General features: G+C 62.7%; 74 protein-coding genes and 1 tRNA gene. 24 read left to right on the forward strand and 51 right to left on the reverse strand.

Going from position 1 to position 45,579, the window contains the following annotated elements:
• Positions 1–6: 6 nt before the first annotated feature.
• The 49 genes from GSQ95_RS20760 to GSQ95_RS21000 form a co-directional block, all read right to left on the reverse strand.
• Positions 7–113: transfer RNA gene (locus GSQ95_RS20760), tRNA-Pro, on the reverse strand.
• 107 nt (positions 114–220) lie between these two features.
• On the reverse strand, positions 221–658 hold the full coding sequence (locus GSQ95_RS20765) for a hypothetical protein (protein WP_158891850.1): 438 nt from the start codon (positions 656–658) through the stop codon (positions 221–223).
• A 77-nt stretch (positions 659–735) separates the two neighbouring features.
• A complete protein-coding gene (locus GSQ95_RS20770; RefSeq protein WP_158891852.1) occupies positions 736–1,002 on the reverse strand; it encodes a hypothetical protein in 267 nt (88 codons plus the stop codon).
• On the reverse strand, positions 999–1,412 hold the full coding sequence (locus tag GSQ95_RS20775) for a hypothetical protein (protein WP_256664671.1): 414 nt from the start codon (positions 1,410–1,412) through the stop codon (positions 999–1,001). Before GSQ95_RS20775 ends, GSQ95_RS20770 begins: the two co-directional genes overlap by 4 nt.
• On the reverse strand, positions 1,409–1,918 hold the full coding sequence (locus tag GSQ95_RS20780) for a glycoside hydrolase family protein (RefSeq protein ID WP_158891854.1): 510 nt from the start codon (positions 1,916–1,918) through the stop codon (positions 1,409–1,411). Before GSQ95_RS20780 ends, GSQ95_RS20775 begins: the two co-directional genes overlap by 4 nt.
• 116 nt (positions 1,919–2,034) lie before the next feature.
• On the reverse strand, positions 2,035–2,394 hold the full coding sequence (locus GSQ95_RS20785; protein ID WP_158891856.1) for a DUF1353 domain-containing protein: 360 nt from the start codon (positions 2,392–2,394) through the stop codon (positions 2,035–2,037).
• Positions 2,391–2,729 carry a hypothetical protein gene (locus GSQ95_RS20790; protein ID WP_158891858.1) on the reverse strand — a complete coding sequence of 113 codons (339 nt, stop codon included), beginning with the start codon at positions 2,727–2,729 and terminating at the stop codon, positions 2,391–2,393. The genes GSQ95_RS20785 and GSQ95_RS20790 overlap by 4 nt, the downstream gene beginning before the upstream one ends.
• Positions 2,726–3,016, reverse strand: coding sequence for a hypothetical protein (locus tag GSQ95_RS20795; RefSeq protein ID WP_158891860.1), 291 nt, complete (start codon positions 3,014–3,016; stop codon positions 2,726–2,728). Before GSQ95_RS20795 ends, GSQ95_RS20790 begins: the two co-directional genes overlap by 4 nt.
• The gene (locus GSQ95_RS20800) at positions 3,013–3,630 is read right to left on the reverse strand and encodes a hypothetical protein (RefSeq protein ID WP_158891862.1); all 618 of its coding nucleotides are present in this window, start codon (positions 3,628–3,630) and stop codon (positions 3,013–3,015) included. The genes GSQ95_RS20795 and GSQ95_RS20800 overlap by 4 nt, the downstream gene beginning before the upstream one ends.
• A gap of 2 nt (positions 3,631–3,632) precedes the next feature.
• Positions 3,633–4,340, reverse strand: coding sequence for a hypothetical protein (locus tag GSQ95_RS20805; RefSeq protein ID WP_158891864.1), 708 nt, complete (start codon positions 4,338–4,340; stop codon positions 3,633–3,635).
• Positions 4,337–4,624: a hypothetical protein gene (locus GSQ95_RS20810; RefSeq protein ID WP_158891866.1), complete on the reverse strand. Its 288-nt coding sequence runs from the start codon at positions 4,622–4,624 to the stop codon at positions 4,337–4,339. Before GSQ95_RS20810 ends, GSQ95_RS20805 begins: the two co-directional genes overlap by 4 nt.
• On the reverse strand, positions 4,624–7,569 hold the full coding sequence (locus tag GSQ95_RS20815; RefSeq protein WP_158891999.1) for a DUF1983 domain-containing protein: 2,946 nt from the start codon (positions 7,567–7,569) through the stop codon (positions 4,624–4,626). Before GSQ95_RS20815 ends, GSQ95_RS20810 begins: the two co-directional genes overlap by 1 nt.
• Positions 7,569–7,967 (reverse strand): hypothetical protein, encoded by a 399-nt coding sequence (locus GSQ95_RS20820; RefSeq protein WP_158891868.1) that lies wholly within the window; start codon positions 7,965–7,967, stop codon positions 7,569–7,571. The genes GSQ95_RS20815 and GSQ95_RS20820 overlap by 1 nt, the downstream gene beginning before the upstream one ends.
• Before the next feature lie 4 nt (positions 7,968–7,971).
• Entirely contained in the window at positions 7,972–8,571 is a 600-nt protein-coding gene (locus GSQ95_RS20825) for a hypothetical protein (protein ID WP_158891870.1), read from the reverse strand.
• Positions 8,571–9,155 (reverse strand): hypothetical protein, encoded by a 585-nt coding sequence (locus tag GSQ95_RS20830; protein WP_158891872.1) that lies wholly within the window; start codon positions 9,153–9,155, stop codon positions 8,571–8,573. Before GSQ95_RS20830 ends, GSQ95_RS20825 begins: the two co-directional genes overlap by 1 nt.
• 12 nt (positions 9,156–9,167) lie before the next feature.
• Complete coding sequence (locus GSQ95_RS20835; RefSeq protein ID WP_158891874.1) at positions 9,168–11,951, reverse strand: phage tail tape measure protein; 2,784 nt, start codon at positions 11,949–11,951, stop codon at positions 9,168–9,170.
• Positions 11,952–12,004: 53 nt separating this feature from the next.
• Positions 12,005–12,439 (reverse strand): hypothetical protein, encoded by a 435-nt coding sequence (locus GSQ95_RS20840; protein WP_158891876.1) that lies wholly within the window; start codon positions 12,437–12,439, stop codon positions 12,005–12,007.
• Between the two features lie 80 nt (positions 12,440–12,519).
• Entirely contained in the window at positions 12,520–12,813 is a 294-nt protein-coding gene (locus tag GSQ95_RS20845; protein ID WP_256664672.1) for a hypothetical protein, read from the reverse strand.
• A gap of 14 nt (positions 12,814–12,827) precedes the next feature.
• Positions 12,828–13,202, reverse strand: a complete 375-nt coding sequence (locus tag GSQ95_RS20850; RefSeq protein WP_158891878.1) for a phage tail assembly chaperone family protein, TAC — start codon at positions 13,200–13,202, stop codon at positions 12,828–12,830.
• A gap of 9 nt (positions 13,203–13,211) precedes the next feature.
• Entirely contained in the window at positions 13,212–13,706 is a 495-nt protein-coding gene (locus tag GSQ95_RS20855) for a phage tail tube protein (RefSeq protein ID WP_158891880.1), read from the reverse strand.
• A gap of 64 nt (positions 13,707–13,770) precedes the next feature.
• Positions 13,771–14,136 (reverse strand): DUF3168 domain-containing protein, encoded by a 366-nt coding sequence (locus GSQ95_RS20860; RefSeq protein ID WP_158891882.1) that lies wholly within the window; start codon positions 14,134–14,136, stop codon positions 13,771–13,773.
• Positions 14,136–14,570, reverse strand: a complete 435-nt coding sequence (locus GSQ95_RS20865) for an HK97-gp10 family putative phage morphogenesis protein (RefSeq protein WP_158891883.1) — start codon at positions 14,568–14,570, stop codon at positions 14,136–14,138. The genes GSQ95_RS20860 and GSQ95_RS20865 overlap by 1 nt, the downstream gene beginning before the upstream one ends.
• Positions 14,571–14,572: 2 nt before the next feature.
• Positions 14,573–14,911, reverse strand: coding sequence for a phage head closure protein (locus tag GSQ95_RS20870; RefSeq protein ID WP_158891884.1), 339 nt, complete (start codon positions 14,909–14,911; stop codon positions 14,573–14,575).
• On the reverse strand, positions 14,911–15,387 hold the full coding sequence (locus tag GSQ95_RS20875; RefSeq protein ID WP_158891885.1) for a head-tail connector protein: 477 nt from the start codon (positions 15,385–15,387) through the stop codon (positions 14,911–14,913). The genes GSQ95_RS20870 and GSQ95_RS20875 overlap by 1 nt, the downstream gene beginning before the upstream one ends.
• A gap of 3 nt (positions 15,388–15,390) precedes the next feature.
• Positions 15,391–15,792, reverse strand: coding sequence for a hypothetical protein (locus GSQ95_RS20880; RefSeq protein WP_158891886.1), 402 nt, complete (start codon positions 15,790–15,792; stop codon positions 15,391–15,393).
• 40 nt (positions 15,793–15,832) lie between these two features.
• The gene (locus GSQ95_RS20885) at positions 15,833–17,053 is read right to left on the reverse strand and encodes a phage major capsid protein (RefSeq protein ID WP_158891887.1); all 1,221 of its coding nucleotides are present in this window, start codon (positions 17,051–17,053) and stop codon (positions 15,833–15,835) included.
• 11 nt (positions 17,054–17,064) lie between these two features.
• On the reverse strand, positions 17,065–17,934 hold the full coding sequence (locus GSQ95_RS20890; RefSeq protein ID WP_158891888.1) for a head maturation protease, ClpP-related: 870 nt from the start codon (positions 17,932–17,934) through the stop codon (positions 17,065–17,067).
• Positions 17,935–17,937: 3 nt separating this feature from the next.
• Entirely contained in the window at positions 17,938–19,200 is a 1,263-nt protein-coding gene (locus tag GSQ95_RS20895) for a phage portal protein (RefSeq protein WP_256664673.1), read from the reverse strand.
• A 26-nt stretch (positions 19,201–19,226) separates the two neighbouring features.
• Positions 19,227–20,909, reverse strand: coding sequence for a terminase large subunit (locus GSQ95_RS20900; protein ID WP_158891890.1), 1,683 nt, complete (start codon positions 20,907–20,909; stop codon positions 19,227–19,229).
• The gene (locus GSQ95_RS20905) at positions 20,906–21,475 is read right to left on the reverse strand and encodes a terminase small subunit (RefSeq protein ID WP_158891891.1); all 570 of its coding nucleotides are present in this window, start codon (positions 21,473–21,475) and stop codon (positions 20,906–20,908) included. Before GSQ95_RS20905 ends, GSQ95_RS20900 begins: the two co-directional genes overlap by 4 nt.
• A 171-nt stretch (positions 21,476–21,646) precedes the next feature.
• Positions 21,647–21,979, reverse strand: a complete 333-nt coding sequence (locus tag GSQ95_RS20910; protein ID WP_158891892.1) for an HNH endonuclease — start codon at positions 21,977–21,979, stop codon at positions 21,647–21,649.
• On the reverse strand, positions 21,979–22,164 hold the full coding sequence (locus GSQ95_RS20915) for a hypothetical protein (RefSeq protein WP_158891893.1): 186 nt from the start codon (positions 22,162–22,164) through the stop codon (positions 21,979–21,981). The genes GSQ95_RS20910 and GSQ95_RS20915 overlap by 1 nt, the downstream gene beginning before the upstream one ends.
• A 2-nt stretch (positions 22,165–22,166) precedes the next feature.
• Complete coding sequence (locus tag GSQ95_RS20920) at positions 22,167–22,538, reverse strand: Gp49 family protein (protein ID WP_218580220.1); 372 nt, start codon at positions 22,536–22,538, stop codon at positions 22,167–22,169.
• A 33-nt stretch (positions 22,539–22,571) separates the two neighbouring features.
• Positions 22,572–24,161, reverse strand: a complete 1,590-nt coding sequence (locus GSQ95_RS20925; protein WP_158891895.1) for a cellulase family glycosylhydrolase — start codon at positions 24,159–24,161, stop codon at positions 22,572–22,574.
• A 58-nt stretch (positions 24,162–24,219) separates the two neighbouring features.
• Positions 24,220–24,456, reverse strand: a complete 237-nt coding sequence (locus GSQ95_RS20930) for a hypothetical protein (protein WP_158891897.1) — start codon at positions 24,454–24,456, stop codon at positions 24,220–24,222.
• Positions 24,453–24,776: a hypothetical protein gene (locus GSQ95_RS20935; RefSeq protein WP_158891899.1), complete on the reverse strand. Its 324-nt coding sequence runs from the start codon at positions 24,774–24,776 to the stop codon at positions 24,453–24,455. The genes GSQ95_RS20930 and GSQ95_RS20935 overlap by 4 nt, the downstream gene beginning before the upstream one ends.
• Positions 24,776–25,174 (reverse strand): hypothetical protein, encoded by a 399-nt coding sequence (locus GSQ95_RS20940; protein ID WP_158891901.1) that lies wholly within the window; start codon positions 25,172–25,174, stop codon positions 24,776–24,778. Before GSQ95_RS20940 ends, GSQ95_RS20935 begins: the two co-directional genes overlap by 1 nt.
• A 13-nt stretch (positions 25,175–25,187) precedes the next feature.
• The gene (locus GSQ95_RS20945) at positions 25,188–25,742 is read right to left on the reverse strand and encodes a hypothetical protein (protein WP_158891904.1); all 555 of its coding nucleotides are present in this window, start codon (positions 25,740–25,742) and stop codon (positions 25,188–25,190) included.
• 2 nt (positions 25,743–25,744) lie between these two features.
• Entirely contained in the window at positions 25,745–26,044 is a 300-nt protein-coding gene (locus tag GSQ95_RS20950; RefSeq protein WP_158891906.1) for a hypothetical protein, read from the reverse strand.
• A complete protein-coding gene (locus GSQ95_RS20955) occupies positions 26,022–26,447 on the reverse strand; it encodes a hypothetical protein (RefSeq protein ID WP_158891908.1) in 426 nt (141 codons plus the stop codon). The genes GSQ95_RS20950 and GSQ95_RS20955 overlap by 23 nt, the downstream gene beginning before the upstream one ends.
• Positions 26,444–26,794 carry a RusA family crossover junction endodeoxyribonuclease gene (locus GSQ95_RS20960; RefSeq protein WP_158891910.1) on the reverse strand — a complete coding sequence of 117 codons (351 nt, stop codon included), beginning with the start codon at positions 26,792–26,794 and terminating at the stop codon, positions 26,444–26,446. Before GSQ95_RS20960 ends, GSQ95_RS20955 begins: the two co-directional genes overlap by 4 nt.
• Positions 26,791–27,102, reverse strand: coding sequence for a Ref family recombination enhancement nuclease (locus tag GSQ95_RS20965; RefSeq protein ID WP_158891912.1), 312 nt, complete (start codon positions 27,100–27,102; stop codon positions 26,791–26,793). Before GSQ95_RS20965 ends, GSQ95_RS20960 begins: the two co-directional genes overlap by 4 nt.
• Positions 27,099–27,296, reverse strand: coding sequence for a hypothetical protein (locus GSQ95_RS20970; RefSeq protein ID WP_158891914.1), 198 nt, complete (start codon positions 27,294–27,296; stop codon positions 27,099–27,101). Before GSQ95_RS20970 ends, GSQ95_RS20965 begins: the two co-directional genes overlap by 4 nt.
• Positions 27,293–27,613 carry a hypothetical protein gene (locus GSQ95_RS20975; RefSeq protein ID WP_158891916.1) on the reverse strand — a complete coding sequence of 107 codons (321 nt, stop codon included), beginning with the start codon at positions 27,611–27,613 and terminating at the stop codon, positions 27,293–27,295. Before GSQ95_RS20975 ends, GSQ95_RS20970 begins: the two co-directional genes overlap by 4 nt.
• Positions 27,610–27,819 (reverse strand): ninG protein, encoded by a 210-nt coding sequence (locus GSQ95_RS20980; RefSeq protein ID WP_158891918.1) that lies wholly within the window; start codon positions 27,817–27,819, stop codon positions 27,610–27,612. The genes GSQ95_RS20975 and GSQ95_RS20980 overlap by 4 nt, the downstream gene beginning before the upstream one ends.
• The gene (locus GSQ95_RS20985) at positions 27,816–28,610 is read right to left on the reverse strand and encodes a hypothetical protein (protein ID WP_158891920.1); all 795 of its coding nucleotides are present in this window, start codon (positions 28,608–28,610) and stop codon (positions 27,816–27,818) included. Before GSQ95_RS20985 ends, GSQ95_RS20980 begins: the two co-directional genes overlap by 4 nt.
• Entirely contained in the window at positions 28,597–29,568 is a 972-nt protein-coding gene (locus tag GSQ95_RS26660; protein ID WP_158891922.1) for a hypothetical protein, read from the reverse strand. The genes GSQ95_RS20985 and GSQ95_RS26660 overlap by 14 nt, the downstream gene beginning before the upstream one ends.
• Positions 29,565–30,272 carry a phage regulatory protein/antirepressor Ant gene (locus tag GSQ95_RS20995; protein ID WP_158891924.1) on the reverse strand — a complete coding sequence of 236 codons (708 nt, stop codon included), beginning with the start codon at positions 30,270–30,272 and terminating at the stop codon, positions 29,565–29,567. Before GSQ95_RS20995 ends, GSQ95_RS26660 begins: the two co-directional genes overlap by 4 nt.
• A gap of 150 nt (positions 30,273–30,422) precedes the next feature.
• Positions 30,423–30,650, reverse strand: coding sequence for a carph-isopro domain-containing protein (locus tag GSQ95_RS21000; protein WP_158891926.1), 228 nt, complete (start codon positions 30,648–30,650; stop codon positions 30,423–30,425).
• A 44-nt stretch (positions 30,651–30,694) separates the two neighbouring features.
• Here GSQ95_RS21000 and GSQ95_RS21005 point away from each other — a divergent pair, with 44 nt between their 5' ends.
• The 5 genes from GSQ95_RS21005 (at position 30,695) to GSQ95_RS21025 (ending at position 34,504) form a co-directional block, all read left to right on the forward strand.
• Complete coding sequence (locus tag GSQ95_RS21005; RefSeq protein WP_158891928.1) at positions 30,695–31,447, forward strand: LexA family transcriptional regulator; 753 nt, start codon at positions 30,695–30,697, stop codon at positions 31,445–31,447.
• Between the two features lie 191 nt (positions 31,448–31,638).
• Positions 31,639–31,869, forward strand: coding sequence for a hypothetical protein (locus GSQ95_RS21010; protein ID WP_158891930.1), 231 nt, complete (start codon positions 31,639–31,641; stop codon positions 31,867–31,869).
• 118 nt (positions 31,870–31,987) lie between these two features.
• The gene (locus GSQ95_RS21015) at positions 31,988–33,502 is read left to right on the forward strand and encodes an ATP-dependent endonuclease (RefSeq protein WP_158891932.1); all 1,515 of its coding nucleotides are present in this window, start codon (positions 31,988–31,990) and stop codon (positions 33,500–33,502) included.
• Positions 33,503–33,788: 286 nt separating this feature from the next.
• Positions 33,789–34,010: a hypothetical protein gene (locus GSQ95_RS21020; protein WP_158891934.1), complete on the forward strand. Its 222-nt coding sequence runs from the start codon at positions 33,789–33,791 to the stop codon at positions 34,008–34,010.
• Positions 34,011–34,159: 149 nt separating this feature from the next.
• Positions 34,160–34,504 (forward strand): hypothetical protein, encoded by a 345-nt coding sequence (locus tag GSQ95_RS21025; RefSeq protein ID WP_158891936.1) that lies wholly within the window; start codon positions 34,160–34,162, stop codon positions 34,502–34,504.
• Positions 34,505–34,555: 51 nt separating this feature from the next.
• Here the strand turns inward: GSQ95_RS21025 and GSQ95_RS21030 are convergent, their stop codons facing one another.
• Positions 34,556–35,047, reverse strand: coding sequence for a pilin (locus GSQ95_RS21030; RefSeq protein WP_178118398.1), 492 nt, complete (start codon positions 35,045–35,047; stop codon positions 34,556–34,558).
• A 322-nt stretch (positions 35,048–35,369) separates the two neighbouring features.
• Between GSQ95_RS21030 and GSQ95_RS21035 the strand changes: the two genes are divergently transcribed.
• The 8 genes from GSQ95_RS21035 (at position 35,370) to GSQ95_RS21070 (ending at position 38,659) form a co-directional block, all read left to right on the forward strand.
• Positions 35,370–35,639, forward strand: a complete 270-nt coding sequence (locus GSQ95_RS21035; protein WP_158891941.1) for a DUF1654 domain-containing protein — start codon at positions 35,370–35,372, stop codon at positions 35,637–35,639.
• 393 nt (positions 35,640–36,032) lie between these two features.
• On the forward strand, positions 36,033–36,593 hold the full coding sequence (locus GSQ95_RS21040; RefSeq protein ID WP_158891943.1) for a hypothetical protein: 561 nt from the start codon (positions 36,033–36,035) through the stop codon (positions 36,591–36,593).
• A gap of 24 nt (positions 36,594–36,617) precedes the next feature.
• Positions 36,618–36,842, forward strand: coding sequence for a hypothetical protein (locus GSQ95_RS21045; RefSeq protein ID WP_158891945.1), 225 nt, complete (start codon positions 36,618–36,620; stop codon positions 36,840–36,842).
• Positions 36,839–37,051, forward strand: coding sequence for a hypothetical protein (locus GSQ95_RS21050; RefSeq protein WP_158891947.1), 213 nt, complete (start codon positions 36,839–36,841; stop codon positions 37,049–37,051). The genes GSQ95_RS21045 and GSQ95_RS21050 overlap by 4 nt, the downstream gene beginning before the upstream one ends.
• A gap of 11 nt (positions 37,052–37,062) precedes the next feature.
• Positions 37,063–37,437: a response regulator transcription factor gene (locus GSQ95_RS21055; protein WP_158891949.1), complete on the forward strand. Its 375-nt coding sequence runs from the start codon at positions 37,063–37,065 to the stop codon at positions 37,435–37,437.
• Between the two features lie 94 nt (positions 37,438–37,531).
• On the forward strand, positions 37,532–37,693 hold the full coding sequence (locus GSQ95_RS26310; protein WP_218580221.1) for a hypothetical protein: 162 nt from the start codon (positions 37,532–37,534) through the stop codon (positions 37,691–37,693).
• A gap of 565 nt (positions 37,694–38,258) precedes the next feature.
• Positions 38,259–38,462 carry a hypothetical protein gene (locus GSQ95_RS21065; protein WP_158891953.1) on the forward strand — a complete coding sequence of 68 codons (204 nt, stop codon included), beginning with the start codon at positions 38,259–38,261 and terminating at the stop codon, positions 38,460–38,462.
• Entirely contained in the window at positions 38,459–38,659 is a 201-nt protein-coding gene (locus tag GSQ95_RS21070; RefSeq protein WP_158891955.1) for a hypothetical protein, read from the forward strand. Before GSQ95_RS21065 ends, GSQ95_RS21070 begins: the two co-directional genes overlap by 4 nt.
• On the opposite strand, the gene GSQ95_RS21075 is transcribed toward GSQ95_RS21070, so the two are convergent.
• Complete coding sequence (locus tag GSQ95_RS21075) at positions 38,643–39,446, reverse strand: hypothetical protein (protein WP_158891957.1); 804 nt, start codon at positions 39,444–39,446, stop codon at positions 38,643–38,645. The genes GSQ95_RS21070 and GSQ95_RS21075 overlap by 17 nt on opposite strands.
• A 141-nt stretch (positions 39,447–39,587) precedes the next feature.
• Here GSQ95_RS21075 and GSQ95_RS26225 point away from each other — a divergent pair, with 141 nt between their 5' ends.
• The 11 genes from GSQ95_RS26225 (at position 39,588) to GSQ95_RS21130 (ending at position 45,448) form a co-directional block, all read left to right on the forward strand.
• Positions 39,588–40,658 carry a zinc finger-like domain-containing protein gene (locus tag GSQ95_RS26225; protein ID WP_178118399.1) on the forward strand — a complete coding sequence of 357 codons (1,071 nt, stop codon included), beginning with the start codon at positions 39,588–39,590 and terminating at the stop codon, positions 40,656–40,658.
• Positions 40,655–41,098 (forward strand): HNH endonuclease, encoded by a 444-nt coding sequence (locus tag GSQ95_RS21085; protein ID WP_158891959.1) that lies wholly within the window; start codon positions 40,655–40,657, stop codon positions 41,096–41,098. The genes GSQ95_RS26225 and GSQ95_RS21085 overlap by 4 nt, the downstream gene beginning before the upstream one ends.
• Entirely contained in the window at positions 41,095–41,586 is a 492-nt protein-coding gene (locus GSQ95_RS21090; RefSeq protein WP_158891961.1) for a hypothetical protein, read from the forward strand. Before GSQ95_RS21085 ends, GSQ95_RS21090 begins: the two co-directional genes overlap by 4 nt.
• Positions 41,583–41,798: a hypothetical protein gene (locus tag GSQ95_RS21095; protein ID WP_158891963.1), complete on the forward strand. Its 216-nt coding sequence runs from the start codon at positions 41,583–41,585 to the stop codon at positions 41,796–41,798. The genes GSQ95_RS21090 and GSQ95_RS21095 overlap by 4 nt, the downstream gene beginning before the upstream one ends.
• 292 nt (positions 41,799–42,090) lie before the next feature.
• Positions 42,091–42,564, forward strand: a complete 474-nt coding sequence (locus GSQ95_RS21100; RefSeq protein WP_256664674.1) for a hypothetical protein — start codon at positions 42,091–42,093, stop codon at positions 42,562–42,564.
• Positions 42,561–42,956 carry a hypothetical protein gene (locus GSQ95_RS21105; protein WP_158891965.1) on the forward strand — a complete coding sequence of 132 codons (396 nt, stop codon included), beginning with the start codon at positions 42,561–42,563 and terminating at the stop codon, positions 42,954–42,956. The genes GSQ95_RS21100 and GSQ95_RS21105 overlap by 4 nt, the downstream gene beginning before the upstream one ends.
• On the forward strand, positions 42,953–43,438 hold the full coding sequence (locus GSQ95_RS21110; protein ID WP_158891967.1) for an ead/Ea22-like family protein: 486 nt from the start codon (positions 42,953–42,955) through the stop codon (positions 43,436–43,438). Before GSQ95_RS21105 ends, GSQ95_RS21110 begins: the two co-directional genes overlap by 4 nt.
• Entirely contained in the window at positions 43,435–43,710 is a 276-nt protein-coding gene (locus tag GSQ95_RS21115) for a hypothetical protein (protein WP_158891969.1), read from the forward strand. Before GSQ95_RS21110 ends, GSQ95_RS21115 begins: the two co-directional genes overlap by 4 nt.
• A 20-nt stretch (positions 43,711–43,730) precedes the next feature.
• A complete protein-coding gene (locus GSQ95_RS21120) occupies positions 43,731–43,892 on the forward strand; it encodes a DUF1382 family protein (RefSeq protein ID WP_256664675.1) in 162 nt (53 codons plus the stop codon).
• A gap of 234 nt (positions 43,893–44,126) precedes the next feature.
• Positions 44,127–44,339 carry a hypothetical protein gene (locus GSQ95_RS21125; protein ID WP_140221201.1) on the forward strand — a complete coding sequence of 71 codons (213 nt, stop codon included), beginning with the start codon at positions 44,127–44,129 and terminating at the stop codon, positions 44,337–44,339.
• Positions 44,339–45,448 carry a phage integrase Arm DNA-binding domain-containing protein gene (locus GSQ95_RS21130; RefSeq protein ID WP_158891973.1) on the forward strand — a complete coding sequence of 370 codons (1,110 nt, stop codon included), beginning with the start codon at positions 44,339–44,341 and terminating at the stop codon, positions 45,446–45,448. The genes GSQ95_RS21125 and GSQ95_RS21130 overlap by 1 nt, the downstream gene beginning before the upstream one ends.
• The last annotated feature ends 131 nt before the right edge of the window (positions 45,449–45,579 follow it).

Here is a 45,579-nt window from a genome sequence, read left to right on the forward strand (position 1 = left end):
TTAATTTGGTCGGGACGGAGTGATTCGAACACTCGACCCCTTGCACCCCATGCAGGGGGCCATTCCAGCCTAAGTCATTGATTTTCATGGTAACATCCACCTCAGCAGCCCCGCAAATTTCGCCGCTTTCTGTGCTTATGCAAACGATGGAGTGCGGCCTCCAGCGGGGGTTTTGATTGCCCTGCTGCCCCCCTCCGGCGTTCTGCCGACACCCAATCCCCTACCGCTTTCCCTGCAGCCAACTGATCTGGCTGCGCAGCCGGTCTGCGTCCATCTTCTCGTCCACGGCCATCGATCGAGCTGCGGCTAGCTCCTTGCGGAGGTTTGCGCTCTCCCGCTGGCTGATGTCCACGGCAAGCAGCAGCTGGTGATACTTTTCGTCGATTGGCTGGAGGGATGGCGCCGGAGCCCCTTCACCACCGCCGGCCATCCATTTCTGAACGCCTAGCTGCTTCAGCCCCCTGACGATCTTGACCTCGGTCCACAGCTGATCGCGCTCGGCCAGCACCGTCAGTAGGTTCTGGCGAAGCCGCCCCATGATCCCGCGCATGATCTCGATCTCCTCGACGTAGAGGTCGCGCTGGTTCCTGATCATCTCCAGGCAGTCCGGGTCGAAGTCATCACCCCCGAAGCTGCCGAACTCGTCGACTTGTTCCATGGCATAGCCCGATACTGGCTTTCCATACAGTAGTCAGGCCGGGCTAGGCCAGCAAGCTTGACAGCGACGAACGGCAGTCACTGGCAGCTGGCCACTCCGGCCACCAGTTCGCGCTCGTAGCCGATCCGCTGCCGACGCTCCGCCAGCAGCGCCCGGACCTTCACCTCCAGGCTGTCCTCCTTGCGCAGCCCCGCCGCCGCCCAGGCCGGTACCGCCGGCGACTTCACCCGGCACGGTACCGGCACCGGCACCTCTACGCGCACCACGCGCGGCTCAGGCTCGGCAGCGGGATGGCCAGCGCACCCCGCCAGCGCGATGACCATTCCCGCGATGATCCATCTCATAGGCCCAGCTCCTTGTCGATGATCGCGGCAGCGGCCGCCGCTGGGTCGCCGCCGGTGCGCTCTTGCTGCAGGCGGTTGGCTGCCTGGTAATCCTCGCCGGCGGCCTTGGCTGCCTTCTGCTGGATCGGCTCGGCCTCCTTGGCGCGCTTCTCGGCGGCCAGGCGGAGATCGGCCAGCGCCTGGTTCTGCTGCCCGACCTGCCCTTCCAGCGTGCTGCTGGTGGTGCGGCAGGACGCCAGGGTGCTGGCAGCGTCCGTCACCTTGTCCTGCAGCTTCTTGACGACCGGTCGGTAGTGATCGGCGGTGAGCCAGTAGGCGACGCCGGCACCGGCCAGGGCGCCCAAGGCGAGCAACACGACTGCGGCGACCGCGAGCACGGCCGTCCTGTACTGCTCGAAGAGCGCGTTCACGCCAGCACTCCACCGGCACGCTGGTACGCAGCAACCAGGGTCTCCAGGCGGTGCTCAGGCTGGCCATAGCCGGCGCCCGGCAGGCTGGCCCACAGGTTGCTCACCTTCCCAACGGCCACCTCGAACCTGCCGGCGATGATGTCTGGCAGCGCCCGGCGCTCCTTGATCAGCTGGATGGCCCAGCGGTCCTGGGCGACCGGACCGAAGCTGGTCAGGCGCAGCAGGTCGCGATAGTGAGCCCAGTCCTTCAGCATGAACTGATAGCGGCCAGCGGCGTTGCTGGTCAGGCCCTTGCTGTTGATGACCTTCGACTTCCGACCGTTGGCGAACGGATGGGTCGAGTAGTCGGTGAAGATCTCGGGGATGCCGTCCCGTCCGGTAACGATAACGTCGTAGCCATCGTCGCGGGTGGCTTGGCTGGTGGATGTCCCTTCCGAGCGCGCCAGCATGTCCAGGAAGGCGAGCACGTTCCTGCCGCCAGCGGCAGCCTCGTCAATTCGAGCCATGGTTTTCTCCAGGCGAAAAAAAGCCCGCGCTCGGCGGGCTGGTTGTCCTCATGATCGTGAGGAATCGGTGAGGCGGTTGGGGTCAGGCGGTGCGATTCCGCGCGACCGTGAGGATTTCAGCCGGCGCCGTAGTGGCTCGCGCCACCGATCCGGACGCCGCCCCACATCAGCCAGGCGCGCCAGCGAGCAATGCCGCTTGATCGCAGGGCGTTAAAAAAGACCTGGTCGGCCTGCCGGCGCGGTAGCAGCGCGCCGCGATACAGCCAGTCGTGCAGGACCGCCGCGGCATGGCCATAGGCGCCGACCAGCTCGAACACCACCGGTAGGCGCGGCACGCTGGCGAAGTCGGTCTCAAAGTCCATCGGCACCGTCAGCAGGCCATGCTCGGGGTCCAGATACGAAAATGGCGCCAGGAGGCGCCATGTCTTGCGGTCGGTCTGCAATTCGGCCTGCAGCGGCTCCGGGAATCGGTTCATGCCGTGGCCTGGTCGGGCAGTGCTGGAAGTTCAGCCAGAAAGGCCTCCAGAGCCGGGATCTCGCGCTCGCCCGCCTTGACCTTGGCCAGCTCTTGATAGGCGTAGGCCCAGACCAGCGAGCGCCAAGCCCGGAAGGCCTTGCCATCCTCTTGGAACTTGGGCACCGCCGGCTCTTCGGCGTAGCTCACCGCCGTTGCGATGGAGTCATAACCGCGCGCCTTCGCTGCAGTATCCAGGTGTCCTTGGATGGCCAATTCAAAAGTGCCGGTTAATGAAGCCTGCGCCTGTTCCTGCTTCTGCTCAGCGGTGATCAGCTTCGAATAGTCGATGCTCATGTTGGCAGCTCCAAATTGCCGTCAGCAGGGCTGATCATATCGAGTGGGTGCATCGCCGCCTCCGAGGCATCAGGGCCTAGCGGCAAGATCAGCGGCACGATCAGCTCGCCGCCTACCCGGGTCACGTCGCCGGCAATCCAAGGGCAGCTGATAGCTGCGGCTGGGAGCGTGGCCCCTTCGGTCACGGGACGGAAATCAAAGCGTTCGCCATTGATAGTCAGCACGTCGCTGCGCTTGCTCACCTTCAAGGTGTCATCCCGCCGCTGCGGGGAAAGCTTGATGATCATTTCCATCTCCCAATGGCCATGCCGGTTACCGTCTGGGTCGACCCCAGGGATGCAGGATAGATACAGCGAAACAGCGCATTGGCATTTTGGTTCGGGCCGGTACCGCCCAGGGCCCAGACCGATTCAGCGCTGTTCTGCGGGATGATGATGGGCTGCTCGCCGACGAAGAGCGCCGGAAAGGTCCAGGTCGCCGCGGAAGGCGAGATGAACAGCGCGCCGAAGGCCTGGGTCGGGCCGACCACGTTGAAGATGTGTTTGCACAGCTGCAGGCCGTTGACGAAGCGCCAGCATTGGCCGTTGGCATTGGCGATGTACTCGGTGATATCGCCATTCCCCACAGAGCCCAGCGCAGCCACGAGCGCAGCCGAGCCCAGCCCCAGGGTCGCGCGCATCGTCTGCACGTCCGCATCATCCAACAGAGCCCGCGCCGCTGCGGTCAGCGTGGTGAATGCAGGGTTACCAGATCCATCGAAGTAGCCAAGCCGGTTGGCCGCCGGCTGATAGAGGCGATAGAGCTCCTCGAAATTGCCGTTGGCCTTTTCGAAAGCGGTCTTTCCCGGATCGCCTCGGTACGTCCCGTGATCCGTGGTGGTGTCGATTACTTGCCGGGTCATGCTCACGCCTCGTGGCTGGGGACCGCATAGATGAACGGCCAGTTGAAGTAGGGATCGTTACCCGACGGCGAGCCGAGAACGTCGTAGTTCTGGTAGTACTGCGCCATCGTGGTGTTGGCGCGGAAATAGCCGTAGCTGGCCACGTTCCCCTGCCCCGCTCCATCGAGCAGATAGCCGGTGAAGTTGGAGATCAGGATGTAGCTGTTGGCGCTAACCGAGAACGTGTCGGTCGTGGTCCAGTACCAGGTGCGGTTGTAGCCGCTCTGGTTGATTGGCCCATCGCGCCGGTAGGTGCGGGTGGCGTACTGGAACACCATCTGCGGATAGCCCGCGTCCAGGATCAAGCCGCCTTGGGCGTCCCACATCTGCACGCCCCAGGCCCCCGAGCTGCGCGGCGGCATGAAGACGGCCACGCAGTAGGTGTAGGTCTCAGTGGTGCCGACGATGTCCGGGCTGATGGTCATGCCGGTCCAGTTGCCCGGGCTGCCCAACTGCCGGAAGTTGCCGCAGCCGTAGCCGTTAGCGTTGAGCTTCTGGAAGACCATCGGCGGCTGCTGGCTGGTGATGGCCTGCGGCCAGTTCACCTGCAGCGGTTTGTTGGTGTTCGCCGCCACCACGTATTGCGCGGAAAAAATCCAGTGGAGCAGCGAGTTCTGGCCGTCGATCACCAGGGCGTTCTGCTCATTGAACAGCTGAATGGCGTAGCTCATCCGAAGGACACCGCCAAGATCAATGCCGACTGGTTGCCGGTCATGTTGAGGGTTACGCGCCGACCGTCGATCCGATAGGCAGGGATGCCATACCCCGCCTTGTCTTCCTGGACCCAGATCATGAAGCGCGATCCCAGGTCGCCAGGCACGTCGTAGGTCATGGTCGTGAAGTTACCGGTAGGGTTGGTGACGACGCCCCGGTGGATGATCCGAAGGGCGAAGCGGGCGCGGTCCAAGATCCGGCGCCCATTCGCATCGTTGATGATGAAGTCGTAAGCGGCCATCAGAATGGCTTCCCGATCAGCAAGCGCAGCCGGTTGTTCTCGTCGTACATCACCAGGCGAACATTGGTGATGTTCAGTCGCCCTTCTCCGGCGATCGATCCGTTGATCTCGAACGAGCCGCCCTTGTCCAGCCGCCACCCTGTCTGCCCGGCCACATAGTCGTTCGACTGGATGGTCTGGCCGATCTTGGCGTTGGTGATGGTGCCGTCGCCGATGATGGCGGTGTTTATGATCGTCTGGCCGTTCTGGATCAAGAATGGCGATGTGACCGTGCTGCCATCGGTGTTGAGCACCGCGAAGCGCGAGGCCATCACCAGGAACTGGCTGGTGACATCGCCGCCCGAGTAGTCGACGCCCAAGGCGATGCCGGCGGCGTAGCGTGTGCCGTTGGCCGTGATCTCGGTCTTGATCGAGTACGACGAAGAGATCTTCGTGGCCAGGCCATTGATCGAGTTTCCGAGCGTATTGCCCTGCTGCACGATCGCCTGCTGCGTCACCTGAACGGCTGCTGCGTTGTCGCCTACTGCCGCGGTCAGGGTGTCGGTCCGGCGGGCCTGGGCCAGGTTCTCGTCCGCTGCCACCGACTGCACGGTGATCGTGCCGGCGTAGACGTTGGTATCGCCTGCGCCCCAGGTGGTATCGCCGGCGCCCTGCGGCGTGATGCTGGCCACCAGGCCGGTGACGCTATCGGCCTGCGCCTTCACCCTGCCGTCGAGGTCGGTGATGCTTTGGGTGTTCTTGTTGACCTGGGCCGCAACGGCGCCAGCCTGGGCGATGCCCGCTCCAGCATCCAGCCAGTTCGAGCCGGGCGGTGTCTCGTTGCCATCGGTGTCGCTGTTCCAGGCATAGAGGCGGCCGTCGGTGTAGACGACCGTCTGGCCCTTCGTGTAGGTGGCGTCGGCCTTCCATACCAGCGGCACCAGGGTTTCAGCGGCGCCGATCGGCGCGAGCAGATCCTGGCCCAGCTGGCTCTTTGTGATCTTGCCGGTAAGGCCATCGAGGATCGCACCGACGTCCTGGCTGGTCGCCGCGTTGACCTTCAGGAAAGCGCTCACCCCGTATGCGTTGCGGGTCCGGATGAAGTAGTAGTAGTTCGAATAGAAGGCCAGGCCGGTGTGGGTGAAGCTAAGGCCCTGAGCCAGGTACTCGGCCTTGTCGGCGGTCGCCTTCGGGTCGGTGGTGAACCAGTACTCGTAGGTGCCGCCGTTGAGGCCGTGCAGCGGGTTGCTTGGCACCAGGGTGATAGCGTCGATGTTGGCATAGACCGCGACCTTCTCCGGGATCGGCGGGCCGTCGATGCTGACGGTGATGGTCACCTCGCCCGAGCGCGCCAGAGGGCCCACCGCGGCCACGCTCATGGTGTAGTTGCCGGACGGCAGGTCGTTGAACGAGATCTGCAGCGAGTCGGCCGCCAGGGTCTTGGACTGCAACGCCTTGGCGCCCTGGCGCACGGTGACCACGTAGCCCTGCACGCTGCCCTGGGTAGGCGCCACCCACGACAGCACACCCTGGCTGACCTCAGCCTCATCGGCCGGCGTCCAGGTCAGGTTGGTGGGCGTGCCGATGCCGCCGGTGGGCAGGCTGATGAAGCCGATCGGGTTATAGGGCTGGCCCACGGCATCGCCGAACATCTCAGCGTCGTACTGCGAGACGTTGACCGTGCAGCCGCCGGTGGCGGTCATGGTCCAGTCCTGGACGATGAACTCGCCATCTATGTTCAGGCTGGGCAGGTTGACGCGCACCACGCGGCCGGGCCGGCAGTTGTAGCCGTTGAAGTTGAGCGGGATCGACAGCGTGCCCCCGGCCCGGCGCCGGCGCAGCTCCATGTTGGCCAGGCGCTGGGCCTGGTACGGGTCGGTGATGTAGCTGAAGGACAGGGTCTCGGCCGCTTCGCCGCCGTCCTCGGCCACCCACTCGGCAATGCGGACCTCGGGATAGTCGGTGTCCGCCCAGGCCTGGGCCGGGTCCATGAACGTGCCGCGGATGATGTTGATCGCCGAGTCGTTGCTGACTTCGGTGGATCCGCTGACGGTACCGATCACCATGTCCTCGGTGATCGTGAAGTCGTAGGGACCGTAGTAAGCGCCGACCTGCAGCGACCACTTGCCGCCCACGCGCACCAGCTGGCCGCCGCACGCCTGCTCGAGCTTCTGCAGGACCTGCGTGCGCTGCTCGTCGGCGCCGATGGCGCAGGAGGTCACGTAGCGCGGGCTGGCGGTGCCGTCCGCGTTGCTCACCACCTCCTCGGAGACGTTGGCGCCATCCGCGAAGGTCTGGAACACGATCTCGTCGTCCGGCACGTTGCAGCGGTTGCGCAGGAACCAGAGCAGGTGCAGCGCGGTGTTCTCGCTGTAGCCGGTGATGCCGTTGCGGGGGTCGTAGATGTCGGTCCGGCCGCGCACGATGAAGCGCACGTCCGGGATGCCCGACGGGAAGCGCTCGGCGCTGTAGCGCAGCGACAGGCGCACGAAGCTCAGGCCGCGGCCAATCTGGCTGTCTTTCCAGTCTGGGCAGTTGGCCAGCAGGAAGGCATTCGGCTGGTTCGGGTTGATCACCACCTCGTATTCGACGCTGTCGCCGTAGGCGTTGATGTCCTCCTCGCCCAGCAGGATCTGATCCACGCCGGCAATGGCACCCTCGGCCAGGACATAGACCAGGTGCAGCCACTCGCCGTCGCCCTCCGGCCCCTTCTGCTCTTGGGCCCAGGCCAGCAGACCGCCAGTGCTCACCCGGCCGAGCAGGTAGCGGCATGCAGCCTTGGAGCTGCGGACCGTCTGCGCGGAGGGCTCCTGCTGCTGCGCGGTATCCGTGTTGAGCTTGGCCTGCTGGTTGGCCGAATACAGGGCCAGGCCGGCACCGATGGCCGCGCCCCAGGGACCGCCGCTCATGAAGCCGACGACGGCACCGATGGCGACCTGGGCGACCTTGCTGACTCCCTGCGCCATTACTCGACTCTCCAGGCTGCCTGCGGCGTGCACTCGACACGCGCGACTCCGCCCTCACAGGCGGACCAGTATTCGTTTGCCCAACGCACGGCCACGCTGAGGCCGTTCGCCCCCTGGTAGGTCACCAGGTCGCCGCGTTGGATGAAGGCCGGGTTGATCCGGCTGAAATAGGCATCCAGCACACCCGCGACACTGCCGTGGCGCTTGACGATGGCCTTCTTGGCCCCGCGCTCGGTCTTGTACTTGCCCCGGTAGGCTTCTGCCGGGTCGACGCCGCACACCGCCACGGCGCAGTCGGCGGCGAAGGTGCAGCAGTCGAACTCGCCCCATGAAAAAGGCCGCTCGGAGGCGGCCTTGATCGTGTCGGAAAGCTTGAGGGTCCAGTCGGGATGTCGCATCGCGCTACTCGTAGGTGAAGGATGGCGCGTCCTTGCCGGAGCCCCAGTAGATCGGCCAGCTGGCGAGCTGGGCCACGGCGAAGAAGAAGCGGTCGCCCTCATGGCGGGCGCGGTGACTCTCGTCGGTCCAGCGCTCGGTGCCGGTGCGGCTCCACTCGGCCATGCGGTCGATCAGGGTAACGGTGATCTTGTTGCCGTCCTCGCTGTTGCCCCCGTAGGCGATCTGGGCGGCATCCATCCGGCCGGAGAACAGCACGTCGGCGGCGTAGTTGCCCGCCTCATCCATCACGATAAACAGCAGGCGCGCCGGGCGCCCGCGGCAGCCCTTGATCGTCGTGGAGCTGAGGATGGCGGTGTCGAGGCCGTTGAGTGTGAGCTCAATGCTCATCGGCGAGCTGCTGTTGCTGCTCTCCTGGCTCTGGCCCACCTCACCGAACTTGCCCACGCCCTGGTAGGTAATGCCGTCCACCACCAGATCGCCGAGGCCGGTGTGGGCGTAGACCATGCCGTCGACGAAGTCGAGCTGAGCGGCATAGACCGCGCGGAAGTTACCCCGCGCGATAATGTCCACCACCGCCTGGCTGAAGGGGAAGCTGGTCGCCATCAGAAGGCCTCGCGGAACTGCAGGCTCAGGCTGGCCACCATGGGCTGCACGCTGGAGCTGTTGGTGTTGTCGACCCGCCGCATCTCCGAATAGGGGGTGCGGTACTCCACAGCGGCGCCGGCGGCCAGCGTCTTGCGGATCGGCTTGTTGACGTTGATCGTGGCCTTGCCGGCAGAGTCGCTGGTGGCGTCCTGCACCACTTCGAACATCTCGCCGGCCACAGTCAGGTAGTCGCCCTGGCTGAAGACCTTCTTGCTAGGCGTCATGCCTTGCAGTTGCAGGAACGTAGCGAAGGCCGGGCCGGAAGTAACCACCGGGGCGCCGATGTCATCGGTGCGTAAGCGGTCCCAGGCCGGCACCCGGACGGTGCCGGTCATGCCGCGCAGCCGACCAAGCATAGCCGTCAGCAGCCGGTGGCGGTCCCGGGTCAGGCCTGAGAAGGAGAGCTGGCACTGCCAGTAGTCGCCCGGGTAGCCAACCACCTGCTGGGCGTTGGACAGCGTCGAGGTGAAGGCGCGGTTGTTGTAGACGCAGCCGAAGGTCATCTCGTTCGGCACGAGATCGGCGGGCCAATCGATAGCCATGGTTACTCCTGATTATCCCTTGCCGCGTATCAGCTGGCGAGCCGGGCCGTTGCGACTGAGGTCCTTCAGCACCAGCTGATAACCCTGTTGCGCACCTCTAGCTGTTGCCTGCTCGATCATCTGCACCGTTTCCGGGCTGACGTCGCCGTTGATGTGTAAGGTCTGGCTGAACCCGCCGACGCTGGTCGGGACAGACCCGGCCACGCCGGTTCCGCCGCCCGCGAGGGCTTTCACGCCCAGCGATCCGTCAGCCGTACGGGTCAGCGGCATGATGGCCTCCGGGCCAGCCTCGCCCATGAGCCCAAGGCCACCCGCATGCGCAAAGGCTGTCGGCGCCGAAACGACCTGGTTTGTAAAGGCCCCGCCATTGGCGAACATTTGCACGCCGCCAGACCAAGCCCCACCCATTGCCTGGGTCTTGCTGAACAGCGACATGAACGACTGGCCAGTTTCGCTATTTCTCGCAGCTGATATAGCCGCGACCAGCGCTTCGCGCGCCTGGATGCGGATGAGGTCGGTGATGATGGAGTCGGCCAGCCCTTTGAAGTCCAGTTTCCCGGTCTTCACGAAGTTCGTGAGGGCATCCTCAGCACCATTGAAAGCGTTTTGGAACAGGGATTTGGTCTGCGCCGCAACATTCGAGGCGCTTTCCTCATAGCTGGCGAATGCACTCTTCGCGCCGTTGGTCCAATCGGCGTTGAACTCATCCTGCTGCTTGTAGAAATCCTGCGTGGAGTCCAGCGATTTCCGGTGATAGGACTCGAGGTCAGCCAGCTCCTGCTGGTACTGGCGCTGGCTGATACCGCCATTGCCCTCTCCCAGCTCTGCCTTGCTGGTCAGCTCCCGCAGTTGCCGCTGGTACTGCTGCTGGCTTCGCAGCTGCTCGCGGATACGTTGCTGCTCCTTGTCGCTCAAGCCCATGCCGGCCAGCTGCTGGGCGTATCCGTCCTGCTCGGACTGCAGCTGATTGCTCAGGCTATTCCGATAGGCCGCGATCTTCGCGTCCTCTTGTTGAAGCTGGATGCGCTTCTCCAAGGCTGCGTTGGTCTGATACTCGGTGCGCAGCTTGTCCTGGGAGGCCAACAGGCTCTGCTGATCTGCCGTAAGCGTCTTCTTTTCCTTCAGGTCAGCAATCCGCTGTTCGAACTCCAGCAACTCGCGCTGCTTGGGCCCGATCTTCCCGGTGGTGTTGAGCTGCTCCTCTAGGGCGGCACCCTGCTGCTTGAGCGTCAGTAGCAGACGGGTGGCCTCGTCGTCGGTATAGGCCTTGGTCCGCGGGCTGCTCTTTTCCTTGTATTTCTCCTCGATACCAGCCCTGGCAGCTGCGTACTCGCGCTCGATGGCCGCTACATCCGGGCTGGTGCCGCGCAGGCGCGCAGCGCGCTCCCGATCCAGCTCGGCGATGGCGTTTTTCTTCTGGGCCTCTTTGTCCAGGCCTGCCAGGTACTTCTGGTGCATCGAGGTGCTGGCGGCGATCGCGGCGCGGTCATCCTCGGCGGCCAGACCCTGGGCCCGGGCGATAGAGTCCTGGGTGGCCTTCTGCTGCTTGAGGAAGTCCAGCTGGCCCTGTAGGGCAGCGCGTTGTGCATCCTGGGCGGCCTGATCACGACTCGCCTGCCGGCCGGTGACCGAACTGCGCGCCGGCAGCTCGTCCATCTGCTTCTGCAGCTTATCTATCTGCTGCGCCAGGGTATCCTCGCGCCCGATGTTGAGCATGGCGTCCCAGGCCTTCTTGGCACCGCTGGTGAGGCTGTTCCAGGCCGACTCCAGGGTTCCAAGGTTCGCCTTGATGTTCTTGGCGCGCTCCTGCAGGGCACTGGCATAGGTCGCCTCGGCCAGGTTGGCGGCGGCGGTCTTGTTACCCTGCTCCTCCAACGCCCGGATCTGGTCGTAGACTGCGGCGGTGAGGTAGTTGTACTGCTCGTTCAGCGCGGCCGAGGCTTTGGTCGGCTCGTCGGCCAGGCGCTTGAACTCGGCGACCGTCTCGGAAACAGCCTTTCCGGTAGCGGACTCCCATGCCACGGCGGCGACGGCCATGTCCTTGAATTGGTCGCTGGTCAATGACCCAGTTGCAACCAACTGCGATAGGGCATCAGCGGCGGCGCCGGTGGTGCCGGTCACGCCGCTGACTTCCTTGGCCAGGTCGGCCATCTGGCCAGTGTTCTTACCTGCCAGGTTGCCGTTCGAGATCAGGGAAACGCGGAAGGCATCCTGCTCGGCGCTGCCCTGCTTATAGGCGAGCGCTAGAGCCGCGGCTACGGCTGCCAACAGCGTGAAGGGGTTGATCATGCCGGTGATGTAGCCGCCCAGGGCGCGTGCCGCTGGGCCGATGCCGCCGAACATGTCCTTGAGCTGGCCGCCCTGCTGCAACAGCACCGTTAGCGGCTGCTGGCCGGCCTGCAGGCTCACCACGATGTCGGTGAACTGCGCCGGCACGCCACGCAGCGCGGCGGCCTGGGCCTTGGCGCTCATGGTGTACTTGTCGTTTGCCGAGGTGGCGGCCGTGAGGCCGTCGCGCATGGCGTTCAGCTTGCCCAGGTACTCGGCATAGTCGTCGGCAGGAAGGCGGTTGGCCTTGCGGTGGGCAGCCAGCTGCTGCTCCATCTTGTCCAGCTCACCCAGGCGCCCCACCACCGGATCGATCTTGCCCAGCAGCTTCTCCAGGTCGTTCTGCTGCTTGCTGGTCTCGGCCTTGAAGCGCTGCATGGAGCGCGAGGCACGGTCCATGCCCTGCTCGAAGCCGCCGGTCTTGGCGACCAGGTCAAGCGTCAAACTACCGAGGGAGCGGGTTGCCATGTTTTCTCCAGCCAATAAAAAACCCGCCGAAGCGGGTTATTTGGGATGCGAACTCAATACTTGAAGGGCGGCGGGTCGCCGAGCAGGGGCTGCGGCTTGTCCCACATGTCCCTGTAGCCGCGCACCTGATAGGAGTAGCCAGGCCTCAAGTCGAGCACCAGCCCGACCAGGCTCCCGCCAGCGCACATGGCGTTATTCTTGATGCTCAGCTGCGCCGGCCCTGGAGCGTGGTATAGCTTCACGCTCTGGCCCTGGCCGGTCTCCGCAGCAAGCTTGCCGTCGAGGTAGACCGACATTCCGGCGCCGAAGCAACTCGCTACCCCAGAATCTTGGGTGAAGACGATCCTGGCATCATCCGGGCCGGACTTCCTGGAGAACGCATAGATGTTCGACTGCGAGACTTGCTTGGCCGCATCGGGCGAAACTGGGCTGGTCTCGCAGCCTGTCAAAGCCAACATCAGAGCGGCACACACCACCATCTTGCGCATAGCGATAACGCCTCAAATCCATGTGAAGTGAGAAGCGTAGCACCAAATTTCGGTACTACTTCGCTACGCGTCGGCGACGATCAGTGCCATAGCTCCCGCGCACGCTCGACGGAGATGGTCGCCCAATCGTCTTGTTCCCGCGCCAGCGCTGCCTCGTATGGCATGAAGGCCTCCATCTCCACCTCGCCGCCATGGATGCGGCTCAGCACCGTGGCCAGCATGGCGAAGCCGTGCTCCAGGCGGTTTCCCAGGTTCAGGCTGCCGCGGCGGCGGATGTAGGCGTACCAGTCCATGGCCTCGGCGTAGGTCAGCCGCGCCTTCGCTTCGAGGATCGTGCGCCCGCCGATGCCGTGCAGCACAAGCTCGTGCCACATCTCATCGGCGGGGGTCAGTTTTTTGCGGAGGCTTTCCCGATGCCATTGACCTCGTGCACTGCGTTGAGCAGCGCGAAGGCTAGGTTGGGCTCGAGGTTCAAGGCGTCTTCGTAGGGGATCTGCTCGTCGCCCTGCTCGCCCAGCAGCACGCATTCGCTGATCAGCTTGGCATTGCGGCTGCGCTTGGCTAGGGCTGCTTCGTCCTCACCCTCGGCCGGCGCGTAGAGCTTCTCGATCACACCGAAGGACTGACGCTTCACTAGTACGGTGAACTCGTCGATCACGGGCTTCTTCTTCGAATCGAGCCGGCCGCGGTCCCACTGGATGGTCTTCTTCACCGGCGCCGCTTCGACAAAGGCGCCGGCGGCTTTCAGGTCATTCAGCTTCATGGCTTTTCCTTAGCTGCCGCTCTTGGGCGTCCAGGCGCCGGGACCCGACCGCTGGATGGCCAGCGCGGTGCTCACGACGGTGTTGGTGGCGAAATCGAACGGGAAGTCGGAGACGTAGCCGTCGAAGGTGAACCAGGTTCGGGTGGTGGGTAGGGTGAAGTCCGAAGCGCCACTGGCCACGGTGGGCGCTGCGGTACCGTCGGAGAAGCCCACGGCGAACTTGAGGTTGGCGTCGCTATCGTCGGCGGCGAGCTGCGCCAGGCGGACGTGGCTGGCCTTGCTGGGGTCGGCCTGGACGGTGCCGGAGGCGCTACCCGGGGTGCGCAGCCCCTTCATGTAGGTCCGGGCCTTGTCCTTGAGGGTGGTGGTGTCGATCTGGTCGGCTGGGGCGCCGCCCGGGTTGAAGGCGGTCAGGCCTTCGATCTCCAGCACGGTATTGGCGCCGGTGCCGCTGGCGGGCGGGACCAGGACATAGACCTGGGTTCCTTGGGTCTTGATGGACATGGAGCGTCTCCTGCGGGCATGAAAAAACCCGCCGGAGCGGGTCGAGGGGTGGTTCGGTGAAGGGTCAGCGGAGCACGATCCACTCGATGTCGAAGCTGATCCGGTAATTCTTGGTGTCGGCGTCGCGGCTCTCGCCGTTGTAGGCCACCAGGTAGGCCACGCCTTCGAAGGCCTCACGGAGCGCGAATGCAGCGCCGCGGGCACTGGCAGCGCTGGTGCCGTAGACGTCGATCTGGGTGCGAAAGGCATCCACGTCAGGGCGGCCGGACAGGAAGTTCTCCGGGCTGCCGCTGATGACCTGCCAAACGGCATAGGGCAGTGCCGGTTTCTCCTCGGCGTCACCGAAAGGCCAGACCCGCACCGGGTCTTCGCCGAGCAGCGACCGGACATAGGCGGAGGCCGCCGCGGCCTTGAAGAGGGGTGGAAACATCAGACCATCTCCTTATTCAGCTCATCATTGAGCACGTCGACGAAGGTCTGGATGACGTCCGGCACGTTGTTGTCGAGAGCCGGCCGCATGAAGGGGCGGGCCTCGGCCTTCTCCGTCCCGAACTCGACGAAGCGCCAGTAGGTCGGGTTCGGCGAGTTCTTGTCATAGCGGGCGCCGCCCATAACGCCAACCCGCATGACAATCCCGCCAGCCCGCCGGCCCTTGATCGTGCCCTCTCGGATCACGATGAAGTCGGCGATGTTCATCGGAGTATCTGGCCGGTCCTGAATATTGGCGCGCTCTATCGCCTCGTCCCGGACGATCTTCATCGCCTCGCGGGCGGCCCGGCGCACGGAGCGCTTCTGGATTTTCTCCGGCAGCTTGCTCAGGCGATCGATCGCGTCATCCACGCCGGTCAGTGTGAAGGTGATCATGGTCAGCCCTCGTCGAGTCCGCCCGAAACCATCAGGGTTAGGTACTCCCGACCGGAGTTCTTGTCCGGCAGGACGGCCTCGATGTTGTAGGTGACGCCGCGGTGTACAGCGCGCATGGCAGCGGTGACACCGGCGCGGTACCGGATGACGATCCGGGCCGTCACCTCGTTCTGGGTGGCCTGCCCGGCGATGAACTCGCGTCCGCTCACCGGCTCGACCGAGCACGGTATGGGCTTTTCGGTCAGGTTCGACCAGCCATTGATGATCTCGCCGCTGTCCGGGTCCTGATGACGACCGTTGCGCTGCAGCATCACCCGCTGCCGGAGCAGCCCGGCGCGCATTAAACGCCCATCCCGGTGCGGTACGGCTGCAGCAGGTGCCGCGAACCCATGGGGATCTCCGCGACGGTCACGCCGGTGGCCACGTCCTCGCGATTAGCGAAAAGGTGACCGAGGATCAGCAGGCATGCCGCCTGGATTGCGCCGTTGATGACGAGACCGCGGGCCTTCATCTCGACGTCGGCTCGGGCATCGGCGAACGCCTGGGCGGCACGATCAAGCGCGCCCCGGCGGTCATTGAAGTCAACCACTACGCCAGCGGCAGCCACGGCCTGTTCGTAGCGGGTACGGGTGGAGCTGATCGCCGCCGGCACTTCGGCTTGGGCGGCGTCCAGCGCGTCCTGATCGGCATAGAACCGCCGCTGCATGTACTGGCTGGCCGATTCCTCGGCGGCATCAAGCATGGCCTGGACCAAGACCTGGTCCTCTTCCTCGGCCAGCAGGTGCTGCATGGCGATCGCTATGCTGATCACGGACATCGGTTACTCCTCGGTGGCCTTGAGCGGCTCGCCACCGGCGGCCAGGCGCTCGGCTTCGGCCTTGGCGCCATCCTGGTCACCGATGAAGGCGCCCACCTGGTTGCCCTCAGCGTCGACTACGATCCACTTGCCAGCGCCCTTGTGCTTGGCCTTGAAGGTCGCGGCGGTGGTGGACGACGGCGCACTCGAAAGCGGGGTGCCGGTGAGGGATGCGCTGGTGAGACCGCTAGGCGGTACCAGGGAGACGTCTTTCAGCGTCAGCTCGGGCTCGTCGTCGCCGTCGTGCTCCTCGACAAATCCATTCCGCAGCAGATCGCGTCCATGTTGCTCGTCGGTCACGAACACGCGGCCTTCCGGCAGTGTGGCCATGCCGAAAAACAGCGGGCGAAGGGTTCGTAGTTTCATCGGTCACTCCATGGGGCCACCGAAGCGGCCCTTGCAGGGGTTACGCCTTGGGCGCGGGGACGGTGAAGGTGCCGTAGATGAAGGCCTCGGGACGCTTCACGGCCAGAGCCAGGCGCTCCTCGCAACGGATCGAGACCATGTTCTTCTCGAAGTCGTCGGCGTTCTCGGTGGAGATCACCACGTTGGTGTCCTCGCGATCGAAGATCTGGGCACCGGTCTGGAACGCACCGGTGAGGAACTTGCCCTGGAAGGCTGGGATTTCGGTCGCCACCACCGGCAGGCCCCACAGCAGCGGACCGGCCAGGCCGAGCGGGTTCGCCAGGATGTAGCGCCCCAGGTCGTCCTTGGTCAGCTCGATCTTCGCCCAGTCGATGAAGTGCAGGACGTGGCCGGAGGCCGGCAGTCGCGCCAGCTGAGCCTGCAGCATGGCCAGGCGCAGATCGTCGATGCCGGTCTGGTCTTGCACGGCGAACTTGGCGCTGTAGGCCGAGGCCTGCGGCACGATGCCCTTCAGGTGGGCGCCGGTACCGTTGCCGAACAGGATTTCCTGCTCTTCGACGTACTTCAGGCCGTAGCGCATCTCGGTGTCGATGGTGGACTGCAGCTGGGCGAAGTCGTCCAGGATCTGCTTCGACGCCTTGAACATGTGCGCGATGGTGGTCACCGGGGTGACTTGGGTCGCGAACTGAATGTCGCTGTACGGCTTGGTGGTGTTCTCCGGCACCACACCGGCATTGTTGGTGAAGCCGGTCATCTGGACCCAGAAGACCGCGGGCGACGTGGTACGGCCGGGCGCGATCAGGTCACGGATGAACAGGCGCTGCTTGGGACGCACATCGATGCCGGGCAGGCGGTCGGGCTCGACCACGCCGGAGGCGACGCCGGAGCTGATCAGCGCGGCCTGGACCGGGACGCTGACGCGCTTGCCGCCTTCGACGCTGGCGGCGAACTGCTTCAGCGCCTCGCTCTTGATGACCATGCCGCCGACGGTGTCGCGGGTCGAGGCCTGGGCCTGGCCGGGGATGCGGGCGAACTCCTGCTCCAGCTCGCCGAGCTGAGCCTTGAGGGTCTTTTCAGCCTCGCGGAGGCTGTTGCAGGTGGTGGCCAGCTCGTCGACGGCAGCCTTGGTCTCGGCAGACAGGCTGCCGGCTTTCTGGGCTTCCTTGAGGGCGTTTTCGGCTTTCTTGCTGAAGTCGCTGGAGGCTTTTTCGAGCTCGGCGGAGACGTTCTTCAGCAGTTCGGCATTGGAAATATCGGACATGGTCTTCTCCATTAAGAAGTAGCAGCTGCCGAATAGCTGGCCAGTGCGGCCTGTATCCCGGCGTTGAGTTCGGCCCGTTCGGCCTGGGTTTCGGCAGCGTCGCGCGTACCGTCAGGGGCAGCGCCAGGCGTACCCTTGAGTTCTTGAATCAGGGCTCGGCGCTCAGCGCGCGGGATGCCCTGCTTGGCCAGCAGCGTGTCCATGCGGCGCGCGGCCACCTGGTGGGGCGCTGCCGCGTTGGTGTCTTCGGTGGTGGCATCGGAGTCCAGCAGGCTGTCGGCGAAGCCAGCCTCGACGGCGGCGCTGCCGCCCATCCAGGTTTCGACGTCCATCATCTTGGCCATGGCCGCGGCTTTGTCGCCGGTCTTCACGGCGTAGATGTCGGCCAGGGTGCCGTCGATCTGCTCCAGGAAGGTGGCGATCTCGCGAAGCTCGTTGCGGTCACCGGCGCCGATGGTCCAGCTGTTGTGGATCATCAGGAAGCCGGCCCGGGCGATCTGCACCTCATCGGCGGCCATGGCGATGAAGGAGGCGGCCGAGGCGGCCAGCCCCAGCACCTGGACGGTCACCTTGCCCTTGTGCTCGCGCAGCAGGTTGTAGATGGCCAGTCCCTCGAACACGTCGCCGCCGGGGCTGTTGATCTTGACCGTCACGTCCTTGTCGCCGATGGAGCGCAGCGCCGCGCTCACGCGCTTGGCCGTCACGCCCTCCCCCGTCCACCAGTCGAACCCGATCGGGTCGTACATGGTGATGGTGGTGTCGTCGGACGCCGCCGCCTTGATCGCCGGGTTCCAGCGCTCCAGGGCCAGGGGCATCAGGTCGCACTGGATCTGCGCGCGCGGCCGGGCCTCCGGCGCTGCCGGAATGGTCTTGAGGGTCATGGGTTACTCCGGTTTCTGGTCTTGCGATGCGGCAGGGAACAGCCAGGCCGCCAGGGCTGAGCGGGCTTGCTCGCTGTCCTTGGCCTGGCCTAGCTGGTCAATCGGAAGCAGGTTGGACTGGACGGTATAGACGTCGCCGCCAGGGATGGGCGGCAGGTTCTCCAGCCGCCGGACCTCGTTGCGGCTCATCCAGCCGTTCTGCAGGCCGGTGGTGTAGTAGCTGGACCGGCCGGCACTATCGGCGCGCAGCAGGCCTTCCACCGAGAACTCGGCGAAGTAGCGCCCGTCGTTCTCCAGCAAGCAGCGGCTGATCTCCTGCTCGATGTTCTCCAGCAGGGGGCGCAGCCCGTTGGTGAGCCACTGCAGGTTCATGCCCTCGACGCTCGACGCCCAGGACGACTGCTTGTCCATGTGGCCGACCATGAAAGGCGGCACCCGGAACCAGCGGCAGATCTCTTCGATGGAGAAGTTGCGGGTCTCCAGCATCTGGGCCGCTTCGGGGTTCAAGGTGATCCCCTGGTACTTCAGTCCGGCCTCGGCCACCAGGATCTTCCCGGAGTTGGTCGACCCCATGAAGTTGGTGAGATTCTTGCGCAGCTGCTCGCGCTGCACATCGGTCAGCTTGGCGTCGCTGCTCAGAATGCCGGAGGCTTGCAGACCCTGGGCGAATACCTTGGCCGCTGCCTCATCTGCCGACATGGCGGCGCCGAAGATGTCCCGGCCTGTGCTCACAGGCATCAGGCCGCACACGCCATCCAGGCCGAAGCCGCGGATGTGCATCAGGTCCTTCTCGCCGATCACGCGCTTCTTGCCGCTTTCGGTGTAGGTGTACTCCAGCCGGCCCGTTTCCAGACGCTTGACCACCATGCACTGCGGCAGCAGTGGCACCAGGGCGATGACGCGCCCACCTACCCGCTTCTTCTCGACGAAGGCGTTGCCGCGCAGCGCGATGCTGGCCACGATCATCAGGATGAAGCGCGCCGGGGTCATCTCGGCGTTGGGACTCACGGTCAGCAGACGGTAGAGCGGGTGCTCCGTTGCCGCGACCCTGGATCCATCGTCGCGGCGCTCATACAGCCGCAGCGGTAGGGTTGAAACCGATTCCGACAGCAGTCGCACGCACGCCCAGACCGCGGATAGCTGCAGGGCCTTGTCGACCGTGACGTGCTTGCCGCTGGCCGAGGTGCTGCCGCTCCATTCCTTCCAGAACGTCCCATCCCGCAGGCTGATGGGCACGCCGAGCCAGTCCAGCAGCGCGGACTTCACCCTGCCTGGTTTCTTGTCGCTCGCCATCAGAGTCCTACCATGATCGGGTTGTCGTAGAAATCGGAGCTGCCGCCCTGGGCCTCCGGATTGAGCGAAATCAGCGATACCGCGTTGAACAGCGCCATGAGCGGGTCGATCTTGGCCGAGCCGCTGGCCTGCTTGGTGATCAGGATCGAGTTGCCCCGGGGCTCCACCCGGGCGTTGCCGCAGCACCATGCCATCATCGGCTGGCCGCCGTGCACCAGCGCGCCCTGCGCAAGCCGCCGCTCGGTGGTCTTGATCGCGCCCCCGAGTTTCCAGCCCTGAGAGATGCCGACGATCTTCTCTTCCGGGATGTCGGCCGCCTCCAGGGCGTCGCGGATAGCGCCAATGCCGGCCGGGTCCACGCCGATCTGGTCCAGCAGGCCGGCCAGCTCCACCGAGGCGGCCAGCTGGGCGACCTCCTGCACGTCGTCACCGATGTTCTCCACCAGGGTGAGGTTGCCATCCTTCGCGAAGTCCCGGAAGCGCGGCGCCTCAGCCTTGCGGCGCTCTAGCACCGAGGGGTGCGCCCATGCGTGGGTCCAGGCCAGCCAGCGCTGGGTGCCGATCTCGCGGCCCGCCGCGGCAAAGCCGAGCAGGTCGTCCAGGCCGCCGCCGTCGATGCCCAGGTCGATCACCTCGCAGCGCTCGATCAGGTCTTCCAGGCTCTGGCAGATGCCAACCGACTGCTTTTCCCAGAAGTCGGCGCCGGCCCAGCGGTCCGAGAGCAGCGCCAAGCCGATCTCGACGTTCAGGTGCTTGGCCAGGAAGCCGCGGAACGACTCCTCGCCGTCCAGCTGCGCCTGGGCATAGCCACGCTCGATGAAGGGCACGTCCACCGATAGCCCCAGGTTGGGGTTGGTGACGTAGGCGTTTGCCGCGTCCCGGTGGGCGCCGGCGTCCAGCATGGCCTTGGGAAACTCGTAGATCACCGGCAGGAAGGACTTATCTTCGATCTTGCCGTCCCGCACCTGGCGGGCATAGATCAGCTTTTGCCGGAATACCCCGGCCGGCGGGTCATCCGATTGGGTGGTCGCCCAGATGATGAAGCCCTCGGGGCGCGACGCGAGGCCGCCGGTGGCCTCCCGCAGCATCGCCTCCGCGTTGTTGCGCTTGCCGAACACCCAGAGCTCATCGATGAAGACGCCGATGGCCTTCTTTCCCGATACCGTCTCGCTATCGGCCGCCACGACCTTGAGCGTCGCGCCGGTGACGCGATGGGTCACGGTGCGGATGTGGTTCTGCACCTGGATGAGCTCTTTCAGCTCCTCATCGGCGTTCACCATGTCCCGGATCGGGATGTAGCTGTTGTCGGCGATCTCCTTCGTCGGCGCGATGATCACGAACTCACCGGAGGGCCGCCAGTTGAGGATCAGCGCCGTCAGCATGATGCCGGCGGCAATGGTCGATTTGCCGTTCTTCTTGCTGATCAGCAGCAGGAACTCTGTGATCATCCGGCGCCCGGTCTCGGCGTCGTAGGCACCGAAGATCGCGGCGACGAACTCGTTCACCCAGGGGCGGACGGTCTCGCACATCAGCGGGCTGCCGGTGGCGTCGACCATGCGCAGCTGACCGAAGACGTTCAGCGCCTCTTCGGCCTGGTTGGGAAATAGCGGGCCCTGGGGGATCAGCGACTCCCTGGCGACGATCCGATTTTCCCAGTCAGGACACGCGGTCGACCACTTCACGGCCTACCGCCTGGCACCGACCTGAGCTGCGGCGGCTGGCGCGGGCCGAACTTGCCACCTGCCGCAGCGTTTGCCTTGTCCTTCGCCTGCTCCTTCTTGCCACCCTCGCCGCGGCGCTGGTGAATGAACGGCATCAGGGCCTTCGCCGCGTCGACACGGAGCTTCGGCTCAGTGCCGCCATCGTTCATCACCGCCAGCAGGAAGTCCTTCGGATCGGAGTGGGTCAGCGCCTTGGCCAGGTCGAAGCCGGCCGACTCATCCTCATCCGCCGAGTCGTCAGCAGGTTCATCTGCCGGCCCCGCAGCGGGCTCGGCAGTCGTCTTCGGTGCTCGCTTGGGGCGCTCGGCTTTAACACCCGCTTTAACATCTGCTTTAACACCGCCGCCGTTCGGGAACAGGGCGTTGAGTTTATGCAGCTCCAGCATCACGTCGGGATCCTTCGCCATGCGCGAACCCGCTGCTGACGCGGTTTTGGCCGAGTACCCGGCGGCGATTGCCGCGTCCTTGTTGGACGCACCTCCCCTGATCGCTTCGATGAAGGCGACCTTTTTCGGGGTGAGGGACATTTAACAGAAACCTGTGGGAGGAAAAAAATCTGTGCGTGCGGGGAGGCGCGGTGTCCGACCCTATGCCCTGGGAACTCTTGACCCGCCCCCTATTGGTGCATTGCACCATAACGGTGCAAAAAGAGGGCCTGTGACGTGCTACACGGGGAATTGACGTGCCACACGCTGACCTCAGGCCAGCCCAGCACCCGCCAGCGACTCGCGCCGAGTCTTCAGCTTGTGGCATTCATCGTTGATCGCCCTGAGGTTCGAGGGATCGTCCGTTCCACCTTGCGAACGTGGCACGATGTGGTCGACCTCATTGCCTGGTCTCACGCGGCCCAGCAGCCGGCACTCCTCGCACTGGCAGAGGTAGTCGTCACGCTTGAGGATCTCTTCACGTAGGCGGCGCCAGGGCCTGCCGCCGCGCCCGCTCCCCCAGTCCGTGGTGCCTGCCGGCCTAGCCTTCACCTTGGCCGTGTCGAGAACCTTGGTCTTGGGCTTGAGCATCCGTAGCTTGGCCATCAGAGGGGCTTTCCTGCCAGATCAAAGCGAGGACTGCCGCCGATGTCGCCTTCATCCTGCTGGTCAGCCAGGAAGTCGACCATCTCGCGGTTGCTCTCGGCCAACAGCCTATTGCTCTCGGCGAGTTCCAGCATTGCCTGGGTCTGGCGTGCCAGTGCGGCGATCAGCTCCTGATGCTCAGTCATGGTCAGCTCGCGTCGTGCAGTTGCTGCTTGAGCGCATAGCCCATCAGCGGCCAGAGCTTGTTTACGGCATTGGCGCGGGCGATCTTGCGGCCGACCTCGGCATCGAAATTCTCAGGGCTGGCACAGGCGCTCTCACCGGTGACGGTGTAGCCATTGCGCAGCACCAGCACGCAGAAGGTCAGCAGTCCCAACTCACCATGCGCACCAGTCAGGCGAGTGAGTTCGTCCTGCTCGTGCAGGGTCGCCTGGACGGCAGACTCGGCAGTGAAGTAGTACGCGCCACTGATGTTCGCCTCGATATCGGCCGGGGTCACACGCGGTGCGGTCAGGCCCTTGGCCTGGATCTCTTGCTCAATGCTCTGGTCGTCGCTCACTGGCAAACCTCCGATAGTTGATCTCGTGACATGTCACGCTCTGGGCGCCTTCCACTCAGCCATGCGCTCACTGGCGCGAGCCTTGATCAGCTCGCGCGTGGCGGCGTGGCCAGCGTCGTCTAGGTTCATCTTCTCGCCGTTCATGGCGCCATCACCGCCAGCGATCCAGAGGGTGACAGGGACGCCATTGGCCTTGGCCTCATCCAGTGCCCGGACCAATGCAGCACGCGCCGAGTCAGTCGGCGGGATGCCGGTCTCACCGACGAAGCCGCGCAGGCCCTTGGCGGCGAAGTAGCTGTAGGCCGGACGGAAGACGTTGGCCACTTGCTCCACCGGGAAGGCGTTCAGGTTGCCGCTGTTGTACTTGCCGCTGGAGTCGCCGCTGAGGTCGCCGTAGCCGTGAACTTCAGGGATCCAGTTGTTCGCCGGGTCCTTGATGCCAGCCGCGAACGAGCCGCTGACGGTTGCCCAGTTGCGAGCGGACGCCCACTGGTTGCCGCAGATAAACACCGGCTTGCTCGTCACCTTGCGGATGATCGGCAGCATTGTGTTCACGTCGGCGACGACCTTGGCCTCCATCGCAGTGACCGTGAGGCTGTCCAGGGCTCCGCCTGATGCATAGGGCTCGTTGCCTAGGCCGTAGCCTAGAATCATCGACTCATCGAAGGTCGTGACCATCGAGGCGATGTGATCGCCCAGGTCCGCCGCGCCCCAGCCGTTGGCGTCGTCGATCAGCACCTGCTCCAGACGCTTCCAGCGGCCACCCTGCCCGGCTGCCTCACCGGCCGGCAGCAGCGCGCCAGTCTGCTTGCGCACGCCATCAACTAGCGCGGTCTGGTTGCGGTACATGCGCCAGTAGTGGTGCGGATCGAAGATGACCAGCGCCTCGCCGTTCGAGTCCTCGCGGATCCAGCCCAGCACGGTTTTCATCTTGGCGACGAAGGTCGGGTCGAGCTGGCCACCCTTGACTGGCAGGCCGGTCGAATCGAGCAGCGTGGCTCGCTGGAGCGCATAGGGGAACCGCAACAGCCGCAAGCCCAGTTCGCCCACGTAGTAGCGGACATCTGCACGGCTCGGCCATTTGAAGTGGGTCCCGGCCTCGCCCGGCAGCACCTGGTTGGCGTTAGCGTGGGCCGCCAGGTTGATGCCGAGGTAAGGGATGTTCTTGAGCACCGCCACGCCAGGCACCGTGATGGGATCCGGCTCAGCGACCGGGGGCGTCACCACTGGCGTTTCGGGTAGCGGCTCGGGCACTGGCACCAGATCAGGCTTGGCATAGCGGGCGCGCACAGTGGCACCCTTGCCAATGACCTTGGACGGGTCACCGATGCTCTGGTCGATCACTGCCGTCAGGTCGCCATTGTCGCGTCGGCCGATGCTGATCACGTTCACCGCCTGGCCGGTAGCCAGCTGGATCACGACCTGGCCCGCCAGGATGAGCGAGCTGTAGGGCAGGATCAGCGTTTTGTCGAAGGCGCCGCGGATGGTCGTGTCCAGCGGCAGGCTTCCGACCGGCTTTTCCGGGATCGGCGTGGGGTTCGGGTTCTCTGCAGCAACCAGTTCCGCCAGCTGCTTTTGCGCAGTCGTCAGCGTGTCGCCCAATTCCTTCAGGGTAACGGTCATGTTGCTCTCCGGTGAGTGTTGGCACCGGAATACGCAGCTCGGGCCGAGGATGTTGGTGCTACGGGTAGTCTTCGAGTGGCGCCTTGCGGCCACTCCATTGCTCAGGCAGCGCGCAGGCAGTGACCTCAAGTTCGTAGAGCTTCTGGCCGACGCTATCGCCTGGCGCCGCGGCATGAATGGTGCGCATGTCGGTACGACAGTCAGTGATCCGCCCGACGACGCCAATGCCACAGCCGAGCACGAAGACGATGGCGCAGGCGATCAGATAGTGGACGGTCTGCTTGAGCCGCTTCACTGCCTGGCCTGCTGCCGGCGCTCGGACACCCGGCGATCACGGCCGACGATCAGTGAGCCGACGCGGTGGAAGATGTAGCCGGCGATGAAGACCGAGTGGCCCACTACCAAGGCGCTGCCGTCGCTGTTATTGACCATCTTCCAGGGCTCGGCATACCAGAGCTGGATGTGGCCGAGCATCAGCAGGACGGTCGACACCATCAGGAAGGCGATCTCGGCGTGGTCGTCTTGGCGGAACCGGCCTCCCAGGGACAGGAAGACGGCGCAGCGGCCAATGACCAGGGCATATGCCACAAGGGCGATTATCGAAACGATGAACATCAGGGGCCTCCGGGGCTGAAGCGCTCCACAGCAGACTTGACCTTGACCTCCAGCACCCCGAGCACCGGGTAAGCGAAGAAGCCCAGCAGCATGATGATGCCAGCCCGGTACTGGTTGGAGACATCGATGAACTCGCCGGCCACCTTGCCCACGAAGAACGCCACCACCAGCTTGCCGACGAAGGTCTTCCAGTCGAATCGCATTGAAGTGGCGCCGGGGTAGAACAGGCTGGCAAGCCCACCCAGCATCCCGAGGAAGCCGACCAGCGCCCAGTCCAGGAGCTTTTCCACTGGCTTGGTCCTCTCGGAAATGAAAAAGCCCAGCACGGTGGCTGGGCTTGTGTGCCGCTGCATCTTCATCATTCGCAGGATCGGCAAGATAGGGAAATAGTCGGCCAAACGGCCAATCCTGTCAAGCAACTTCTCTTTCGAACAATTCCTGACCCTCAAGTAGGTGAATTGCAGCAGCAATCGCCAAACTCAGGGCCTCGTTTAGCATCTCGTTGATATAGCCCCGCCAGCGCCGCATGGTGCGCTCGGAGGTGCCCTGGTTGTTGTCCCAGCGCGCCATGTCGTAGATGTTCTCGCGCAGCACGATGGTGGAGCGCTTGCCCTCAACGCCGGCGCGCTGGGGCATAGCCCAGGCCAGGACGGCGTAGGACTTGAAGTGGCTGTGCGCCGGGGTGGCGATGATCCGGGCCAGGCGCTTGATGGCCGGGGCGCGGTCGGCTGGCTCTATGGTATAGCGGGCGATGAGCGCGTCCCAGTGGCGCTCCTTCAGGTGCTTGCGCAGGTAGGCGCGATATTCGCAGTCCAGCTCGAAGCGCTCCTGGCGCGACAGACCACCGAAGCCCCCTCTTCCATCCTGGTCGGCGTCCACCCAGGCGGCGGATGCGGTCTTGCCCTCGCTGCCGGCGAGGAGGATGCGAACCAGGGTGGATACCTTGCTACTGCTGAAACTCTGCATGGTCAGTCTCCGGTGCGGTGCGAGCCATGCGGCCCGCGGCGGTTGCTCGATTCGTAGGGCTGCATCCGCTGCAGGGTGGCCAGCTGCTGTTCCAGGTGCAGGAGGCGGTGACTCAGGGTGAAGACCAGATCCTCGGCGGGCATCGCCTGGCCGGTGGTGTAGTCGACCCAGCCAGTGCCGGCGCAGGTGTCGCACTCCATCTCGTAGAAGACGCCCTTGGTGACGCCGCGCCCGTGACATGTCACGCAACGCGAAATCGGCTTCACCTTCCGGGTGAGGTCAGGCCCGTGCTGCTTGCGCATTGGCCCTCCGGTCGATCTCCTCGGTGATCAGGTCCTTCTCGGTCTGGAACCGTGACATGTCACGCTGGGCCTTTTCTTCGGCGGCGCGGTCTATGGTGCTGGTGTCGCGCCAGGACCTGAACCGGTCACCCCGGCCACGGCCAGAGCGCAGGCCTTGAGCGGCAGAGATCCGCCCGAAGCACTGGCTCCGCTGATCCTCCAGTACCTGCCAGCGGCGGCGCAGCTCCTCATCTGTGGCGGCGGCCAGGCGGCGGGCAGACACGGCAGCCATCTCGGCGATCAGCGCGCGGGCGTTCTCCGGAGCGGCCTGGTAGGCCTTGTCGTGGTGGCTGAGCAGTACGACCAGCGAGTGGCCGAGGATCTGCCGGGCCAGGCCGGCCAGGTCTTGTGCTGGGTGGTTCATGCCGGGATATCTCCAATCTCAACCGATACCGCGCCGCCGGCGGTCACCGGGCCGCGGATAATGCGCAGGTCATCGATCTGGCTGTCGTCGACCCAGGCACCGCCATGAGTGAGCGCGTCGAGCAGCCCCTTGAGCATGTTGTCCAGGTCGCGCAGGCGTCGATCTGGCGGGCAGGCCGTAATGACCACCTGGAGGCGCCCTTCCCTGCGCTTCAATCTGGCCACAGCGCATAGCTGGGTCACGGCGCGGCTGTACTGCCGGCCTTTCTCGCTGATGAGGGTCTTGGTGCCGACGCGGCGGTAGTAGGTGTTGTTGCTAGGCGGCCAGGGCAGAACGATGCCAGTCATGCGGCACCTGCTTCGGCCAGCAGGCCATGGCAGCGCTGCAGCAGCTCGTCCTGGCTGCCGTAGCGATCCTCGAAGCGGCGCTTCCAGGGGTGGACGGCGATCAGGCCAGGCATGCCGGTTCCATCCTGGTGGTGGCCAGCGCAAAGCGGCAGCACGCGCAGGTGGGCGCCGGGCCGGGTGCGACCGTCGATGTGGTGGATGCTCACGATCGGGTTCAGGCGACCATCCAGGCGGCAGGCGATGCAGCCCAGAGCAGCCAGGGCGGTGTGGAAGCGCTTCTCGGCGGCGCTGGGGCTCTTGCCCTTCATTCCGACACCTCGCCAGCAGCGCGCGGGCGCGGGGCCCGGCGCTCACGCTTAACCTGCTTGGCCAGGTCCTGCTCGCGCAGGTTGATATAGCCCTCGGTGCGGGGGACGTCAGGGTGCATGCCCGAGCCGCGGCAGAAGCCTTGGTCGAAGGCCAGGCGCCGAGCGTCCTCGTATTCCTCCTGGGTGAACATCATGCCGGCACCTGCTGCGCCTTCTGGCGCTCAGGCGCAAAGTCGCCGCGCAGGGGCATGAGCCGAGTCGGGCTTTTCTGGCAGAAACCGTGAATGGCCTCTCCCTCATTCGTGAAGCCAGAAAAATCACCAAGGCATACCCAGACGGCTCCTTGGTGACAGTTCCTCAGAAGGCCACACGGGAGAGTGTTAGGTACCGGGCATACATACCAGGCACCGGGTTGAACTAGCTCTACCAGCTCTACGCATTTGCCAACGTTCTCGGGATTTCCGTCAGCCACGATCAGCGCCAGGTCACCCGGCTTGAAGTTGTGATTCATGCTGCCTCCTGGGCTTCGCCCATGATCTGGTGATGCCTTTCGCAGATGGCCTTGGCTTCGTCGAAGGACGGTACGAATAGGCTGATGAACTCGCCGGAAAAACTCGGGCGGTACTCGGCCTCGGCGCCGATGAAGACCTTGCACACCTTGTAGGCGGGGATGGTGTTGCTGATGACGAGGTACTCGCCCTGGGCGTGCCACTTCATGACTTCGCTCTCCGCATCTGCTCGATGGCGGCCAGGGCCTGGGCCCGGCGCTCGTCGAGGTCTTGGGTGGCCTGGACGACCGCCTGCTGACGGCGCTCTTCCCTCTCGCGGCGGCTCTTGGCCAGGTCGTCGCGGATGACTGACAGGCGGGCCTGGACGTCGGCGGTGGCCGGCGCGGGGTTGCCGGTGATCAGCCCGGCAATGGCCTGGCCGTTCTTGGTGGGCGCCTCGTGACCCAGCAGCAGGCGCTGCTCGGCGGCGATAGCGGGACTGACACGGCCGAGGCGCTCTGCCTGCTCGACGGCGGCGATACGGCGCTGGGCGTCGAAGCCGACGGAGATGCTCCAGCTGACGGGAACCGCGGCGGCCCTCGCCTGCTGCACAAGGCGCTCGTAGGTGGACAGGAAGGCCATCCGGGCACCGACCTTGTCGCCGACCTTCAGGATCGGCGCTGCCGCCGCCATGGCCTGGCGGATCTCTTCCGTCATCACGACGGTCTCGAACTCGTCCGAGGAAGACAGGCCGATGCTCCAGGCCTCGTCCTTGCCAGGGCGGCCGTCGGCGGCCTGAACGCGCTCCAAGATGGCGGCCAGGGTCAGCTTGCCGGCCAGCTGGCGGCGACAGGCCTTCAGCGCGGCGCCTACGGCCTCAGCCGTATAGTCGGCCAGGTCCTCGGCCATCAGCTCAGCCGCGTCGGCGGTCAGGGTCTGACCCAGGACCTCGGCGGTGGCCACGATGGCCAGGGCCAGCCGGGCGACTTGGTCAGCGCTCAAGCGATCAGAGGAATTCATTCGCGCGGCGCTCCCCGCGGTTCAGGATGCGCTGGGCAGCCTCCTGGCCGGCGTTCAGGTTGGCTTGCTTGCGCTCCTGCTGCTGGGCAGTGGTCGCGTTCATCTGGCGGTTGGTGGCCCACTGGGTGTGGTAGGCCTCGGCGCGGGCCAACAGGTCGCCCAGGCCATGGCAGCCGTTGATCAGGCGGGAGTCGTTGATGCCGACGAAGTAGGCCGCGACGTGGTGGGCGATGTCGGCGCCCAGGCGGTCAACCAGCTGACCCACCTGGCCGGCGACCTTGGCGTTCCACACCGGCCAGGCGGCGTAGCGCTTGCGGTAGGCCATGGCGTAGTTCGCCCAGGCCTTGAACGTCTTGCAGGTCTGGTCCTTGGGACCGGGCATGTCTTCAGGGATGGCAACGCGAGGACCTTGGTCAGCGACCAGCGTCAGCACGGCGGGCTGGGACGGCGCCGCCGGCCCGGGCTGCAAGCTCTCTGCCGTAATCTCTGAAGTAATCTCTGTTGTATTCTCTGTAATGTCTGCGGGATTTCCGCAGGCTTGGCTGCTGGAAACCTGCACGCTTGCCTGCGGCTTTCCTGCATCCTTGTTTGCAGGATTCCTGCAAACTGGATTGCGGGATTTCCGCATACTGGATTTCAGGGTTCCCGCATCCAAGTTTGCGACGATAGCGTCCAGGCTGACGCGGTAGAACAGGCGGCACGGAACGCCCTTCTTCATCTCCTCCAGCACGCCGACCTTCACCAGCTTCTTCCGGGCGCTCTCCTGCTCGGAACGGGTCATGCCGGTCTCGGCCTCCCACTCCTCCATGGTCTTGTAGAACCAGCCGTCAGCGTCGTCGGTGCGGGTCGACCAGTACACGGCCTGGGAAAGCATCAGCGCGCCGGTGATACCGATGCCCAGGCCCACAAATGCGCGCTGGAAGGCGATCGGGCGATCCAGCAGTTCCTGCAGCTTCACAGTGCTTCCCCTACTAGCAGGGCCAGCTTGGCGAGACCCTTGGGAGTGATGCGCACCTGAGTGGCAGCGCGGAGCTCGCCCTGATCATCGGGGCCGAGAGGTGTGATCCTGTGGAGGATGAAACCGGACTGGATGCGCGGCTGGTAACCAATCCAGCGGCTGCTACCGGGGCGCTGGAAGATCCAGCGGTGCTGCTGGAGCCAGTCGAACAGGCGGCGAGGCGGCACCTGGAGGTGCTTAGCGGCGTCAGTGATGCACATTGCGCCGCGGGAGCCGGCGATGCGGTCATGAGCGGCAACCTTCGGCGCGGCCTCGTCCAGGGCAGCCTGCTGGCGCTCAAGCTGCTCGGCTTGATCAGCGGCCAGTCGAAGAGCGGCGGAAAAGGACTGCGGTGGCGCTAAGGCCAGGACCGGGGCGATGATGCGCTCCAGTTCGTGCAGGCGGCGAATCACCTTGTGCCGCAGCGGGATGCTGTAGCCGGTGATCAGGGTCTCGGTCAGGTCCTTATCGAGGTAGAAAGCGCTGGTGTAGCCGCGGCCATCCTTCTCTTCGCGGAGATGGCGCAAATCTGCGCCATCCTCTTCCAGGGCCTTTTGCATCACGCGGATATCTCGAATGACGTCCTTGTGCTGCTTCTCGACCAGCTCCGCAATCTCGCGGCTGCTCATGGTCAGGGTGTTGCCGGTAAGGATCAGGTCGTTCATACTCGGATCACTCCAGATGTTGTTACTGCTGTATCGAAGCCGGGTTGCAGCCCGGCTTTTTCTTGCCTGCGATTCGCGTACTGGACGGAATCACAGCTACTACGGGTGACTGCTGGCGCAATGCCATCCCGTGGATAATGGGCTCCATGGTCAGGCGGCCCGACCCGGAGAGGTCTCAGCCAACAGGACGTTGGCAGCCACCCGACCTTCCGATGCACCAGCCAGCAGCGAGGCATAGCGGGTCTCGCCGGTGTAGTCAGTGCGGGGCAGGCTTCCGGCCTTCAGCCACTTGTAAACAGCCCGAGGACTGACGCCGCAAAGCGCGGCCGCTTTCTCGACTCCACCTACGGCATCGACCGCTTCTCTGAGCAAGCTCATGGCTTCTCCTACGACTTAAATTTGTACCCGGAGTACATATTAAGATGGAACTGAAAGTACAGGCAAGCCGTGCGATTATTGAACTCATGGTTCATTCATCGGATTTGCGATCAGGCTTCGCTCAACGCCTGAAGAAAGCGATCTCAGCTGCCGGCTGGCAGGACTGGGGTGCGGGCGCTCGCCTAGCGAAAGCCACCGGCGTAACGGCGAAGGCGGCCAGCAAGTGGCTAAATGGCGAGACAGTGCCTGGATCGGAGAAGCTGCTGAAGCTGGCGAGCGAGCTGGGAGTGCGCCGGGAGTGGCTTGAATACGGTGAAGGCCTGGAGCGGCACAGCATCCCTGCTGCGCAAGCTACTGAGCCCGCCAACACCGAGCCGGCGCCGGCCAACCGCGGCAACATCCCGCTGATTAGCTGGGTGCAAGCTGGATCCTTTCAAGAAGCCACAGAGGCCTACGCTCCAGGCATGGCCGAGCAATACCTACCCTGCCCTGTTCCTCATAGCACCTGGACGTTTGCGCTGCGTGTGCGCGGTGATTCGATGTTCAACCCCCATGGCGGCAAATCGTTCGGGGAAGGCGACATCATCTACGTGGACCCCGAGGTTGAAGCGATCAACCGCAGCTTCGTCGTGGTCAAGCTGGTGGACGAGCAAGAGGCCAGCTTCAAGCAGCTGGTGATCGAGGGTTCGCACAAGTACCTGAAGGCGATCAACCCGGCCTGGCCGGAGCCGTTCTTCCAGATCGACGGGGACGCGGTGATCCAGGGCGTGGTGATCGCCAAGCTCGAGAAGGTTTGACAGCAAGCACGGGAGGGGCTCATGGACGAGATATCCAGAAAGGAAGCAAAGGTGTTGGGGGCTGTTGCGATAGCGATGACGATGGGGCTGGCGGGACTGTTCGTCAGCGCCATGCTTCGGCTGACAACATGACCTAAAGCCAGCCGGCAGGATGCCGATACCCCTGGTGACCACACAGCAAGGAAGCCTGTATGCGATACCTCCTGACCAGCTCGGTCACCCTCTTTCTCGGCGCGCCAATACTCGCCAAGGACGTCGCTTTAGCGCCGGCTGCAGCTGCGGAATGCCTGGCGTTTACTAAACCAGTAGATAGCCGAAAAACTCAGCTCTGCGAACTAGGTGCCTTTGCCCAAGCCCTCTTCGGTAATCATTGGTATAAAACCATACCATCAAAAGTGTGGCGAGTACGCCGTTATTTCTGACTGTCACGAATGTATGCATCTTCATTGAACATACCGACAGCGAACTTCGTTAAAGTAATCACGAAAAAAAGCTCTCTTCAGCACCTCTGGAAACCTAATCGTCGACGGACCACCACTCATGTATAAAAGTGAAATTAGAGATAGCGAAATAATAGGACTATTTGAGAAGGTCCAGAAGAGGAATTACAAAAAATATCTCAGCAAGATAAATATCGAGCGAGCAAGAAGCTATGAGAATAAAACGATTACTTTCGACTTTCCGGTAACTGCTTTAATTGGACCAAACGGGGGAGGCAAAACAACCCTCATGGGGGCAGCCGCCTTGGCATATAGAAATATAAAGCCGTCGCTATTCTTCTCCAAAAGCGGTAAGTTCGACGAAAGCATGCAAAACTGGAAATTTGAATATGAAATCCTGGACCGCGACGTAAAACAACAAGACTCAATCAAAAGAAGTGCAAAGTTCACCAACTTAAAGTGGAGCCGGGACACTGTTGCGCGAGACGTGAGGGTTTTTGGAGTATCTAGGACAGTTCCCGCAAATGAAAGACCTCATCTTATTAAGTGCATGTCCAGCAAATTCGACGTTAAGCCTTCCGCGATTTCAAACATTCCGAGCGCGGCTGCAGAGGCGGTTGCACGTATCCTTGATAAGGACGTAAAGGAGTTCCGTTTCCTTAAAATTGATTCAAAGGGAAAGGTCACTCTACTCGCGGGCCAGACACCGCAGGGAGACAAATACTCGGAGTTCCACTTCGGTGCAGGCGAATCTAGTATTATTCGGATGGTCGTTGAACTCGAAACCATGTCAGAACAGTCGCTTGTACTGATCGAAGAAATTGAAAATGGCCTTCACCCACTTGCGACCATTAGACTTGTAGAGTATCTGATCGATCTCGCCCAACGCAGAAAGGTTCAAGTCATCTTTACAACTCACTCTAACGATGCAATAAGACCTCTACCAGACAAGGCTATTTGGGCAGCGGTTAAGGGCAGTCTTTATCAGGGCAAATTGGACATCGCATCACTGCGGGCCATAAGTGGCATAATAGATTCTCGACTCGCAATCTTTGTTGAAGACAATTTCACAAAAGTATGGGTGGAGGAAATCCTTAGAAACACAGATGGAATCTCGCTTGATGCAATAGGCATCTACCCTATGGAGGGCGACGGAACCGCTCAGCGTGTTCATAAAGATAATAATATCAGCCCAGCGTCAAAGGTTAGATCCATCTGCATACTGGATGGTGACTCAAAGTACGACGAGGATAAAGAAAAGCTTATCTTCAAGCTGCCTGGCGAAAGCCCAGAGCGATATGTTTTCAACAAGGTTCTAGAAGTGATAGAGCAATCGGCCGGAGAGCTCGCAGTTGCACTTCTCAAACCGTATGAAAAAGCAGAGGAGATAACACAGATAGTTAGAAGCGTCGCGAACACTAACCGAGACGAACACACAATCTTCTCTCAGATAGGGAAGAAGCTTGGGCTAATCCCAGAAGCTAGAGTACGCGAGGCTTTTATGAGCATCTGGGCAAGGTTTCATCCAGATGACTTGAATCGCTTTGTGGACGGCTTCCGAGTGCACTTGCCGTCTGAGACGGAGCAAGTCGTCCTAGGAGATGTTGCATACTGAGTCGTCGAGATACACTTTAGGGCACTGTTCTATCCGGCGGCGCCCCCCCTTGCTCGCCGGAATCCTATAGCGGCAATGCCATTCAAGCCGCCCATTTGATCACTTCTGCGCTACTCCCGCGGCTTCCCGCTCTGTAGCCGGTTTACTTCAGCCTTCACCATATTGCGGTACTGCTGAGCCCGGAATAGCCCTGCGCTGGGCTTTCCGTTTCTGGTCACCGGGAATCCCCGCCTACCCCTCCTGTCACGATTTAGGGCTAGGATGGTGCTTTACCTCGGAGGTCGCTATGGAAGATCCCCTACTCGCCCTGCTCTACCGCCTCAATGATAATCAGATGGCCCTCGGCATGGCCATCGAGGAGCTGACGGCCTGGGTCGTTGATCGCGGCTCAGTCGACGTCGGCAAGGCTGTCGAGCTGCACATGATTACCCTCGAAGAGAACTCGCATGTGATAGCCGATGCGTTGGCCGACCTCATAGCCGAGCGCGCTGGCCAGCGCAGGTCGTAGACCAAGAGCGCTACCGAAGGTCTACCAACGTTGCGCGCAGCGTCCTCAGGGGTTATCTTCATATCGCGCCTTTCTTACTCCCGAGGTTGGATCAGGCGCAGGGCCCCATGCGAAAGCTGGGGCCTTTTTCATGTCCGAAGGAAAATGCCATGGCTCGCCAATCTACTGCCACACATCCTGACTTCCCTTTCATCAAGATCCGTAGACTGTCGGAGGAACAGGGTGGCCGGTATACCTTCCTGATTGAGGACTACGAGCACACCGAGTTCTACGAGACGAAGGAGGAAGCGATCGCAAAATCGGAGCGCGTCCTTTTCTCTAAATTTCAAGATCTGACCGTGGCAAAGGGGCTTCAGGCATTCAAAGAGAACGACATGCACATGGCGGTGAAGCTGGCCGAGAGGTGGGGATACTTTCGCGGTAGAAGGGACGAGCGAGAGTCCCAGATGGAAAACATCAGGATTGCCGCTAACGCTCTCAGGGCCATGATGTAGCAGGCATAAAAAAGCCCGCACTGGGCGGGCTCCTTTCAAGCATTCCTAAAATCAGGAAGCTTTACACGAAGAAGGCACGTACTTCGCTGGCAGCGTGCCGGCACGGCAGGTATACACGAAAGTAGCGCCGTTGGTGGTGCTGAGATCCACAGCTGTGGGAGTAGCTGCGGTCGCGGTAGCTGCAGTAGCAGGAGTGAAGACGATCGTGCCGCCACCACCCAAAGTGGCAGGATAGGTGATAGTGATTACACCGGTTGCTGCAGACTGAACGGAATCGACGTTCTTAGTGGCAGCAGGCGGAGTGGCGTTGATCGCATCGCAGTTTGTGTTCGTAGTGGTACCACAGATCATGCTGCGCGCGCCCTGCGAGGAGTATGCCTCAGAGACAGCTGTCTTCAGACCGGACGCGAGGCTCAGGCCTTCAGTAACCCGTGCGCGCACGGTGTAGTCCTGGTACTGCGGAATAGCGATTGCGGCCAGGATGCCGATGATCGCTACGACGATCATCAGTTCGATCAGGGTAAAGCCTTTCTGGTTGTTCATCATTCACTCCAAGGGTGAAGGCACAGCGCCTGGGCTTCGCTATTGCATCCGGCGTGCCAACCTCCGAAACCGCACTGTATCTGCATCGCAGGCATTCTGGGCGCACATTCTTCAGCTACAACTGACAAAATCTGTCATATATAGCGTGACGCGCCGCTCAATTTGATAGCGATGTGCTTCTACAATCCTCAGACGACAGCCAGACCCGGTGCCCCGAGCGCTTTTTTGTGCCTAGTCCTTTTGTGCTACCCATCTCACCTTGCGGATGCCGCCTCGCTGCACTACTGTACATTTAAACAGTATCAAAGTAAGGAGGTAACCCATGCCCACAGTCACAGCCAAGCCAGCCGCCGAGAAGAATGCCCAGACCCTGGCTCAGACCAGGCGCCAGGTGCTACGCGGCCGAGTGCAGCGGAACATCGCTTCACCCACGGCGCAGAAGGAAAAGTCGGCCCTGCTGGAGCGGATGCCTGGCGATGACGATGCGGACTGGGAAGAAATCCTCTCGGAGCTCACAGAGCACGACAACGTGACCATTGCCCATCGCGATGATGGGAGCGTCCAGATCTTCTGGACCGTCACCAAGGACTGATCCGCCGATCACCGAGAGCCCGCCGCCGAGCGGGCTTTTTCATGCCTACGGCAAAATCTGTACTTTTGGTACTTGACCGACATTGAACCTATGGTACATATTTAATCCATCGGCAGCGCAAGCCGCCCCGGGTAGCGATCAGGAGACCCAGGGCTTAAAGCCAACCTCTTGAGATGGGACGCCTCCCCCAAGGTGTGCAGCGTAAAGCACCGAAATGGAGAGCCACCGGCATACCAGCGTGGGTGGCTGTTGGGATCTCAGATCCCCCGAACAAGTAGTCGCCCAGCCGGCGGTGGCGCGTAACACCGGCATAGCAGTTTTCCTCGCTGGCCTTGGAGACAGGGCCAGCATCAAAGCCACCTGCCAGGTCGCTTTGATGCAGAGGTGATGAATATGGATCTGGTTTACGGAGTAGGCATCAACGACCTGAAGAGTCAACACAACTGCCCGTTCTACAGCAGATGGAAAGGCATGCTACGACGTTGCTTCGCCGGTCGCGATGACCCCTATTACGAAGGATGCCAGGTAGCAGAGGCCTGGCTGACGTTCAGCGAGTTCAGGGCCTGGATGGAGAAGAAGCCTTGGCTTGAAAATCAGCTCGACAAGGACATCCTGAGTCCAGCTGAAAAAATCTACAGGCCTGAGACTTCGGTTTTCGTACCGGCGTATCTGAATTCTCTCGTGATCGACCGCGAAAAGCCCGCATCCGGGCTGCTCAGAGGCGTTTCTCACACACAGCGCGGCAAGCCATACATGGCCAGGGTTCGCTGGCTGGATGGCAGCCGTACCAGCGTCGGCAGCTTTCACTGCCAGGATGAAGCACACCGGGCCTGGGCCCATGCAAAGGCCGGCGTGATCAGGCAGGCCGTACAGCTTTACCGCTCAACGGACGGCTATGAAGAGCGCGTGTGCGTAGCGCTAGCCGAATGGGCTGACCAACTCGAATCCAAATAGACACCTGCTGAACAGGAGGCCGACATGGCCAACGATCTGACAGAGGGCCAACGCAAGGTACTGTTGGCCGTTGAGGCCTTCATGCACGAGAACCTATACCCGCCTACTCGGGCGGAGCTGGCCGAAGTGCTGGGAATGGCCTCGCACAACGGGCCGCATGAGCACCTGGTGGCCTTGGAGAAGAAAGGCTACGTGAAGCTGATTCCCGGCACTGCCAGAGGCATACAGGTATTGAGGAGTTCGTCATGAGCCAGCCATACGCCGTCTGGCTTCGCGGCCAGATCGAAGCCTGCTGCGACCCATTCATTCGCCGGGTGAACATGATCCCCCACGTCGAGGATCTCGTGGCGATATGCCGTAAAGACCTGGCGACGGCTGATCACTGCCAGGCGCACATCCTCCGGCAAACCATCGCCGGCTTCGAAGACATTCTTAGCGATTACGCCACAGCAGCGTAGGGACACACATCATGATCGTTGTAGGGCAATGGCAAGGACGCCTAGGCATGGGCCTGGCTCCGCGAGAGCTGGAATGCGTGATGGGCCTGGCCAGCGGCCTGACTCACAAGCAGATCGCCCGGGACATGGCGATCGCCCCCATGACCGTCACCAAACGAGTCAGCAGCGCGATGTTCAAGCTAGGCGTGCAACGCGCCCCGCAGCTGGTTGCCGAGGCCATGAAGCGCAAGATCATCAGCCCGCTCTGCATGGTGCTGGCCGCCCTGGTGGTTGCCCATGCCGCCCTCGATGAAGACCCGATGCGCCGCGACCGCCGCGCACCGGAGCGACGCACCGCCCAGGTCCGGATGATGCGCCGCGCTGAAGCCCCGGAGATCTACGCATGACCACACCGAAGACCGCCGCCGAGCGAAGGCTGACCAGCGAAAGCGCGAAGCCGAGCGCCTGGCCGCCCTGGGCCACCAGGTGATGCCGTTCGAAATGTACCAGCGAACCGCCGAGGCCCTGGACCGGCTGTGCGCCGCCGGCGGCTTCGAGCAGCGGGCCGAGGTGCTGACCCTGCTGATCCACCATGCCGACCAGATCGCCCAGCGTGACATGTCACGTTTCGCCGAGATGGTCACTCCGCCCCGCTCCAACTGATCTAGCCCCGACCTGGCGGGCCGCCCCGGCGGATACCCAGGAGCGCCAGCCGGCGGAGCGCACATCACCGGCAGCCTGGCATTGGTCACCAGCTTCTACCTCCGCCGAGGGCCAGGCCGTATTCCCCACGTCACGGGGACTGTATCGGAAAGGGGTGATGCCAGGGCTGACTGGCTGACAGCGTGACCGTTGTAGAACGCTACACCTCGGAAGCCGGAGACCACAGCACCGGCCACCCCTTTCCGATGCAGGAAGACGGAGTCGCGCCAGTTAGCACACAACAGGCACTGGCACTGCATCACCCACCGCCGCTTCGCTTGCACTATCGGCGAAGCGGTCCATTCTCAAAAACGTAGCGGCAAGCTGGAGCGCCTACTCCTCAGCGAACTGCTACAGCCGGCCGAGCGGTGCTACCCAACAGCAACTCGGACCCCAGCCGGCGGAGGGCATCACCGGCAGTTCGGTATCGGACTCACCCCGAGGATCGGATCGGTCGCCCCACGTCACGGGGCATTCCCCTCCCGCGTCACCCCGCGCCGCTCGGCGCCATCCCGAGACCATCATCATGATCACCCTACCTATCATCGGGCGTAGCCCGGCGGCAGTGATTTCGCGTGCCCGCATGCTGGGCTTCGAGTGCTGGCCCTATCGCGCCGAGCGCCGCTCCAGCGGCACCTGGGTCCACTACTACCGAAAGGCCGATCAGAAGCCGGCAGCCCGCCGCACCGCTGAAAACCTTCTGCGCACGGAAGAGGAGCTGTTCGGATGATCCCCGACTTCGTGCACGACATCCGGGCGCGTAAGCCGCAGCGCGCCACCCTGGGCCAGGCCGTCGAGCAGTACCTGGCCGCCGGCGGCAGCATCGCCACCCAACCCTACCTGGCACCGCGAGAGATGACCCGGGGTGCCGAGGTTGACACCAAGGCGGCCCAGGTGCGTGAAGCTAAAGCTATACAACTCGCTTAGTTTCATAAGCTATAGCAATAGACTTGAGCAAATCTGCCGCGCGCTCGTAATAAACCGGGTCTTCAGCAAAGCGGATATTGTCGGTCCGAAGTGACAGCAAAGCACCGTTATGCAACGTAAAGCTTTCGATCAGTCCTCGCGCAAAGGAAACAATGTCTGCTTGTCTGATTACATTTTCAGGGCCGATCTTCTTGACGACTCCCACAACGTATTCAAGCTTTGCGTCACTCAGCCCAAATCTCTCCTTCAAATCCGCCTCAAACGCCTTCTCATCAATATCTGCTTTTAGCACACAGATATTGTGTTCAATACCGAAAAGAGCGCCATTACAAGGAGCCTGAACAACACATGCAGTCAGAACACCAATCCATCTATAATCAATCTCGAACACCGGCCCAAGGCTGATGGACCCACCTATAACCCCAGCTCGCAAATCTCCTCCTCGAGAAGGAACAATAGCAACTTCTGCGGAAAGCTGACCTTCGTGAACAAGCGCGCATCGGTAATACTTATAAAGCACATCTTCCATTGGTAGCTGCTTACCATCAACCTCAACACTTATTCCTATTCTTTCGTGTGCATCTAGATTTTCATCATTTAGTAATAGCTTTCTGATCATTCCTCCTAGAAACCACTTAAAAGCCTGCCCATCACCAACGTTTTTCCGGTCCGGGTATTTTCTTCTAGAGGACCCAGCAACTGCCAGAAGAAGTAACGACAGTGCTGCAAGATGCCTATCATTCTCAATGAGAAATTTCGCATCCTCTACGAGCGTAGGAATAGTCATAAAAACTCCGATCAGCTTTTCTTGGCTCCGTCATTAATAACGAAGGGCGGGCATATTCCATCCATATTGCGGACGTTGATTTAGGTATAGCACCGCCCTACCTCCCCTCACGCCATCTGGCGTGCCGACAGAGTATTGATCATGAACGACGAGAAATTCGAGCTGACCATTTGCGATCTCGCTGGATCCGGCACCTACTACGCGGACATCGCGGACGAGCTGCGCTCCCGCGACACCGCCCAGCGCGAAGCCCTGGCGCGAGTGGAGGCGGAGCGGGATGTCGAGCGCGCTCGCGGTGACGCTGCTGTAGGGGACGCGAACGAAGCTGAGGCGCAGCTGGCGGAGGCTGTGGGGTTGCTCGGCGAAGTCATGCAGAAGGATGGCGAAGGGTGGGGGACGCTGGACGGTCGTATTGAGTCCTTCCTCGCCCGCCACGCCCAGGCCGAGCAGCATAAAGAAGTCCAATACGAGACGCTGGAAGAAATTCTGAACTCGCCAATGGCCCCTTGCAAAGAGGAAGCCCGTGTCTGCCATGACTGCAATGGCGATGGTGTCATTCCAGTGATGGAGAAAGATCATGACGGTAACTGGATCGAGGATCGGTGCCGTACATGTGACGGATCAGGACAGCCGCAGGAAGCCCAGGGCGCGCAGGCCGTGGATTTCTGGACCTGGCTCGATCTTGCCTACCGCAACGGCAGTAAGGGCGAAGAACCCAAGTTCACCAAGTACAACATGGAGGTTGCCTACAGAGCCCGCACTGAGTCCACTCTCTGTTCCCAGGGCGCGCAGGCTGGGGATGAGCGGGCGGCGTTTGAAGGCTTAGCCAAAGCGCAGGGCCTATCAGTTACCCGTACAACACAGGGATTGGCGTTCGCGAACGGCACCCGACGCGATGCGGGCGACTACATCGACCTTCTGTCGCTGGTTAGCTGGCACTTCTGGCAGGCACGCGCCGCCCTCGCCACCCAGCCCGCCGCCGAGCAGCTCTGGGCAGTCCACGCTCAAGGCCCAGACGATCTCTACGCCGCCTTCTCGGGGGAAGAGGCCGAAGCCCATGCCGCAGAACTCAATGCCCTTCCTTGCTGGGCCGGCATCAGCGTCTCAGCAGTGGTAATCGAATCGCCCTGGCCTGCGGTCGAGCACTGGAAATACCTGGTAGAGCAGGACCGCGAACACAACAACGCTGCCGTGGGAGGTGCTGAGGAATGACCCAGGTAATCTCTCAGCAAGACTGCATCCAGACGCACTACAAGCTGGATGGATACGGCTACGGGCGCATCAAGTATCAGGGTCGCAGCATCAAGCACCATCGCTTCGTGTACTGCCAGGCAAACGGCCTCTTCCTTGACGACATCGAGGGCCTGATCGTCAGGCACAAATGCGACAACCGGGGCTGCGTCAACCCTGCGCATCTCATCCTCGGGACCCACATGGACAACATGATTGACATGTCGGAGCGTGGCCGTCGACCAAGTAGGGCTGGCGAAGGGAACGGGAGAGCTAGGCTGACCAAAGAACAGGTCCATGAAATCAGAAGCTCGTACACGGGAAAGCGAGGCGAGATAGCTGCTTTCGGCAGGGCTTATGAGGTCAGCCCTTGCACGATTCTCAAAGTGATCCGAAACCAGTCTTGGAGTCCTGCGCCATGAGTAACCAACTCCTGCCGTGCCCGTTCTGCGGGGGCGCCGCTAAGTCTTCAGTTCCGTTCCGAGGCACCCAAAAAGCCTGGTGCAATGCTGAGGGCTGTGAGAACAAGTCGACATTCGACGTCGAAGCCTGGAACCGCCGAGCCACCCAGCCCGCCGCTGGTGAGCCGGTGTATCAGTGGCGATTCAGAGACGATAAGCACTGGATAGAGTGCTCCCATAAGACTTTCGAACAATATTCGGAAGCGCCCCACGCTGTTCAAACCCGTGTCCTGTGGACCGCCCCGCCTGCCGCCGCGCATGGGGATGAGGCGGTGCTGTGGATCGAGTGCGACCCTAGCGCTGCCAAATTCGACCGGCTGCCGAAAGACTGGCAGTTCCTGTTCTCCACGAAATTCCACATGACTGACCCGGGCGACCGGTCCGCTAACGTGGTCTTCGCGCTTCACAGCGCCCTGCGCGCCCAGGCCGGCGAAGGGGGTGAGGTGTGAGCATCCACATCCACTCGCCTTCGGGCATCTACTACGCGCAGGTGCGCCGCAGATTCGAGAGGCGCTGGACTCAGGTTGGCGGCAAGTTCTTGAGTCGCGAAAAGGCACAGGCCTGCATCGGCTCGAACATGACTGGTGATTTCTACTTCGGTCGTGTTCTGTTCTGTGCCGACTACTACGACCCCATCCTAGTGATGGAGGCCAAGCGATGATCCTGCTGACCTGCCCCCGCTGCCACAAGGCTGACGACGACTGCCAGTGCTGGCCGCTGGCGAGGAGTGAACAGTGAGCGCTCCCACTAAGCACAAGGACGCAATCATAGCGATGCTCCTGGCTGGCTACGCGCCGCGGGACATCATGGCAGCTACCGGCTGCTCCAGGGGCAACCTGCAGGACTATCGGTTCCCGCCGTTCAGCAAGGGCGGCCGGCCTCGCAAGTCCGCCTGATCGCCTCCTAACCCCTACCCCATTGAACCTGCGCCCTGGCGCGGAATGAGGACTGTCATGTCTACGGAAAACACGATCGCATTCGTAAACGGCGAGCCAGCCGCCTGTGGCTGCAAGATCAGGATCAGCAATGGCGGCGGTGACTACTCCGACGTTACCTATCTGACCCTGTGCCCATTGCACTCAGGCCGCCCTGCTCAAATCGAGCCCATGGATGTGGTTCGCGATGCTGAGGGCTGGTGGTGCCACCCTCACTATCTGGGCGAGCCGGAGTGGGAGGACATGGAGTACATCCCGCTGGATAAGTACAAGGCCTACATCGCGGCTCGCGGCATCGAAACCACCTTCACCACCATGGAAGGCGACAACGACGAGGAGTTCGAGCGCTACTGCGAGGCCGGCGATGTTGACTGCTCGCGCTGGACGCCCACCCCGCCTGCAGGGGATGGCTGGTTCATGCTCTCGATCCATGACACCGAAGACGGCCCGGTCTGCGCCTGGGGACGCAAGGTCCAAGGCGGTGCCGCATGAGCGCTCTCATGGCTACGGAAAGGTGCAGCTACGAAGACGCCGGCCAGATCTGTCGCGGTGATGGGTACCTCTGCGATGAGGACCAGTATTACGAAGGGTATGACCCCACCGATATGACCTACCCCTGCCCCTGCTGCAATACCCAGGTCTACCTGGAAGGCGCCAAGGAGGATGCCGAGACGTGCTCCAGCTGGAGTGACCTGTGGCACTCAGGGACCGGGGAAACCATCTGGATCCACCGATCTCGGCGCGCACTGGCAGCCAACCCTGACCTGGCGCCGAAGATTCTGGCGACCCTCGGACCGGTGCACGCCCTGGTCGCTGATTGCGAAGTGGCGGAGGGCTATGTGGTCAGCATCAACAACCTCCCCGCAGCAGGAGCTCAGCCATGACCATCCTCGTACAGCAGCAACTGCGGGACCTGTTGGGCAAGCTGACCACTGCCTTTTGGAGGAACGACGGAATACTCGTCTGCCCTGCGTATCGGGACGGCGAGACTGTCTATGTCGAGTCCTGGCGCCCAGTGGCGGAGGCTGCATCGACGGACTATGCGCGCTTCATCGCCGCCGCCAATCCCGCTGTGGTCCTCGCTCTGCTGGATGAGCTGGACGCAGCGAACGCCAATCACGAGAACGCCGTGGCCCACATGCAGAGCGTCTGCGCCGAGCGCGACCAGCTCAAGGCGGAGAACGCGGAGCTGAAGGCGCAGGCGGAACTCCAGGTCTTGCTGCCTGAGCTGGATGAAGCCCTGGAGGACCTAGAAATTTGGGGCCGCCACAGCGATCAGGGTTATCGCAAGCTGAAGGACTGGTACCGGAAGGTATCCGTCGCGTGCAAATCAATCGACCAGGCAATGACCAAGGAGCAGCCATGAGCAGCAGAGAAGAGTTTGAGGAATGGTACGCGAACGCTTACCCAGGCGGACTTAGCACCGGCGCTATGAAGTTGGCTTTCGAAGAGCTGGCCTACGCATCATGGCAGGCATCGCGCCAGGCGCTGGTGGTGGAGCTGCCAGCGAAGATCGGGCATCTGCCCTACAACCAAACGCGCAGTGGACGCGCCAACCCAGAAGCCGAGCAGTACGACGAAGCCATAGACGACTGCCGAGAAGCCATCGAAGCTGCCGGCGTGAGGGTGAAGCCATGAACCGAGCAAGCCCCATAGACATGCGTAAGGCCCTTGCCATGGCGCACGAGATGACCCAGGCCGGCCTGCTGTTCGTGCCAATGCCGGTTGCCAGCCCGGAAGAGTTCGCAGCCATGGCGCGCCTGGCTCACGAGCGGCTGGGCGAAATCGCGCATGCAGCCGAGGAGGCAGAGCAGCCATGAGCTGGAGACCTGCCGTCTACCGAGACTCGCCCAGAGAGAAGCTCCAGCATCGCCGGGACATGATGGGCGATAAGCGCAGGAATGGCCGGCTGCTGATCAAGGGCCGGCGCTGGGCATTCATCTATCGCCGCCTGATTCGCCTGGCGGTTAGCGGGAGGCGCCAGTGAGCCGAATCGAACACGCAATCGGCTCACCTGATGAGCCGGACAGCAGTAGAGAAACGAGAGGTGACCCATGAAGCGAGAGCTGATCAAGGTGAGCGAGTTTCAGCGCCGGGTCTGGGGCGAGAACGGCACCCCGATGTGCTCCCAGGCCATCCGCCAGCAGCTTCGGAACGACAAGCTGCCAGGCGAGCAGATCGGCAAGCTCTGGTACGTCGACTGGGCCGCCTACCAGCAGCGCACCGGTGACGACCTGGTGGATGCAGTCCTTCGAGGCGCCGCGTGATGGCAGCCAGGCCGAGGAAGATCAAGAACCGGGGCCTGCCGCCCAACCTCTACGAGAACAACGGCGGGGTGAACTTCAAGTATCGCCGGCCGGACACAGGGACGTGGCATGGGATGGGGAACGATAGGCAGCGAGCTATCCAGGCAGCGAAGCAGCTGAACAGCCGCCTGATGGCGGGCTCCGACCTGGTAGCCGGAGTGCTGGGAGAAACAGTGACCATGCACCAGTTCCTGGTCACCTACGTGACGAACATCCTGCCGGGGCGCGAGCTGGCCAAGGCTACCTTGGAGCTCTACACCATCCGCATCCGGCAGATCGACACGGCCATGGGCGCCAAGCCGATGGACCAGATCACCATCAAGATGATCGCGGACTTCTTGGACCCCATGACGCCGCGGGCGGCCAACCAGGCGCGCGCCATCCTGGTCGACGTGTTCAAGCACGCTGCAGCCAAGGGCCTGGTGCCGGACAACCCGGCTGAGAACACCATCGCCCGCATGGAGAAGAAGGCGCGCCGGCGGCACACCATCGAAGGGCTCAAGGCAATCCGCGCAAAGTCTCCACGCTGGCTGCAGAACGCTATCGACCTGGCCCTGATCACCGCCCAGCGCCGCAGCGACATCCTGGGAATGAAGTTCGACGACGTTCGGGATGGCTTCCTCTACGTGGTGCAGCAGAAGACCTCGAAGGCCTCGGATGCCGCCTGGATCCGCTTCCAGGTGACGCCCCAGCTGCAGGCCGTGCTGACCCGCTGTCGAGACGAGGTGCTATCGCCCTACCTGATCCACCGGAAGCCGGAGCGACTGAAGCAGAAGCAGGCTCAGACGAAGGACCACTGGACGGCGATTGAGGAGCGATTCCTGACCCGGGCATTCAAGGACGCGCGGGACGCAGCAGGCTGCTACAAGGGATGGGGCGAGGAGGAAATGCCAGGCTTCCACGAGGTCCGGGCGCTGTCGCTGCACCTGTACCAACGTGCCGGCCGGGAGGCTCAGCAGATCGCCGGGCATGCCAGCGCGGACATGACCAAGAACTATCAGCGCGACCACGCCGAGGTGGTCTGGTCGGACGCCGTGCCGGACCTCGATATCAGTGAGATCGCCAGCTGATTTTGATTGGATTTTGATTATGTTTTGATTGGAGCCCAGAAACGAAAAAGGCCCAAGCCGCTAAGTGCTTGAGCCTACTCGTTAATTTGGTCGGGACGGAGTGATTCGAACACTCGACCCCTTGCACCCCA

The sequence above is a fragment of the Pseudomonas sp. BAV 4579 genome (assembly GCF_009765395.1).
Taxonomy (GTDB): domain Bacteria; phylum Pseudomonadota; class Gammaproteobacteria; order Pseudomonadales; family Pseudomonadaceae; genus Chryseomonas; species Chryseomonas aestiva.

Excerpts from the sequence above, each read along its gene's own strand:
- GSQ95_RS20765 (WP_158891850.1), bottom strand. The coding sequence starts at position 658 with ATGGAACAAGTCGACGAGTTCGGCAGCTTCGGGGGTGATGACTTCGAC.
- GSQ95_RS20770 (WP_158891852.1), bottom strand. The coding sequence starts at position 1,002 with ATGAGATGGATCATCGCGGGAATGGTCATCGCGCTGGCGGGGTGCGCT.
- GSQ95_RS20780 (WP_158891854.1), bottom strand. The coding sequence starts at position 1,918 with ATGGCTCGAATTGACGAGGCTGCCGCTGGCGGCAGGAACGTGCTCGCC.
- GSQ95_RS20785 (WP_158891856.1), bottom strand. The coding sequence starts at position 2,394 with ATGAACCGATTCCCGGAGCCGCTGCAGGCCGAATTGCAGACCGACCGC.
- GSQ95_RS20790 (WP_158891858.1), bottom strand. The coding sequence starts at position 2,729 with ATGAGCATCGACTATTCGAAGCTGATCACCGCTGAGCAGAAGCAGGAA.
- GSQ95_RS20795 (WP_158891860.1), bottom strand. The coding sequence starts at position 3,016 with ATGATCATCAAGCTTTCCCCGCAGCGGCGGGATGACACCTTGAAGGTG.
- GSQ95_RS20800 (WP_158891862.1), bottom strand. The coding sequence starts at position 3,630 with ATGACCCGGCAAGTAATCGACACCACCACGGATCACGGGACGTACCGA.
- GSQ95_RS20805 (WP_158891864.1), bottom strand. The coding sequence starts at position 4,340 with ATGAGCTACGCCATTCAGCTGTTCAATGAGCAGAACGCCCTGGTGATC.
- GSQ95_RS20810 (WP_158891866.1), bottom strand. The coding sequence starts at position 4,624 with ATGGCCGCTTACGACTTCATCATCAACGATGCGAATGGGCGCCGGATC.
- GSQ95_RS20815 (WP_158891999.1), bottom strand. The coding sequence starts at position 7,569 with ATGGCGCAGGGAGTCAGCAAGGTCGCCCAGGTCGCCATCGGTGCCGTC.
- GSQ95_RS20820 (WP_158891868.1), bottom strand. The coding sequence starts at position 7,967 with ATGCGACATCCCGACTGGACCCTCAAGCTTTCCGACACGATCAAGGCC.
- GSQ95_RS20825 (WP_158891870.1), bottom strand. The coding sequence starts at position 8,571 with ATGGCGACCAGCTTCCCCTTCAGCCAGGCGGTGGTGGACATTATCGCG.
- GSQ95_RS20830 (WP_158891872.1), bottom strand. The coding sequence starts at position 9,155 with ATGGCTATCGATTGGCCCGCCGATCTCGTGCCGAACGAGATGACCTTC.
- GSQ95_RS20835 (WP_158891874.1), bottom strand. The coding sequence starts at position 11,951 with ATGGCAACCCGCTCCCTCGGTAGTTTGACGCTTGACCTGGTCGCCAAG.
- GSQ95_RS20840 (WP_158891876.1), bottom strand. The coding sequence starts at position 12,439 with ATGCGCAAGATGGTGGTGTGTGCCGCTCTGATGTTGGCTTTGACAGGC.
- GSQ95_RS20845 (WP_256664672.1), bottom strand. The coding sequence starts at position 12,813 with ATGTGGCACGAGCTTGTGCTGCACGGCATCGGCGGGCGCACGATCCTC.
- GSQ95_RS20850 (WP_158891878.1), bottom strand. The coding sequence starts at position 13,202 with ATGAAGCTGAATGACCTGAAAGCCGCCGGCGCCTTTGTCGAAGCGGCG.
- GSQ95_RS20855 (WP_158891880.1), bottom strand. The coding sequence starts at position 13,706 with ATGTCCATCAAGACCCAAGGAACCCAGGTCTATGTCCTGGTCCCGCCC.
- GSQ95_RS20860 (WP_158891882.1), bottom strand. The coding sequence starts at position 14,136 with ATGTTTCCACCCCTCTTCAAGGCCGCGGCGGCCTCCGCCTATGTCCGG.
- GSQ95_RS20865 (WP_158891883.1), bottom strand. The coding sequence starts at position 14,570 with ATGATCACCTTCACACTGACCGGCGTGGATGACGCGATCGATCGCCTG.
- GSQ95_RS20870 (WP_158891884.1), bottom strand. The coding sequence starts at position 14,911 with ATGCGCGCCGGGCTGCTCCGGCAGCGGGTGATGCTGCAGCGCAACGGT.
- GSQ95_RS20875 (WP_158891885.1), bottom strand. The coding sequence starts at position 15,387 with ATGTCCGTGATCAGCATAGCGATCGCCATGCAGCACCTGCTGGCCGAG.
- GSQ95_RS20880 (WP_158891886.1), bottom strand. The coding sequence starts at position 15,792 with ATGAAACTACGAACCCTTCGCCCGCTGTTTTTCGGCATGGCCACACTG.
- GSQ95_RS20885 (WP_158891887.1), bottom strand. The coding sequence starts at position 17,053 with ATGTCCGATATTTCCAATGCCGAACTGCTGAAGAACGTCTCCGCCGAG.
- GSQ95_RS20890 (WP_158891888.1), bottom strand. The coding sequence starts at position 17,934 with ATGACCCTCAAGACCATTCCGGCAGCGCCGGAGGCCCGGCCGCGCGCG.
- GSQ95_RS20905 (WP_158891891.1), bottom strand. The coding sequence starts at position 21,475 with ATGTCCCTCACCCCGAAAAAGGTCGCCTTCATCGAAGCGATCAGGGGA.
- GSQ95_RS20910 (WP_158891892.1), bottom strand. The coding sequence starts at position 21,979 with ATGGCCAAGCTACGGATGCTCAAGCCCAAGACCAAGGTTCTCGACACG.
- GSQ95_RS20915 (WP_158891893.1), bottom strand. The coding sequence starts at position 22,164 with ATGACTGAGCATCAGGAGCTGATCGCCGCACTGGCACGCCAGACCCAG.
- GSQ95_RS20925 (WP_158891895.1), bottom strand. The coding sequence starts at position 24,161 with ATGACCGTTACCCTGAAGGAATTGGGCGACACGCTGACGACTGCGCAA.
- GSQ95_RS20935 (WP_158891899.1), bottom strand. The coding sequence starts at position 24,776 with ATGTTCATCGTTTCGATAATCGCCCTTGTGGCATATGCCCTGGTCATT.
- GSQ95_RS20945 (WP_158891904.1), bottom strand. The coding sequence starts at position 25,742 with ATGCAGAGTTTCAGCAGTAGCAAGGTATCCACCCTGGTTCGCATCCTC.
- GSQ95_RS20950 (WP_158891906.1), bottom strand. The coding sequence starts at position 26,044 with ATGCGCAAGCAGCACGGGCCTGACCTCACCCGGAAGGTGAAGCCGATT.
- GSQ95_RS20955 (WP_158891908.1), bottom strand. The coding sequence starts at position 26,447 with ATGAACCACCCAGCACAAGACCTGGCCGGCCTGGCCCGGCAGATCCTC.
- GSQ95_RS20960 (WP_158891910.1), bottom strand. The coding sequence starts at position 26,794 with ATGACTGGCATCGTTCTGCCCTGGCCGCCTAGCAACAACACCTACTAC.
- GSQ95_RS20965 (WP_158891912.1), bottom strand. The coding sequence starts at position 27,102 with ATGAAGGGCAAGAGCCCCAGCGCCGCCGAGAAGCGCTTCCACACCGCC.
- GSQ95_RS20970 (WP_158891914.1), bottom strand. The coding sequence starts at position 27,296 with ATGATGTTCACCCAGGAGGAATACGAGGACGCTCGGCGCCTGGCCTTC.
- GSQ95_RS20975 (WP_158891916.1), bottom strand. The coding sequence starts at position 27,613 with ATGAATCACAACTTCAAGCCGGGTGACCTGGCGCTGATCGTGGCTGAC.
- GSQ95_RS20980 (WP_158891918.1), bottom strand. The coding sequence starts at position 27,819 with ATGAAGTGGCACGCCCAGGGCGAGTACCTCGTCATCAGCAACACCATC.
- GSQ95_RS20985 (WP_158891920.1), bottom strand. The coding sequence starts at position 28,610 with ATGAATTCCTCTGATCGCTTGAGCGCTGACCAAGTCGCCCGGCTGGCC.
- GSQ95_RS20995 (WP_158891924.1), bottom strand. The coding sequence starts at position 30,272 with ATGAACGACCTGATCCTTACCGGCAACACCCTGACCATGAGCAGCCGC.
- GSQ95_RS21000 (WP_158891926.1), bottom strand. The coding sequence starts at position 30,650 with ATGAGCTTGCTCAGAGAAGCGGTCGATGCCGTAGGTGGAGTCGAGAAA.
- GSQ95_RS21005 (WP_158891928.1), top strand. The coding sequence starts at position 30,695 with ATGGAACTGAAAGTACAGGCAAGCCGTGCGATTATTGAACTCATGGTT.
- GSQ95_RS21010 (WP_158891930.1), top strand. The coding sequence starts at position 31,639 with ATGCGATACCTCCTGACCAGCTCGGTCACCCTCTTTCTCGGCGCGCCA.
- GSQ95_RS21015 (WP_158891932.1), top strand. The coding sequence starts at position 31,988 with ATGTATAAAAGTGAAATTAGAGATAGCGAAATAATAGGACTATTTGAG.
- GSQ95_RS21020 (WP_158891934.1), top strand. The coding sequence starts at position 33,789 with ATGGAAGATCCCCTACTCGCCCTGCTCTACCGCCTCAATGATAATCAG.
- GSQ95_RS21025 (WP_158891936.1), top strand. The coding sequence starts at position 34,160 with ATGGCTCGCCAATCTACTGCCACACATCCTGACTTCCCTTTCATCAAG.
- GSQ95_RS21030 (WP_178118398.1), bottom strand. The coding sequence starts at position 35,047 with ATGAACAACCAGAAAGGCTTTACCCTGATCGAACTGATGATCGTCGTA.
- GSQ95_RS21035 (WP_158891941.1), top strand. The coding sequence starts at position 35,370 with ATGCCCACAGTCACAGCCAAGCCAGCCGCCGAGAAGAATGCCCAGACC.
- GSQ95_RS21040 (WP_158891943.1), top strand. The coding sequence starts at position 36,033 with ATGGATCTGGTTTACGGAGTAGGCATCAACGACCTGAAGAGTCAACAC.
- GSQ95_RS21045 (WP_158891945.1), top strand. The coding sequence starts at position 36,618 with ATGGCCAACGATCTGACAGAGGGCCAACGCAAGGTACTGTTGGCCGTT.
- GSQ95_RS21050 (WP_158891947.1), top strand. The coding sequence starts at position 36,839 with ATGAGCCAGCCATACGCCGTCTGGCTTCGCGGCCAGATCGAAGCCTGC.
- GSQ95_RS21055 (WP_158891949.1), top strand. The coding sequence starts at position 37,063 with ATGATCGTTGTAGGGCAATGGCAAGGACGCCTAGGCATGGGCCTGGCT.
- GSQ95_RS26310 (WP_218580221.1), top strand. The coding sequence starts at position 37,532 with ATGTACCAGCGAACCGCCGAGGCCCTGGACCGGCTGTGCGCCGCCGGC.
- GSQ95_RS21065 (WP_158891953.1), top strand. The coding sequence starts at position 38,259 with ATGATCACCCTACCTATCATCGGGCGTAGCCCGGCGGCAGTGATTTCG.
- GSQ95_RS21070 (WP_158891955.1), top strand. The coding sequence starts at position 38,459 with ATGATCCCCGACTTCGTGCACGACATCCGGGCGCGTAAGCCGCAGCGC.
- GSQ95_RS21075 (WP_158891957.1), bottom strand. The coding sequence starts at position 39,446 with ATGACTATTCCTACGCTCGTAGAGGATGCGAAATTTCTCATTGAGAAT.
- GSQ95_RS26225 (WP_178118399.1), top strand. The coding sequence starts at position 39,588 with ATGAACGACGAGAAATTCGAGCTGACCATTTGCGATCTCGCTGGATCC.
- GSQ95_RS21085 (WP_158891959.1), top strand. The coding sequence starts at position 40,655 with ATGACCCAGGTAATCTCTCAGCAAGACTGCATCCAGACGCACTACAAG.
- GSQ95_RS21090 (WP_158891961.1), top strand. The coding sequence starts at position 41,095 with ATGAGTAACCAACTCCTGCCGTGCCCGTTCTGCGGGGGCGCCGCTAAG.
- GSQ95_RS21100 (WP_256664674.1), top strand. The coding sequence starts at position 42,091 with ATGTCTACGGAAAACACGATCGCATTCGTAAACGGCGAGCCAGCCGCC.
- GSQ95_RS21105 (WP_158891965.1), top strand. The coding sequence starts at position 42,561 with ATGAGCGCTCTCATGGCTACGGAAAGGTGCAGCTACGAAGACGCCGGC.
- GSQ95_RS21110 (WP_158891967.1), top strand. The coding sequence starts at position 42,953 with ATGACCATCCTCGTACAGCAGCAACTGCGGGACCTGTTGGGCAAGCTG.
- GSQ95_RS21115 (WP_158891969.1), top strand. The coding sequence starts at position 43,435 with ATGAGCAGCAGAGAAGAGTTTGAGGAATGGTACGCGAACGCTTACCCA.
- GSQ95_RS21120 (WP_256664675.1), top strand. The coding sequence starts at position 43,731 with ATGCGTAAGGCCCTTGCCATGGCGCACGAGATGACCCAGGCCGGCCTG.
- GSQ95_RS21125 (WP_140221201.1), top strand. The coding sequence starts at position 44,127 with ATGAAGCGAGAGCTGATCAAGGTGAGCGAGTTTCAGCGCCGGGTCTGG.
- GSQ95_RS21130 (WP_158891973.1), top strand. The coding sequence starts at position 44,339 with ATGGCAGCCAGGCCGAGGAAGATCAAGAACCGGGGCCTGCCGCCCAAC.